58 protein-coding genes and 1 pseudogene (1 of these 59 running past the window's edge) are annotated in these 54,620 nt (G+C 70.9%); 33 read left to right on the forward strand and 26 right to left on the reverse strand.

Going from position 1 to position 54,620, the window contains the following annotated elements; genetic code table 11:
* Positions 1-23: 23 nt before the first annotated feature.
* Positions 24-77 (forward strand): annotated as a pseudogene (locus ABZ896_RS20495) (hypothetical protein); the annotation flags it as partial.
* Positions 78-90: 13 nt separating this feature from the next.
* Here the strand turns inward: ABZ896_RS20495 and ABZ896_RS20500 are convergent.
* Complete coding sequence (locus ABZ896_RS20500; protein ID WP_360930850.1) at positions 91-1,128, reverse strand: histidine kinase; 1,038 nt, start codon at positions 1,126-1,128, stop codon at positions 91-93.
* 399 nt (positions 1,129-1,527) lie between these two features.
* Here ABZ896_RS20500 and ABZ896_RS20505 point away from each other — a divergent pair, with 399 nt between their 5' ends.
* The 4 genes from ABZ896_RS20505 (at position 1,528) to ABZ896_RS20520 (ending at position 5,383) form a co-directional block, all read left to right on the forward strand.
* On the forward strand, positions 1,528-2,796 hold the full coding sequence (locus tag ABZ896_RS20505; protein WP_360930660.1) for a beta-ketoacyl-[acyl-carrier-protein] synthase family protein: 1,269 nt from the start codon (positions 1,528-1,530) through the stop codon (positions 2,794-2,796).
* Positions 2,793-4,016 (forward strand): ketosynthase chain-length factor, encoded by a 1,224-nt coding sequence (locus ABZ896_RS20510; RefSeq protein ID WP_360930663.1) that lies wholly within the window; start codon positions 2,793-2,795, stop codon positions 4,014-4,016. Before ABZ896_RS20505 ends, ABZ896_RS20510 begins: the two co-directional genes overlap by 4 nt.
* Before the next feature lie 34 nt (positions 4,017-4,050).
* A complete protein-coding gene (locus ABZ896_RS20515; protein WP_360930666.1) occupies positions 4,051-4,308 on the forward strand; it encodes an acyl carrier protein in 258 nt (85 codons plus the stop codon).
* A gap of 139 nt (positions 4,309-4,447) precedes the next feature.
* Positions 4,448-5,383 (forward strand): aromatase/cyclase, encoded by a 936-nt coding sequence (locus ABZ896_RS20520; protein ID WP_360930669.1) that lies wholly within the window; start codon positions 4,448-4,450, stop codon positions 5,381-5,383.
* Between the two features lie 92 nt (positions 5,384-5,475).
* Here the strand turns inward: ABZ896_RS20520 and ABZ896_RS20525 are convergent, their stop codons facing one another.
* Positions 5,476-6,579 (reverse strand): acyl-CoA dehydrogenase family protein, encoded by a 1,104-nt coding sequence (locus ABZ896_RS20525; protein WP_360930672.1) that lies wholly within the window; start codon positions 6,577-6,579, stop codon positions 5,476-5,478.
* Between the two features lie 127 nt (positions 6,580-6,706).
* On the opposite strand from ABZ896_RS20525, the gene ABZ896_RS20530 reads away from it, so the two are divergent.
* Positions 6,707-7,615 (forward strand): NmrA/HSCARG family protein, encoded by a 909-nt coding sequence (locus ABZ896_RS20530; protein WP_360930675.1) that lies wholly within the window; start codon positions 6,707-6,709, stop codon positions 7,613-7,615.
* Positions 7,616-7,701: 86 nt separating this feature from the next.
* Here the strand turns inward: ABZ896_RS20530 and ABZ896_RS20535 are convergent, their stop codons facing one another.
* From ABZ896_RS20535 to ABZ896_RS20545, 3 genes are all read right to left on the reverse strand, one after another.
* Complete coding sequence (locus ABZ896_RS20535) at positions 7,702-8,373, reverse strand: DsbA family oxidoreductase (protein WP_360930678.1); 672 nt, start codon at positions 8,371-8,373, stop codon at positions 7,702-7,704.
* Between the two features lie 20 nt (positions 8,374-8,393).
* Positions 8,394-9,161 (reverse strand): hypothetical protein, encoded by a 768-nt coding sequence (locus ABZ896_RS20540; protein WP_360930681.1) that lies wholly within the window; start codon positions 9,159-9,161, stop codon positions 8,394-8,396.
* 82 nt (positions 9,162-9,243) lie between these two features.
* Positions 9,244-9,939 (reverse strand): TetR family transcriptional regulator, encoded by a 696-nt coding sequence (locus ABZ896_RS20545; protein ID WP_360930684.1) that lies wholly within the window; start codon positions 9,937-9,939, stop codon positions 9,244-9,246.
* An 87-nt stretch (positions 9,940-10,026) separates the two neighbouring features.
* Here ABZ896_RS20545 and ABZ896_RS20550 point away from each other — a divergent pair, with 87 nt between their 5' ends.
* Both ABZ896_RS20550 and ABZ896_RS20555 read left to right on the forward strand, forming a co-directional pair.
* Positions 10,027-11,535 carry an MDR family MFS transporter gene (locus tag ABZ896_RS20550; protein WP_360930687.1) on the forward strand — a complete coding sequence of 503 codons (1,509 nt, stop codon included), beginning with the start codon at positions 10,027-10,029 and terminating at the stop codon, positions 11,533-11,535.
* Positions 11,536-11,537: 2 nt separating this feature from the next.
* On the forward strand, positions 11,538-11,936 hold the full coding sequence (locus ABZ896_RS20555; protein WP_360930690.1) for a PPOX class F420-dependent oxidoreductase: 399 nt from the start codon (positions 11,538-11,540) through the stop codon (positions 11,934-11,936).
* Positions 11,937-11,995: 59 nt separating this feature from the next.
* Here ABZ896_RS20555 and ABZ896_RS20560 read toward each other — a convergent pair whose 3' ends face one another.
* From ABZ896_RS20560 to fabG, 4 genes are read right to left on the reverse strand one after another with little or no spacing between them, the layout of a single operon-like run.
* Positions 11,996-12,817, reverse strand: coding sequence for a DUF6081 family protein (locus tag ABZ896_RS20560; RefSeq protein WP_360930693.1), 822 nt, complete (start codon positions 12,815-12,817; stop codon positions 11,996-11,998).
* Between the two features lie 37 nt (positions 12,818-12,854).
* Entirely contained in the window at positions 12,855-13,877 is a 1,023-nt protein-coding gene (locus tag ABZ896_RS20565; RefSeq protein ID WP_360930696.1) for an LLM class flavin-dependent oxidoreductase, read from the reverse strand.
* A gap of 49 nt (positions 13,878-13,926) precedes the next feature.
* On the reverse strand, positions 13,927-14,667 hold the full coding sequence (locus ABZ896_RS20570; RefSeq protein WP_360930699.1) for an SDR family oxidoreductase: 741 nt from the start codon (positions 14,665-14,667) through the stop codon (positions 13,927-13,929).
* Complete coding sequence (gene fabG / locus ABZ896_RS20575; protein WP_360930702.1) at positions 14,667-15,452, reverse strand: 3-oxoacyl-ACP reductase FabG; 786 nt, start codon at positions 15,450-15,452, stop codon at positions 14,667-14,669. Before fabG ends, ABZ896_RS20570 begins: the two co-directional genes overlap by 1 nt.
* A gap of 179 nt (positions 15,453-15,631) precedes the next feature.
* Between fabG and ABZ896_RS20580 the strand changes: the two genes are divergently transcribed.
* Both ABZ896_RS20580 and ABZ896_RS20585 read left to right on the forward strand, forming a co-directional pair.
* The gene (locus ABZ896_RS20580) at positions 15,632-16,072 is read left to right on the forward strand and encodes a nuclear transport factor 2 family protein (RefSeq protein ID WP_360930705.1); all 441 of its coding nucleotides are present in this window, start codon (positions 15,632-15,634) and stop codon (positions 16,070-16,072) included.
* A gap of 10 nt (positions 16,073-16,082) precedes the next feature.
* A complete protein-coding gene (locus ABZ896_RS20585) occupies positions 16,083-16,787 on the forward strand; it encodes a 4'-phosphopantetheinyl transferase superfamily protein (RefSeq protein WP_360930708.1) in 705 nt (234 codons plus the stop codon).
* On the opposite strand, the gene ABZ896_RS20590 is transcribed toward ABZ896_RS20585, so the two are convergent.
* On the reverse strand, positions 16,770-17,576 hold the full coding sequence (locus tag ABZ896_RS20590) for an AfsR/SARP family transcriptional regulator (protein WP_360930711.1): 807 nt from the start codon (positions 17,574-17,576) through the stop codon (positions 16,770-16,772). The two genes, ABZ896_RS20585 and ABZ896_RS20590, sit on opposite strands and share 18 nt — an antisense overlap.
* Before the next feature lie 207 nt (positions 17,577-17,783).
* Between ABZ896_RS20590 and ABZ896_RS20595 the strand changes: the two genes are divergently transcribed.
* Complete coding sequence (locus ABZ896_RS20595) at positions 17,784-18,701, forward strand: MBL fold metallo-hydrolase (RefSeq protein WP_360930714.1); 918 nt, start codon at positions 17,784-17,786, stop codon at positions 18,699-18,701.
* Here ABZ896_RS20595 and ABZ896_RS20600 read toward each other — a convergent pair.
* The 4 genes from ABZ896_RS20600 to ABZ896_RS20615 all read right to left on the reverse strand — a co-directional run bounded on the left by ABZ896_RS20600 (position 18,692) and on the right by ABZ896_RS20615 (position 23,029).
* A complete protein-coding gene (locus ABZ896_RS20600; RefSeq protein ID WP_360930717.1) occupies positions 18,692-19,204 on the reverse strand; it encodes a flavin reductase family protein in 513 nt (170 codons plus the stop codon). The genes ABZ896_RS20595 and ABZ896_RS20600 overlap by 10 nt on opposite strands.
* A gap of 135 nt (positions 19,205-19,339) precedes the next feature.
* Positions 19,340-20,362 carry a zinc-binding dehydrogenase gene (locus ABZ896_RS20605; protein ID WP_360930720.1) on the reverse strand — a complete coding sequence of 341 codons (1,023 nt, stop codon included), beginning with the start codon at positions 20,360-20,362 and terminating at the stop codon, positions 19,340-19,342.
* A gap of 43 nt (positions 20,363-20,405) precedes the next feature.
* Positions 20,406-21,842: a carboxylesterase family protein gene (locus ABZ896_RS20610; RefSeq protein ID WP_360930723.1), complete on the reverse strand. Its 1,437-nt coding sequence runs from the start codon at positions 21,840-21,842 to the stop codon at positions 20,406-20,408.
* A 251-nt stretch (positions 21,843-22,093) separates the two neighbouring features.
* Entirely contained in the window at positions 22,094-23,029 is a 936-nt protein-coding gene (locus ABZ896_RS20615; RefSeq protein ID WP_360930726.1) for an AraC family transcriptional regulator, read from the reverse strand.
* A 101-nt stretch (positions 23,030-23,130) separates the two neighbouring features.
* Here ABZ896_RS20615 and ABZ896_RS20620 point away from each other — a divergent pair, with 101 nt between their 5' ends.
* Positions 23,131-23,526 (forward strand): MmcQ/YjbR family DNA-binding protein, encoded by a 396-nt coding sequence (locus ABZ896_RS20620; RefSeq protein WP_360930729.1) that lies wholly within the window; start codon positions 23,131-23,133, stop codon positions 23,524-23,526.
* Complete coding sequence (locus ABZ896_RS20625; RefSeq protein ID WP_360930732.1) at positions 23,523-23,702, forward strand: hypothetical protein; 180 nt, start codon at positions 23,523-23,525, stop codon at positions 23,700-23,702. Before ABZ896_RS20620 ends, ABZ896_RS20625 begins: the two co-directional genes overlap by 4 nt.
* Positions 23,703-24,455: 753 nt before the next feature.
* On the opposite strand, the gene ABZ896_RS20630 is transcribed toward ABZ896_RS20625, so the two are convergent.
* On the reverse strand, positions 24,456-24,650 hold the full coding sequence (locus ABZ896_RS20630) for a hypothetical protein (protein WP_360930735.1): 195 nt from the start codon (positions 24,648-24,650) through the stop codon (positions 24,456-24,458).
* Between the two features lie 313 nt (positions 24,651-24,963).
* Between ABZ896_RS20630 and ABZ896_RS20635 the strand changes: the two genes are divergently transcribed.
* The 5 genes from ABZ896_RS20635 to ABZ896_RS20655 all read left to right on the forward strand — a co-directional run bounded on the left by ABZ896_RS20635 (position 24,964) and on the right by ABZ896_RS20655 (position 28,597).
* Positions 24,964-25,803, forward strand: a complete 840-nt coding sequence (locus ABZ896_RS20635; protein ID WP_360930738.1) for an SDR family oxidoreductase — start codon at positions 24,964-24,966, stop codon at positions 25,801-25,803.
* 14 nt (positions 25,804-25,817) lie between these two features.
* Entirely contained in the window at positions 25,818-26,609 is a 792-nt protein-coding gene (locus ABZ896_RS20640; RefSeq protein ID WP_360930742.1) for an SDR family oxidoreductase, read from the forward strand.
* 89 nt (positions 26,610-26,698) lie between these two features.
* Complete coding sequence (locus tag ABZ896_RS20645) at positions 26,699-27,031, forward strand: carboxymuconolactone decarboxylase family protein (RefSeq protein ID WP_360930744.1); 333 nt, start codon at positions 26,699-26,701, stop codon at positions 27,029-27,031.
* Between the two features lie 66 nt (positions 27,032-27,097).
* Positions 27,098-27,514, forward strand: a complete 417-nt coding sequence (locus tag ABZ896_RS20650) for a cupin domain-containing protein (protein WP_360930747.1) — start codon at positions 27,098-27,100, stop codon at positions 27,512-27,514.
* 48 nt (positions 27,515-27,562) lie between these two features.
* Positions 27,563-28,597 (forward strand): zinc-dependent alcohol dehydrogenase family protein, encoded by a 1,035-nt coding sequence (locus ABZ896_RS20655; RefSeq protein WP_360930750.1) that lies wholly within the window; start codon positions 27,563-27,565, stop codon positions 28,595-28,597.
* A gap of 94 nt (positions 28,598-28,691) precedes the next feature.
* Here the strand turns inward: ABZ896_RS20655 and ABZ896_RS20660 are convergent, their stop codons facing one another.
* The 3 genes from ABZ896_RS20660 to ABZ896_RS20670 all read right to left on the reverse strand — a co-directional run bounded on the left by ABZ896_RS20660 (position 28,692) and on the right by ABZ896_RS20670 (position 30,946).
* Complete coding sequence (locus ABZ896_RS20660) at positions 28,692-29,570, reverse strand: helix-turn-helix transcriptional regulator (protein WP_360930753.1); 879 nt, start codon at positions 29,568-29,570, stop codon at positions 28,692-28,694.
* A gap of 96 nt (positions 29,571-29,666) precedes the next feature.
* The gene (locus ABZ896_RS20665) at positions 29,667-30,050 is read right to left on the reverse strand and encodes a nuclear transport factor 2 family protein (RefSeq protein ID WP_360930756.1); all 384 of its coding nucleotides are present in this window, start codon (positions 30,048-30,050) and stop codon (positions 29,667-29,669) included.
* Positions 30,047-30,946, reverse strand: coding sequence for a helix-turn-helix transcriptional regulator (locus ABZ896_RS20670; protein ID WP_360930759.1), 900 nt, complete (start codon positions 30,944-30,946; stop codon positions 30,047-30,049). Before ABZ896_RS20670 ends, ABZ896_RS20665 begins: the two co-directional genes overlap by 4 nt.
* A 179-nt stretch (positions 30,947-31,125) precedes the next feature.
* On the opposite strand from ABZ896_RS20670, the gene ABZ896_RS20675 reads away from it, so the two are divergent.
* From ABZ896_RS20675 to ABZ896_RS20710, 8 genes are all read left to right on the forward strand, one after another.
* Positions 31,126-32,097, forward strand: a complete 972-nt coding sequence (locus ABZ896_RS20675) for an aldo/keto reductase (RefSeq protein WP_360930762.1) — start codon at positions 31,126-31,128, stop codon at positions 32,095-32,097.
* Positions 32,098-32,162: 65 nt separating this feature from the next.
* Complete coding sequence (locus ABZ896_RS20680) at positions 32,163-33,593, forward strand: MFS transporter (protein WP_360930765.1); 1,431 nt, start codon at positions 32,163-32,165, stop codon at positions 33,591-33,593.
* Positions 33,590-33,976 (forward strand): DUF2255 family protein, encoded by a 387-nt coding sequence (locus ABZ896_RS20685; RefSeq protein ID WP_360930768.1) that lies wholly within the window; start codon positions 33,590-33,592, stop codon positions 33,974-33,976. Before ABZ896_RS20680 ends, ABZ896_RS20685 begins: the two co-directional genes overlap by 4 nt.
* A 32-nt stretch (positions 33,977-34,008) precedes the next feature.
* Positions 34,009-35,052, forward strand: a complete 1,044-nt coding sequence (locus tag ABZ896_RS20690; RefSeq protein ID WP_360930771.1) for an NAD(P)-dependent alcohol dehydrogenase — start codon at positions 34,009-34,011, stop codon at positions 35,050-35,052.
* A 117-nt stretch (positions 35,053-35,169) separates the two neighbouring features.
* Complete coding sequence (locus tag ABZ896_RS20695; protein WP_360930774.1) at positions 35,170-36,573, forward strand: MFS transporter; 1,404 nt, start codon at positions 35,170-35,172, stop codon at positions 36,571-36,573.
* Between the two features lie 42 nt (positions 36,574-36,615).
* The gene (locus ABZ896_RS20700) at positions 36,616-37,662 is read left to right on the forward strand and encodes an NAD(P)-dependent alcohol dehydrogenase (protein WP_360930777.1); all 1,047 of its coding nucleotides are present in this window, start codon (positions 36,616-36,618) and stop codon (positions 37,660-37,662) included.
* A 41-nt stretch (positions 37,663-37,703) separates the two neighbouring features.
* Complete coding sequence (locus tag ABZ896_RS20705; RefSeq protein WP_360930780.1) at positions 37,704-39,290, forward strand: Na+/H+ antiporter; 1,587 nt, start codon at positions 37,704-37,706, stop codon at positions 39,288-39,290.
* 781 nt (positions 39,291-40,071) lie between these two features.
* Entirely contained in the window at positions 40,072-41,460 is a 1,389-nt protein-coding gene (locus ABZ896_RS20710) for a hypothetical protein (RefSeq protein ID WP_360930783.1), read from the forward strand.
* A gap of 161 nt (positions 41,461-41,621) precedes the next feature.
* Here the strand turns inward: ABZ896_RS20710 and ABZ896_RS20715 are convergent, their stop codons facing one another.
* The 3 genes from ABZ896_RS20715 to ychF form a co-directional block, all read right to left on the reverse strand.
* Entirely contained in the window at positions 41,622-42,035 is a 414-nt protein-coding gene (locus ABZ896_RS20715) for a PIN domain-containing protein (RefSeq protein WP_360930786.1), read from the reverse strand.
* Positions 42,017-42,301 carry a hypothetical protein gene (locus tag ABZ896_RS20720; protein ID WP_360930788.1) on the reverse strand — a complete coding sequence of 95 codons (285 nt, stop codon included), beginning with the start codon at positions 42,299-42,301 and terminating at the stop codon, positions 42,017-42,019. Before ABZ896_RS20720 ends, ABZ896_RS20715 begins: the two co-directional genes overlap by 19 nt.
* A 326-nt stretch (positions 42,302-42,627) precedes the next feature.
* The gene (ychF, locus tag ABZ896_RS20725; protein ID WP_360930791.1) at positions 42,628-43,716 is read right to left on the reverse strand and encodes a redox-regulated ATPase YchF; all 1,089 of its coding nucleotides are present in this window, start codon (positions 43,714-43,716) and stop codon (positions 42,628-42,630) included.
* A 208-nt stretch (positions 43,717-43,924) separates the two neighbouring features.
* Between ychF and ABZ896_RS20730 the strand changes: the two genes are divergently transcribed.
* Positions 43,925-44,440 (forward strand): DUF6542 domain-containing protein, encoded by a 516-nt coding sequence (locus tag ABZ896_RS20730; RefSeq protein ID WP_360930794.1) that lies wholly within the window; start codon positions 43,925-43,927, stop codon positions 44,438-44,440.
* Between the two features lie 55 nt (positions 44,441-44,495).
* Here the strand turns inward: ABZ896_RS20730 and ppgK are convergent, their stop codons facing one another.
* Both ppgK and ABZ896_RS20740 read right to left on the reverse strand, forming a co-directional pair.
* Positions 44,496-45,239 (reverse strand): polyphosphate--glucose phosphotransferase, encoded by a 744-nt coding sequence (gene ppgK / locus ABZ896_RS20735; RefSeq protein ID WP_360930797.1) that lies wholly within the window; start codon positions 45,237-45,239, stop codon positions 44,496-44,498.
* A 101-nt stretch (positions 45,240-45,340) separates the two neighbouring features.
* Positions 45,341-46,351, reverse strand: coding sequence for a 4-hydroxy-3-methylbut-2-enyl diphosphate reductase (locus tag ABZ896_RS20740; RefSeq protein ID WP_360930800.1), 1,011 nt, complete (start codon positions 46,349-46,351; stop codon positions 45,341-45,343).
* 107 nt (positions 46,352-46,458) lie between these two features.
* Between ABZ896_RS20740 and ABZ896_RS20745 the strand changes: the two genes are divergently transcribed.
* The 4 genes from ABZ896_RS20745 (at position 46,459) to ABZ896_RS20760 (ending at position 50,044) form a co-directional block, all read left to right on the forward strand.
* On the forward strand, positions 46,459-47,832 hold the full coding sequence (locus tag ABZ896_RS20745) for an APC family permease (RefSeq protein ID WP_360930802.1): 1,374 nt from the start codon (positions 46,459-46,461) through the stop codon (positions 47,830-47,832).
* Positions 47,833-47,881: 49 nt separating this feature from the next.
* Positions 47,882-49,090 (forward strand): exodeoxyribonuclease VII large subunit, encoded by a 1,209-nt coding sequence (xseA, locus tag ABZ896_RS20750; protein WP_360930805.1) that lies wholly within the window; start codon positions 47,882-47,884, stop codon positions 49,088-49,090.
* A gap of 9 nt (positions 49,091-49,099) precedes the next feature.
* Complete coding sequence (locus ABZ896_RS20755; RefSeq protein WP_360930807.1) at positions 49,100-49,345, forward strand: exodeoxyribonuclease VII small subunit; 246 nt, start codon at positions 49,100-49,102, stop codon at positions 49,343-49,345.
* 108 nt (positions 49,346-49,453) lie between these two features.
* The gene (locus ABZ896_RS20760; protein ID WP_360930810.1) at positions 49,454-50,044 is read left to right on the forward strand and encodes a malonic semialdehyde reductase; all 591 of its coding nucleotides are present in this window, start codon (positions 49,454-49,456) and stop codon (positions 50,042-50,044) included.
* A gap of 80 nt (positions 50,045-50,124) precedes the next feature.
* Here the strand turns inward: ABZ896_RS20760 and ABZ896_RS20765 are convergent, their stop codons facing one another.
* Positions 50,125-50,646: a DUF4245 domain-containing protein gene (locus ABZ896_RS20765; protein WP_360930813.1), complete on the reverse strand. Its 522-nt coding sequence runs from the start codon at positions 50,644-50,646 to the stop codon at positions 50,125-50,127.
* A 128-nt stretch (positions 50,647-50,774) separates the two neighbouring features.
* Between ABZ896_RS20765 and glpX the strand changes: the two genes are divergently transcribed.
* Complete coding sequence (gene glpX / locus ABZ896_RS20770) at positions 50,775-51,809, forward strand: class II fructose-bisphosphatase (protein WP_360930816.1); 1,035 nt, start codon at positions 50,775-50,777, stop codon at positions 51,807-51,809.
* A gap of 73 nt (positions 51,810-51,882) precedes the next feature.
* Here glpX and ABZ896_RS20775 read toward each other — a convergent pair whose 3' ends face one another.
* Together ABZ896_RS20775 and ABZ896_RS20780 are read right to left on the reverse strand one after the other, a co-directional pair.
* Entirely contained in the window at positions 51,883-52,257 is a 375-nt protein-coding gene (locus tag ABZ896_RS20775) for a WhiB family transcriptional regulator (protein ID WP_360930819.1), read from the reverse strand.
* Between the two features lie 174 nt (positions 52,258-52,431).
* The gene (locus ABZ896_RS20780; protein ID WP_360930822.1) at positions 52,432-53,124 is read right to left on the reverse strand and encodes a DUF1707 domain-containing protein; all 693 of its coding nucleotides are present in this window, start codon (positions 53,122-53,124) and stop codon (positions 52,432-52,434) included.
* Between the two features lie 166 nt (positions 53,125-53,290).
* Between ABZ896_RS20780 and ABZ896_RS20785 the strand changes: the two genes are divergently transcribed.
* A protein-coding gene (locus tag ABZ896_RS20785; protein WP_360930824.1) for a fumarate hydratase crosses the window boundary here: on the forward strand, positions 53,291-54,620 show its 5' portion. The gene runs 338 nt beyond the window's last position; the window shows 1,330 of its 1,668 coding nt (coding positions 1-1,330); its start codon is at positions 53,291-53,293; its stop codon lies off the right edge, out of view.

Genomic DNA, 54,620 nt, shown 5'->3' on the forward strand with positions numbered 1-54,620 from the left:
GGCTGGCCGCGGAGGGCCAGACCGTGGCGGACATCGCGGACACGGTCCGGCTGTCGGTCGGCACGGTCCGCAACTACCTCGGCAACTGCCTCACGAAGCTTGGGGCACGAAGCCGTCTGGATGCGGTGCGCCTTGCCCGGCAGGCGGGCTGGCTGCCCCCGGCCGACCGGTCGACGCCGCAGCTGGACATGACACGGTGAGCAGGAACCGCCCTTCCTTGGGGGTCCACGACCGGCACTGACCGCCGAGTTCGCTCGCGCGCGCCGCCAGATTGGCGAGGCCGTGTCCGGGGGGTGCCGAGCGGCGGACGCCGTTCGCCCCGTCGTTGAGCACGGACAGCAGGACCGTGTCGCCCGTGCGCCGCAGGGCGATCGTGCAGTGGGTGGCCTCGCTGTGCCGGAGAATATTGGTCACCGATTCCCGCACCGCGGCGGCGAACAGATTCTGAATTTCACCGTGGGGAATGGCGATTTCCTCGCGGACATTAACCGTCGCACCCACGCTCTCCAGTAGCGACCGGGCATTGTCGAGTTCGCAGCGCAACGACAGGCTCCCGAATTCATGGGCCATCGAGCGCATATCGGCCAGAACCTCCCGGGTCAGGCCCAGCAGGCTCCGCAACTCCGAACGCGCCCGCTCGTTCTGGCGGCCCAGGTGGCGGTTGGCCAGCTCGCCGCGAATGGCCGCGAAAGCCAGTCGGCTCGCCAGGAGGTCGTGCATGTCGCGCCCTATCCGCAGCCGTTCGTCCTGCAGGGCGTTGCGGACGGCCTGGGCCTCCGCCCGGCGGATCCAGTCGAGCCGGCACGCGATCCGCAGCAGGGCGGCGACGGCGAGTCCGACGACCAGGGTCACGACCGGGCCGACCGCCGCTTCCGCGTACGGAACGCTGTTGACCAGGCTCACCGCGGTGTCGACCACCAGGATCGAGGCGAACGCCCCGATGCCCCGCCGCCCGCCCAGGCCGACCGCGGCGGCGCCCGCGACGAAGCCCCCCATCCCCGGCCACTGGGTGTGGAAGACCAGACAGGGCACGTAGGTCAGGACGGCCTGCAGGACCAGGGTCCACGCCGAGAACCGACGCAGCCTCCTGGCGGTCGGCGGGCTGTGCAGCGCCTGTAAACCGATCATGGCCGGAATACACAGGGCCCACGCCACGAAGGCGGCACTCCCCGCCCTGACCGTCAACATTTCAATCAAACCGTTGAGTGCAACTCCGGCTTGCAGTACGCAGACGGCACAAACCGCCACCCACACCACTGGAACACCCTTGTAGAGCCTTCCCACAGTTCCCCCCGCAGGTACGTCAACGTACGGACCTCCGTCTACAACTGATCATACGCGAACTGATGTCCGTACCGTTGCCCCGAAATGAAGAGTGCTCGATATCGCATTTGCGAGCCGCACCACCGCGCCCCATTCGCTCCCGAGCCAGCCTCGAGCGGCAACTCGGAGGGTTCCGGTGTCCACACCTGAGGGTGCGCATCGAAAGGGGTAGCGGAACATGCCGAACAGGACAGGAGCCGGGCGGTGACCCGGCGGGTGGTGATCACCGGAATCGGTGTGCGGGCACCGGGCGGCTCGGGGACCAAGGAGTTCTGGGACCTGCTGACCGCGGGGCGGACCGCCACCCGGCCGATCACCTTCTTCGACGCCTCGCCGTTCCGGTCGCGGATCGCCGGCGAGGCCGACTTCGACGCCCGGGCGGAAGGGTTCGGCCCGCGGGAGATCCGGCGGATGGACCGGGCGACACAGTTCGCCGTGGCCTGCACCAGGGACGCTGTCGCCGACAGCGGTCTCGACTTCGCGGCCCTCGATCCCCACCGGGTGGGCGTGGCGCTGGGCAGCGCCGTCGCCTCGGCCACCAGCCTGGAGAACGAGTACCTGGTGATGTCGGACTCCGGCCGCGACTGGCTGGTGGACCCCGCGCATCTGTCGCCGTACATGTTCGACTACCTCAGCCCCGGGGTGATGCCCGCCGAGATCGCCTGGGAGGTGGGGGCCGAGGGCCCGGTCACCATGGTCTCCGACGGCTGCACCTCGGGCCTGGACGCGGTCGGTTACGGCGCCCAGCTGATCCGCGAGGGCAGCGCCGACACCGTGCTCGCGGGCGCCGCCGACACACCGGTGTCGCCGATCGTCGTCGCCTGCTTCGACGCCATCAAGGCGACGACCCCGCGCAACGACGAACCGGCCACCGCCTCCCGCCCGTTCGACGGCACCCGCAACGGCTTCGTGCTGGCGGAGGGCGCGGCGATGTTCGTCCTGGAGGAGTACGAGGCGGCGCGGGCCCGCGGCGCGCACGTCTACGCGGTGATCGGCGGGTACGCGACCCGCAGCAACGCGTACCACATGACCGGTCTCAAGAAGGACGGCCGGGAGATGGCCGAGGCCATCCGCGCCTCCCTCGACGAGGCGAGGCTCGACCGGACCGCCGTGGACTACGTCAACGCCCACGGCTCCGGCACCAAGCAGAACGACCGGCACGAGACCGCCGCCTTCAAGCGGAGTCTGGGTCAGCACGCTTACGACGTCCCGGTGAGTTCCATCAAGTCGATGGTGGGGCACTCCCTGGGCGCGATCGGCTCCATCGAGATCGCCGCCTCCGCCCTCGCGATCCGGCACAACGTCGTGCCGCCCACCGCGAACCTGCACACGCCCGACCCGGAGTGCGACCTGGACTACGTGCCCCGCGTCGCCCGCGAGCAGCGCGTGGACACGGTGCTCACCGTGGGCAGCGGCTTCGGCGGCTTCCAGAGCGCCATGGTGCTGCACTCCCCGGAGGTGACCCCCGCATGAGCACCGTCCGCAGCGTCATCACCGGGATCGGTGTCCTCGCGCCCAACGGGCTGGGCACCGAGGAGTACTGGAAGGCCCTGCTCGCCGGGGAGAACGGCATCGCCGAGCTGACCCGCTTCGACACCTCCGGGCATCCGGCCCATCTGGCCGGCGAGATCCGGGACTTCGACGCGGCCGAGCATCTGCCGAGCCGGCTGCTGCCGCAGACCGACATCTCCACGCGCTACGCCGTGGTGGCCGCCGACTGGGCCCTCGCGGACGCGGGCATCGACGCCGACTCGGGCGTCGCCGACTACGACATGGGCGTGGTCACCTCCACCTCCCAGGGCGGATTCGACTTCACCCACCGGGAGTTCCGCAAGCTGTGGCACCAGGGGCCCGAGTACGTCAGCGTCTACGAGTCCTTCGCCTGGTTCTACGCGGTCAACACCGGGCAGATCTCCATCCGCAACGGCATGCGCGGCCCCAGCGCGGCCCTCGTCGGTGAGCAGGCGGGCGGTCTCGACGCCATCGGGCACGCCCGGCGCACCGTCCGGCGCGGCACCCGGATGGTGCTGAGCGGCGGGGTCGACTCGGCCTTCGACCCGTGGGGCTGGTCGGCCCAGTCGGCCGGCGGGCGGGTCAGCACGGCGGACGATCCCGGGCGCGCGTATCTGCCCTTCGACAGCGCGGCCCGCGGGCATGTCCCGGGCGAGGGCGGCGCCGTACTGATCGTCGAGGACGCCGTGTCGGCCCGGGAGCGGGGTGCGGAGCGAACGTACGGCGAGATCGCAGGCTATGCGGCCACCTTCGATCCGGCGCCGGGCTCCGGGCGGCCGCCCGGTCTGCGCCGGGCCGCCGAACTCGCCCTCGCGGACGCCGGGTTGGCACCGTCCGACATCGGCGTGGTGTTCGCGGACGCGGCCGGCATCCGCTCGCTCGACGCGGCCGAGGCCGAGGCACTGCGCGGGATCTTCGGGCCGTACGGCGTCCCGGTGACCGCGCCCAAGACGCTGACCGGCCGGATGTACGCGGGCGGCGGGCCGGCCGACGTCGTCGCGGCCCTGCTCGCCCTGCGCGACCAGGTGGTCCCGGCCACCGCCCACACCACGTCCGTACCCGAGGAGTACGGCCTCGACCTCGTCCGCGGCGAACCGCGGTCCGTCCGGGCCGGGGCCGCCCTGGTCCTCGCCCGCGGCCGGCACGGCTTCAACTCCGCCGTCGTCCTCACCCCCGCCTGAACCCCACCCACCTCATCCGAGGAGAGCACGAACCATGGCAGACATGACCATTGACGACCTGCGCGGCACGCTCATCGCCTGCGCCGGCGAGGAGGACTCCAGCGCCCTGCACGGGGACATCCTCGACGTGCCGTTCGACGAGCTCGGCTACGACTCGCTGGCTCTGATGGAGAGCGCCGCGAAGATCGAGCGTGACTACGGCATCGCCCTGCCCGAGGAGGCGGTCGCCGAGGCCGAGACCCCGCGGGCGCTGCTCCGCCTGGTGAACAGCCTGACCACCGCCGCAGCCTGACCACGGCCACCGCCCGACCACCGCCGCCTGACCACGGCCGCCCGACCGCGACCGTCCGACCCCCCGCCGGGGCCGCCCCGCCGACCGGGTGCGGCCCCGGCCTTTCGCACCGACCCGCCGCAGACGTCCAGGAGACCCCATGTCCGCTGCCCTCCCGCACCGCACCCAGCACACCCTGACCGTCGACGCGCCCGCCGAGGTCCTCTACTCCCTCGTCGCGGACGTCACCCGCTGGCCGGCCGTCTTCGAACCGACCGTGCACGTACGGCACCTGGAGCGCTCGGCGCGCGCCGCGCGGTTCGAGATCTGGGCCGAGGTGAACGGCGAGGTGGTCCAGTGGACCTCCCGCCGCGTCCTCGACCCGGAGCGCCGCTATGTCTCGTTCCGCCAGGACCACGCCAACCCGCCGGTCGCCTCGATGTCGGGCGGCTGGCTCTTCCGTGAACTGCCCGGCGGTTCCACGGAGATCGTGCTGCGGCACCGGTTCGCCGTGGTCGACGACGACCCGGCCGCGCCGGCCGCGATCACGGCGGCGCTGGACCGCAACAGCGCACGGGAGCTGGCCGCTCTCGGACGGCTGGCCGCCGGCGCCGCATCCGTGGACGACGTGGTGTTCAGCTTCTCCGACACGATCGAGCTGTCCGTCTCCGCGGCGGAGGCCTACGACTTCGTCGCCCGCGCCGATCGCTGGCCGGGGGTGCTGCCGCATGTCTCGCGGGTGGAACTCGCCGAGCCGCGGCCCCGGGTCCAGCACCTGGAGATGGACACGGTCACCGCGGACGGCTCGCGGCACACCACCCGGTCGGTGCGGATCTGCCGCGACGGGGACTGGATCGCCTACAAACAGCAGGTCACTCCCCGGCTGCTGGCCGGGCACAGCGGTCACTGGTCGTTCGAGGACGGGCCGTCGGGGTCCGTCGCCACCGCGCGGCACACCGTGGTGATCGACCCCGCCGCCGTGACCGAGGTGCTCGGCCCGGACGCGACGGCGGCCGACGCCCGCGCCTATCTCCGCGACGCGCTGGGCCGCAACAGCCGGGCCACGCTGGAGGGCGCGGCCACGGCCCGGGTGTGACACCGGCCGCGTCCTGACGGACGCCCACGACGAAGGCCGGGCGGGAACCGAGGATGCGGTTCCCGCCCGGCCTCTCGGCGTCCGACGGGTGGTCAGGCCGTCACGTGACGCGCGTACTCGGCGGCCGCCGGCTGGAGCTGGAGGACGACATGGCTGGCCGAGCTGTGCGCGTCGCGCCAGGCCCGCTGCAACGGGGAGTTCTGCTGCTGCCCCCGGGTCCCGGCGCTGCGGAAGAGGCGCTCCACGGCCGTGACCGACAGCTCGGCGGCCAGCGCGCAGTCCCGTGCCGCCCGGCCGACCTCGAAGGCGTCGGGCGCTCCCCGGTCCGCGGTCTCGGCGGCCCGGTGCAGGAGCAGTTCCGCGGCGTCGGTCTCCCCCGTCGCGCGGGCCAGCTCGACCGCCGCGGTCTCGGAGAGGGAGCCTCGTCCGGCGGCCAGCGGCAGCCAGGCGTCGGCCGCGGCGCGGGCCGCGCCCAGGACGGGCGCGGCGAAGCACAGGCCGTTGACGGCCTTCAGCGGCACCCGGTGACAGGGGTCCGCGGCGCCCTCCACCGTCCCGGCGATCAACGAGTCCCGCAGGAACGAGCGGTGGGCGGGCACCAGCGCGTCCCTCAGGACGAGGGTGTGGCTGCCGGTGCCGCGCATGCCCACGCTGTCCCAGGTGTCCTCGATCGCGTAGGCGCCGCGCTCGACGGCGAAGAACCGCGTCTCGGCACCGCCGTCCCGCGGGGCGACCGCGCACACCAGCGCCCATGCGGAGAACTCCACGAGACTCACGTACGGCCAGCGTCCGCTCACCCGCCATCCGCCGGGCACCGGCTCCGCCCGGCCGAGCGGCATCAGCGCCCCGACGAGGAGGGTGTCGGGGCCGTCCTGCCAGAGTTCGGCCCGGCCCTGCTCGGGCAAGTAGGCCGCCATACGGGGCAGATGGGCGGTGAGCGAGGCGCCCCAGGCGGCCGAGGTGCAGCCGGCGCCGACGGTGGCGACCGCGGCGACGACGTCGGTGAACAGGCCGGCCCTGCCGCCGTGGGCGAGGGGCACGAAGTGCCGGGCGAAACCGGCGGTGGTCAACGACTCCACCACCTCGGCGCGGAGCGTCCGCCGGCGCTCGGACTCGGCCGCGTGCTCCGCCGCGATCTTGGCGGTGTCCACGGCCGCGGTGGTCAGCTCGGAGGGTGCGCTCGGACGGTCCGGCATGGGGGTGTCTCCTTCGGCTCTCGCGACGTTGCCGGGCCCAGGCTCGCTGCCGGGACTCGAGTGAGACTGGAGACCGTGCGGCCAGGCTGACCTTGTCCGTTGAGGCCAGTGAGCTAAGGAAACAGCCATGTCAGCACAGTGGATACTCGTGTTCGGCGCCACGGGGAACCAGGGCGGTTCGACGGCCCGTGAGCTGCTGGCCCGGGGGTGGCCGGTGCACGCTTTCGTGCGGGACCCGGACTCGGCCGCGGCGCGGCGGCTGGCGGCGAGCGGCGCGGTACTCGTCCGGGGCGATCTGGAGGACCCCGCCTCCGTGCGGTCCGCGATGCGCGGCGCCCACGGGGTGTTCAGCGTGCAGACCCCCCTGGGTCCGGGAGGGGTGCCGGCCGAGGAGCGGCACGGCACGGTGATCGCCGACGCCGCGGCCGAGGTGGGGGTGGCGCACTTCGTGCACAGTTCGGTGGGCGGCGCCGACAACCCGGCCGGGGTGTTCTGGCGCGAGGCCAAGCTCCGGATCGAGGAGCGGGTACGGGAGCACGGGCTGCCGGCGACGTTCATCCGGCCCACCTACTTCATGGACAACTTCGCGCAGTACCCGCCGCTGCCGCGGGACGGCGAGCTGGTCTACCGGCGCGGTCTCGCCCCCGGCACACCGTTGCAGATGATCGCCTCCGAGGACATCGGCTTCTTCGCGGCGGAGGCGTTCGACGCCCCGGAGGAGTTCCTGGGGAAGGCCTGGGAGATCGCCGGCGACGAGCTGACCGGCGAGGCGATCGCCGAGGTCTTCCAGCGGCACACCGGCATCCCCACCCGCTACGAGGCGGTCCCGATGGCGGAGTTGCGTCAGGAGAGCGAGTGGCAGGCCACCGCCTACGACTGGCTCAACCGCATCGGCTACACGGCCGACGTGACCGCCCTGCGCCGGCGCAAGCCCGGTCTGCTCACGCTGGAGGCGTGGCTGAAGCGGACGGCCTGGACGCCGGCCGAGCACCACCGGGCGCCGAGCGCGGCTGGGGTGGAGCGCTCGGGGAACTGAGCACGGCTGAACACAGGGGCGGGGCCCCGCGGTCGTACCGCGGGACCCCGCTGGTCTGTCCGTTCTGGGCGGTCCGGCCGGAGGCCTCAGCGCCGCCCGACACCCCCGGCCTCGCCGGCCAGGACCTCGTCCAGCGCGCCGGCGAGATCCTCGGGGGCGGCGGTGCCCGGGACCAGGTACCGCTCGGCGATCACGATCGAGGGCACGCCGGTGACGCCCAGCGCCAGCCCGGCCTCCCGGTCCGCGTGGACGGCGGACACGAAACGGTCCCCCGCGAGCACCTCGCGCGCCTCCGCCTCCGGTACGCCGGTCTCGGCGACCAGGGAGACCAGGGTGTCGTGGTGGGCGAGGTCGCGGCCCTCGGCCCAGTACGCCCCGTACAGCCGTGTCACCGCCTGGGTGGCCAGGCCGTGCCGTGCGGCCAGGTGCACCATGCGGTGGGCGTTCATGGTCCGGCACGGGCGCACCAGGTCGGGCCGGAAGTCCAGGCCCGCCGCGGCGGCCCGGGGCGCGATCCGGGCCATGGCGGCCTCGGCGGCCTCCCGGCTGCCGTTGAACCGGGCCAGCGCGTCGAAGAGGCTGGGCACCGGCTCCCGCGGGTCGCGGTCGGGCGCGGCGGGGCCGGGCATCAGCTGGAAGCTGCGCCAGTTCACCTCGACCGAGTCCCCGGCACGGCACAGGTCCCGTGCGGTGAGCAGGTTGCGGGAGCCGTAGTAGCTGTGCGGGCAGGCGAGATCGGTCCAGATGTCGACGCGCATCGGCGCTCCTCGGGTGGGGGTCAGTAGCGGGCCAGCCGCTCCAGCAGCGGTCCGGCCTGGAGCAGGACGGCCCGTTCGGCCGGGGTGAGGCCCAGGGCTTCGACGGCCTTCATCAGATAGGCGGTGCGCACCTCGCGGCCGGCGTCCAGGGCCGCCTTGCCGGCGGGGGTGATGGCGTGGCTCCCGCCCTCCACGGCGTCGACCAGGCCGCGCGCGGCGAGCCCGTCGAGGGTCTCGCGCATGGCCTCGACGCTCACCTCGTCGTAGGCGGCCAGGTCCTCGGCCGTCTTAGGCGCCCGGTTGTTCATCAGCTGTACCAGGACGGTGAGTTCGTGCACCGCGGGCGGGTTCTCGGGGTTCTCCTTGCGCAGCCTGCTGCCCAGCTGCATGGCGCCGCGGCGGACCCAGTCGGCGGTGGTCCACAGGTCCTCGCCGGGCTCGGCGGGCCGCGGGGCTCCGATGCTGCGGTCGAGGCGGTAGCCGGTCATGGAGGGGCCGTCGACGACACCGGGAAGCTCCCGGATGGCCCGGCGCATGGCCTCCTTGTCGGGGTTGCGCTCGAAGGACTTCCGGTACGCCTCCTCGCTGGTCCACTGCGCGTAGTTGACCAGGGAGGTGCCGTCGGTGCTCAGGTGGTAGTTGGCGGAGACGAAGCCGGGGCAGTGCCGCACCCAGGCCTCCACGTCCTGGGCGAGCATCGTCACCAGGGCGCGCTGGACGGAGGCGTCCTCGGTCCTGACGGTGACGAGCGCGACGAAGCCGGCGTGCGGGGCGAGTGCGACGGTCATGGTTCCTCCCAGGGGTCGGCCGGTGCACCGCCAGGCTGGTCAGCCCGCCTCGACACCGGCTCGACGTCCGGTGGAGCCGCGATCACGGCTCGACGTCCGGGTCCTCGTCGTCGTCCGGGAGCGGCAGCGCCAGCCGGCGGATGACGCGGCGCAGCTGGCGCGCGTACTGCTCCTGGAAGGCCGGGTCGGAGACGTCCGTGCCGAAGATCCGGCGGACCAGCTGGGGCATGGTGACCGGTGCGGCCACCGCGCCGATGAGCAGCAGCACCGCGGACGCCGGGTCGATGTCCGCCGCCAGCTCCCGGCGGTCGCGGCGGGCGTAGGTGTGCGAGAGGTCCTCGCGCTCGTCGGGCTCGTCCGCCGTCAGCTCCGCGGGGTTGGTCAGGCCGCGCCACAGCCCGAGCCGCATGGGCCGCGGGTCGGCCAGCGCGTCGCGCAGATGCCGTACGACGGCCTCCTCCAGGGGGAGGTCGGGGCCGCCGAGTCCGGTCTCGCGTTCCTGCCAGGCCTTCTGCAACTCGCGGTACAGGCCGAGCTTTCCGCCGAAGTAGTAGCTGATCAGCTGTTTGTTGACGCCGGCCCGGTCGGCGATCTCCTGGACCCGCGCGCCGTCGAAGCCCTTGGCGGAGAACACGTCGAGGGCCGCGTCCAGCAGCTGCCGGCGGCTGCGCTCGGCGTCGAGCACCCGGTCCTCGGGGCGCGGAGCCCGGCGCGGGCGCCGCGGGGCCCCGTCCTGTCCGTCGGCCTTCTTCCCGTCCACATCGTCTACATCGTCCACGAGGGCATCGTAGCGCCCTTCATCCACCTGTACAGCACCTTCATCCATCTGGTTGACAGGGTCATCCTTGCGGGCAATCATGCCGTCATGTCCACTGACAGTGCCCGAACCAGCACCGGCGCGGCGCCCGCCGCCCCAACGCCCGGAAAGCTCAGCCCCGAGGTCCGCCGCATCGCCGTGGTGGTCGTGACCGGGGCGGTCGCCTCCCTGCTCGACTCGACGATCGTCAACATCGCGCTCAACGACCTCACCCATGAGCTCCACACCGGCCTGGACACCGTCCAGTGGGTCGTGACCGCGTACATGCTGGCCCTCGCCTCCGTCATCCCCGTGACCGGCTGGGCCGCCCGGCGCGTGGGCGCCCGCCGCCTCTACCTCGCCTCGATCGTGCTGTTCACGGTGGCCTCCGTGGCGTGCGGATTCGCCCAGACCAGCGGCCAGTTGATCGCCCTGCGCGCCCTCCAGGGCATCGGCGGCGGACTGACCCTGCCGGTCGGCCAGATGATCCTGGCGAGGAAGGCCGGGCCGCAGAACATGGCCCGCGTCATGAGCATCGTCGGCATCCCGATGGTGCTGACGCCGGTGGTCGGCCCCACGATCGGCGGGCTGCTGCTCGACGGGCCCGGCTGGCGCTGGATCTTCTTCGTCAACGTGCCCATCGGCCTGATCGCCGTCCTGCTGGGGCTACGGCTGCTGCCCCGCGAGCCGGCCGAGAACGCCGGCCCGCTGGACGTGACCGGCCTGGTGGCGATCTCGCTCGGCATGATCGGCCTCACCTACGGCCTGGCCGAGCTGGGCAACCAGGGGAAGTTCACCACGGCCGTCGTGGTCGCCCTCGCCGCCGGACTCGCCCTGACGGCCGCCTTCGTCCTCCACGCCCTGCGGATCAAACAGCCCCGGCGCCCCCTGCTGGACCTGCACCTCTACCGCGACAAAGCGTTCGCCGCGGCCTGCGTCGCCACCTTCGCCCTGGGCGGGGCGCTGTACGGCGGGATGATCCTGATGCCGCTCTACTACCAGGCCGTACGCCATGAGGACGCCGTGACCACCGGTCTGCTGCTGGGCCCCTCGGGGTTCGGCGCCGCGGCCGCGATGTGGCTGGCGGGGCGGACCGCCGAGCGGATCGGCGGCGGGCTCACGGCGATCATCGGCGGGGCCGTGAACATCGTCTCGACGCTGCCGTTCGTGCTGATCGGCCCGCACACCTCGTACGTCGCTCTCTGTCTCGCCCTGGTCGTGCGCGGCTTCGGCATCGGCATGTCGATGATGCCGGCGATGACCGCCGCCTACCGGGTCCTCGGCCGCAACAAGATCAACGACGCCACCCCGCAGCTCAGCATCCTGCAGCGGGTGGGCGGGTCCATGGGCACCGCGATCATCGTGGTGGTCCTGCAGAACAGCCTGGCCGACTCGGACGGCACCCCGGCCGGCCTGTCCGACTCCTTCGGGGCCGCCTTCGGATGGGTGCTGGTCGTCACGCTGGTCGCCCTGCTCGCCACCGCGGTGCTGGCGGCGATCGAACGGCCGGTGTTCGCCGCGCAGCGGGCGCAGAAGCGACAGGCGGCAGCAGAGCAAGCCACCACCGGAAAGGCCTGACCATGGCGTTCACCGAAGCCGAACTCGACTACCTCAAGACGCAGACCCTCGGCCGCCTGGCCACCGTCGCCCCCGACGGCGTACCGCAGAACAACCCCGTCGCCTTCCGCTACAACCCGGACACCGGGACGATCGACATCCAGGGCCGGGCGCTCGGCGACAGCCGCAAGTTCCGCAACGTCCAGGCCAACGAGAACGTCTCGCTGATCGTCGACGACATCGCCTCCTTCAGCCCCTGGCGGGTGCGCGCCGTCGAGATCCGCGGCCGGGCCGAGGCACTGACCGGCGCCGAGAAGCACATGGAGCACTTCAGCGGGGAGATGATCCGCATCCGCCCGACCCGGATCCTGTCCTGGGGCCTCGACCCCGGCCGGCCCGGCATCTACGCCCGGAGCGTGTGAGCACACACGAAGGTGGGGTACGACCTTCCGGTCGTACCCCACCTTCATGTTCGGCCGGCTCAACCGGTCGTGGCCACCCGCGCCCGACGGGCCAGCAGCCGTGCGCCCTGCCCCCACACCGGATCGGCGAACAGGCCGAGCCCGAGCGACAGTTGTCCCACCGTCACCCGCTCCTCGGGACCCGGTTCCGCGCGCGCCAGATGCTCGTCGGAGGCAAGCCGCAGCCCGACCCCGGAGACGGCGAACACCTCGTCGCCGTCCAGCAGCCACCGGACCCGGCCCGCCTCCGCGTCGACCGCGATGGCGAGGTCGTGCCGGGTCCGCGGGGAGCGTTCGGCGACCGGCACGGCGTACGAGAACGTGCCGTGGCCCGCGCCGGGGCGCGGCAGCCGCTCGTACAGCGCCCAGACCCGGCTGTTGGTGAGGGCGAAGTCGAAGACCATGCCGGACTCCATGTCCACGCAGATCATCGCCGCCATACCGCACTTGAGGGAGGCGTCCGGGTCGTCGAGGGCGTCGCCGTAGGGGTGCCGGTCGGTGCCGTGGAGTTCGGCGGAGAGCGCGGCCTCGGCCCGGAACTCCCCGGCGGCGGGCAGCGGGAAGCCCTTGCGGCTGTCCCCGGACTCCGGCACCGCGAAGGCGGCCCACCGCAGATGGCCCGAACCGTCATGCCCCTCGGGTGCCTGTGCGAAGGCCGGGAGCCCGGTCTCGGGGTTCTTCCCGGTGGGGACGACGGACAGGCCCTCCGGTGACGTCGTCACCACGCCGTCGCCCTCCGGGAGCCAGGACAGCGGCCGGGGTTCCCAGCGTGCGGGGGCGCCCGGGGCGTTCCACTCCCCGGTGAAGTCGTCCGCGAACAGGACGGTCTGAACAGGACTCATGTTGTCTCCTTGGAAAGGTGTCCCCGGGAACGCGTCCTCACGAGGCCGTGCCCGACAGCTCCCACGCCGCCGCGCAGCCGCGCAGGATCGCCAGCCGTCCGGCGGTCGAACTCGCCGCCGCCGAGACCATGACGCCCAGCGTGGTCACCCCGGTCTCGGCGTACTCGGCCATGCGCTCGGCGATCCGCGGCACCGGCCCGATGAGCGCGGTGCGGTCGATGAAGTCGACCGGCAGTACGGCGGCGGCCCCCGCCCGGTCACCGGCGGCCAGCCGTTCCCGCAGCTCGTCCGCGACCCGGCCGTAGCCGAGGCGGCGGGCCAGCGTGCAGTAGACGTTGCGTTCGGCGTCGCCGATGCCCATGAGGTACACGTACTGCTCGCGCAGCAGATCCGCGGCGGTGGCCGGATCGGGGCCGACGGCCGTCGGCAGACTCGGCAGCACCTCGAAGCCGGCCATGTCCCGGCCCGCCCGCTTGCGCCCGTCGGCGATCTCCGCGACCGCCTCCCTGACGGCCTCGGGGGCGGTGAACACGCCGATCCAGCCGTCGGCGATCTCACCGGCGAGCCCGAGGTTCGCCGGCCCCACCGCCGCGAGGTAGACCGGCAGGTCCGCGGGGAGCGGCCGGGTGAGCACATGGAGCGGGGCGGGGCCACCGACGGAGTAGTGGCGCCCCTCGTGGTGGACCGGGTCGCCGGACAGCGCCCGGCGCACCAGGTCCACGTACTCCCGGGTGCGGCCGAGCGGCCGGTCGGCCCCGGCGCCGTACCAGCCGCGCGCCACATCGGGGTTGGAGACGCCGAGGCCGAGCCGGAACCGGCCGCCGCTGAGCGCGTCGAGGGTCGCCGCGGTGAGCGCCGTGAGCCCCGGCGGGCGGGCCGGGATCTGCATCACGCCCGAGACCAGCTCCACCCGCTCGGTCTGTCCCGCGACGAGCCCGAGCAGGCTCGCCGCGTCGGAGCGGTATCCCTCGGGCGCGAGAACGGCCGCGTAGCCGAGCTGCTCGGCGGCGCGGGCCAGCTCGGTCGCGCCCTGGTAGGTGAGATTCACAGCGAGGCGCATGACGCCGGGCTCCTCGGGTCGTTCCGGAGGGGGAAGGCCGGACAGGTGGTCACAGCAGGTGGCAGCCGCCGTCGACGTACACGATCTGGCCGGTGGTGTACGTCGCCTCCACGAGGTGCCGTACGGCGGTGGCCACGTCCTCGGGGGTGCCGACCCGGCGCAGCGGCGCGTTCTGCCGTACGTACTCCGCGATGGGTGCGAAGAACGGCTCGCCGGCCGTCCACGGGGTCTCGATGAGGCTGGGCGCGACCGCGTTGACCCGGACGGCGGGGCCGACCGCCTTCGCCAGCAGCCGCGTCATGTGCTCGACGGCGGCCTTGCTGACGGCGTACGGGATGGAGCTGCCCGCGGTCCTGCTGCCCGCGATGGAGGAGACGTTGACGACCGCGCCGGCGCCGCTCGCGGCGAGGTGCGGCATCGCCGCGACCGTGGTCTGCCAGGTGCCGATGACGTTGAGGTCCAGGATGTCGCGCCAGACGTCGGGGCCGGCCGCCTCCAGGTCCTGGTGGGGGATGGCCCTGGTCCGGCCCGCGCTGTTCACCAGGACGTCGAGGCGGCCGTAGTGCTCCACCGCGCGGGCGACCAGCTCCCGGGCCTCGGCCCCGTCCGAGACGTCGGCCCGGACGTACACCGCGTCGGGCAGCGAGGCCGCCAGCTTCTCGCCCTCCTCCACCGAGCGCGAGGAGTTGACCACCACCCGGTGGCCGCCTTCGGCCAGCCGCCGCGCGATCGCCTCGCCGATCCCCGAGGAGGACCCGGTGACCAGGGCTACGGGTGCCGCGCCGGACATCAGTAGTTCCCCAGTCCGCCGCAGACATTGAGCGCCTGCGCGGTCACGGCCGCGGCGTCGTCGCCCACCAGGTACTCGACCATGGCCGCCACCTCGCGCGGCTCCACGTAACGGCCCATCGGCACCCGGGCGGTGATCCGGTCGAAGGTCTCCTGCTCGCTGACCCCCCAGATGCCCGCGTAGTGCTCCCGCACCCGTTCCGCCATCGGCGTCTCCACGAACCCCGGGCAGACGGCGTTGACGGTGACGCCGGTACGGGCCAGTTCGAGGCCCAGGGCCTTGGTGAAGCCGACCACGCCGTGCTTGGAGGCGGAGTAGGGCGCGGCGTGCACGACGCCCTGCTTGCCGCCGGTGGAGGCGATGTTGACGATCCGGCCGCGTCCCGACTCGAGCATCCGGCCGGTGGTCAGCACCTCCTTGGTCATCAGGAAGACGCTGGTGAGGTTGGTGGTGATGACGTCGTTCCACAGCTCGTCGGGGATCTCGGCGGTGGCGCCGCCGCCGCTGCGGCCCGCGTTGTTGACCAGGATGCCGACCGGCCCGAAGCGTTCCACCGCCGTGCGCACGAAGGCGCGGATCTGCCCGGGGTCGGCGACGTCGCAGACCACCGCGTCGGCCTCGTGGCCCTCCGCGCGCAGCTCCTTGACGGTGGCGGTCAGCCGGGCCTCGTCCCGGGCGCAGAGAAAGAGACGGGCGCCGAGTCCGGCCAGCCGCCTGGTGATCTCAAGGCCGATGCCGCTGGTCGCTCCGGTTACCAGAGCCAGCGGCGACGCGCTCGCGCTCATGTGCCCTCCGTGTGTCGTGACCGTTCGTCCGCACCGAGGGTCCGCATCGCCGGTGGAGCCGTGCTGGAGGGCTCTTGGAGCGCCTGCGGCCGCTCTCCACCTGCGCTCCAGCGGGGCGGCCGAGGATGCCTGCGTGCCGCGGCCAGGCGGTGCAGCCCCGAGGAACAGGAGGCACCCAGATGCCCGAGAGCAACGTCGTACCCGCCGTACCCGACGGGGTCCTCGTCCGGGTCCAGCACTTCTACGCGCACCAGATGCAGGCGCTGGACGCCGGCCGGTTCGAGGACTACGCGGCGACCTTCACCAAGGACGGGATCTTCCAGCACACGCCGAACGCGGACCCGGCGGTCGGCCGGGACGGGATCGTCGCCGAACTCCACGCGTTCCACCGGCGGTTCGACGGCGACCCGGTGCGTCGCCGGCACTGGTTCGACCACATCGCCCTCACCCCGCAGGACGACGGGTCCTTCCACGCCACGGTGTACGCGCTGGTGGTGACGGTACGGCCGGGCGGGAAGCCGGAGATCGCACCGAGCTGCCTGGTCCACGACGTGCTGGTGGTCGAGGACGACTCCGTGCTCACCAGGTCCCGGCGGGTCGAGCACGACCAGATGTTCTGAGGCGGTCGCCGTGGTCCCCTACCGGTCCGTCGCGCCCGAGGGCCCCTGGGCCCCGGTGCGCTCCGCCTGGCACGAGTCCGGCCGCGTCGTGGTGTACGGCGCGGCGGACGCCTGGGCGTCGACCGGACCGGAGGGGCTGCCGGCCGCGGACCTCGCCCGCCATGCGGCCCTGCACACCCCGGCCGCGCGCCGGACCCATCTGGCCTCACGCCTGCTGGCGCGCCGCACGCTCGGCGTGCTCCTCGGCGTCCCCTGGCGCGAGGTGCGGATCACCCGTACCTCGCTGGGCGCCCCGGTGCTGCCGGACCTGCCGGGTATACGGATCGGCATCAGTCATACGAGGCAGCTGGTCACCGTCGGAGTGAGCCGCTGCGGCCCGCTGGGCGTGGACGCCGAGCGGGCATGTCGCGCCGTCCGTCCCGAACTGGCCGGGCGGATCTGCACCCCCGCGGAACTGGCCGCCGTCGCCGCGCTGGAGGAGCACGAGCGGTCCGAGAACCTGCTCCGGCTGTGGACCCTGAAAGAGGCGTACGTCAAGGCGCTGGGCACGGGGTTGCGGGTGCCGGTGCGCGGCTTCGGGTTCGCCGGCTTCGACGGACCGCACCCCGACGGCCCGGGCGGCTGGTCGTTCACCACCCGGGCCGTACGGATCGGCCCCGACCGCGCTCCCTATCTGGTCAGCGCGGCGGCCGCGGTGTCAGCCGGCGCGCCGTAGGGCCACTCCCGGCCGTGCCTCCAGAGCGGGGTCCCCGTCGAGGACCGCGCGGTGCAGCCGTTGCAGCCGGGGCGTGGGCTCCACGCCCAGCTCCGAACTCAGCCTGGCGCGCAGCGTGCGGAACTCCTCCAGCGCGCGCCACGGGCTGCCCGCCCGGTACAGCGCCGTCATCAGCTGGGCGCACAGGTTCTCGTTCAGCGGGTGACGGGCCGTCAGCATGCGCAGCTCGGCGACGAGCGAGGTGTGCCGGCCGAGCAGCAGATCCGCCTCGATGCGCTGCTCAAGGGCGGTCACCCGGGCCTCTTCCATGCCGATGACCTCGAGTTCGAGCACCCTTCCGGTCGGTACGTCGGTGAGCGCGGGGCCGCGCCACAGCGCCAGGGCCGTGCCGAGCAGGGAGGAGGCGGCCTGTGCGTCGCCCGCCTCCAGGGCCCGGGTGCCGCGTGTCAGCAGGTCCTGGAACTCGGCCAGGTCGTGCACCTCGTGCGGCGGGACGAGCCGGTAGCCGCCGTAGGACGTGGCCAGCACGTCCTTGGGCGATATCCCCGGATCGTCCCCCAGGGCCTCTCGTATCTTCCGTCGCAGCTGCAGGATGTACGTCTGCAGGGTGGTCGCGGCGCTGCGCGGTACCGCGTCCCCCCACACCTCCTCGATCAGGGTGTCGACCGGAACGGTCCGTCCGGGCCGGAGTGCCAGCGTGGCAAGGATCTGCCTCGGCTTGCCGGCCGTGGGGACAACGGACCTGCCGTTGTAGTCCACGGTGAGCGGACCCAGAACCCGCGTCTTCACAGGGTTTCTCCGTTCTGTGCCGGTGGGGAGGCCTACCCCCGCAGCATGGCACTGAGTGCCAGCCGCGCCCCAGGGCGTTGAACACGAGTTCGCCTGTGTAGTTCGCCGGGCGGGGATGTGCGTTTCACATGTCCCGCTCTCTCAAGCGGGCCTCCATCTGCTGAGCCGACGATGCGTGATGTCCAGGATCGCCACGAGGGAGCCCAGATGACCGTAGGACTCGAACGACTCGCCCCATGTCTGGACGAGGTCGCCGACGGGGTGTTCGCCTATCTGCAGCCGGACGGGGGCTGGTGTGTGAACAACGCCGGCCTGATCGTCTCGGACGGCCGGGCCGCGCTGGTGGACACCGCGGCCACCGAGGCCCGCGCGCGGGCGCTGCGCGAAGCGGTGCTCCAGGTGGCGGCCGCCCCGCCGCGCACCCTCGTCAACACCCACTCCCACGGGGACCACACGTTCGGCAACTTCGTCTTCCCGGAGGCCGTCGTGGTCGGCCACGAGCGGACCCGCGCCGAGATGGACGCGGTCGGCCTGCACCTCACCGGGCTGTGGCCGGAGGTGTGCTGGGGCGAGGTGGAGGTCGTCCTGCCCGAGGTGACGTTCCGGGACCGGCTGACCCTGCACATCGGCGGGACGACCGCGGAACTGCTGTGCCTCGGCCCGGCGCACACCGCCGCCGACACCGTGGTCTGGCTGCCCGGGGAGCGCGTGCTGTTCACCGGGGACCTGGTGATGTCCGGGGTCACCCCGTTCTGCCCGATGGGATCGGTGGCCGGCTGTCTGGAGGCCATCGCCGTCCTGCGCTCGCTCGGCCCCCGGACGGTGGTCACCGGCCACGGTCCGGTGGCCGGTCCCGAGGTGCTCGACGCGGCCGAGGGCTATCTCCGTCTGGTCCGGCGGCTCGCCCGGGAGGGCATCGCGGCCGGGCTCGCGCCACTGGAGGTCGCCCGGGAGGCCGACCTCGGCCCGTACGGCGACTGGCTCGACACCGAACGGCTGGTGCCCAACCTGCACCGGGCGTACGCCGAGGAACGCGGCCAGGCCGTCGGGGACGCCGCCGACATGCCCGCCCTCTTCGCCGAGATGGTGGAGTTCCACGGCGGACTCCCGGCCTGTCACGCCTGAACCGCCTTCTCGGCGAGGCCGTCCCAGGCCCGGAAAGCCCCCCGCTGGTAGAGCACGGGCCGGCGGGGGTGCACCCGTACCGCCTCCATCCGGGCGATCAGCAGCTGGTGGTCGCCCGTCTCCACCGCGCGCTCCAAGGTGCACTCGGCATACGCGAGTACACCCTTCTCCAGGACCGGCACGTCCCCGGACGCCTCGCCGGGCAGCCAGGACAGCCCGGCGAACTTGTCCACGGCCCGGCTCGCGAAGACCTGGGCCGTCTCCTCGCCGTCGTCCGCGAGCAGGTGCACGACGAAGGCCCGTCGCGCCAGCAGGGACGGAAGGGTACGGGAGGTGCGGTCCACCGAGATCAGCAGCGACGCCGGCCGGGGCGAGATCGCCGCGAACGCGTTGCAGGTGAACCCCTGGGGCCGCCCCTCGGTATCCACGGTGGTCACCACCGCCACCGCCGTCGGTATCGATCCGAAGAACTCCCGGAACTCCGCAGGATCCAGCCGAGTCATACCGCCTCCGCACCAGCCGTGTGGCGGCCGGGCCGCTCCCGGCCGTCCCCCAGAGCCTCACGCCAGGCAATGGAGGTGCGCTGGAGATGCACTCGGGTTCCCCCGAGCGCCCCGCCCGCCGGCCGTCGGGCGGGGTCAGTCGTCCAGGACGACGACGTGCTTGCCCGGTGTGGTGCCGGACTCGACGTCGGCCTGGGCGGCACGGACCTGTTCCAGGCCGTGGTAGACCTTCGCGACCGGGACGTTGAGGCGTCCCGCGGCGATGGCGTCGAGCTGGTGGGCGAGGACGTCGGCCGGGAGGTCGGCGGCCTGACCGCCGTAGGACGTCAGCCGCACCCCGCCCGGGATCATGAACGGGGAGAAGTCGGGGATCGTCCACTGGCCCGCCAGGGCTCCGGTGAAGCAGACCGTGCCGTGGCGGCGGACGGTGCGGAGGGTGTCGGCGAGGACCGAGCAGCCCACCAGCTCCAGTGCGGCGTCGACACCGTCCGGCAGCAGCTCGCGCACCTGGTCGGCGATCGTCCCGTCGTCGACGAGGGGGTGGTCGACGCCCGCGGTCCGCAGTTCCCCTGCCCGCTCCTGGCTGCGGGTGGTGGACAGCACGGTGGCTCCGAGGTCCTTCGCGATCGTGGCCGCGCTCAGTCCGACCGTGGAGGTGCCGCCGCGGATCAGCAGCGTCTGCCCGGGCTTGAGGTCCAGGCCGGTGGTCAGCGACCCGTAGGCGGTCTGGAACATCTCCGGCAGCGCACCGACGACATCCCACGGCAGCCCGGTCTCGAAGGGGATGACCTGTGCCGCGGGGACGCTCACGTACTGGGCGTACGCGCCGTCGTACGAGCGACCCATGCCGCCCATCATCGTGGCCACCCGCTGTCCCGGCCGCAGCCCGCTGTCCTCGTCGGCCTCCTCCACCACGCCGACGCCCTCGATGCCGGGGATGCGCGGGTAGGAGACCTCCGCGTCCGACTCCCCCTTGCGGGTGGTGACCTCGGACTCGTTGACGCCGAACGCCTTCACCCTGATCCGCACCCAGCCGGGCTTGCGGACGGGCACCGGGACGTCCTTGATCTCCAGTGCGTCCAGGCCGCCGGGCCGGGTGACGACGACGGCCCGCATCGTCGCCGGTGCGGCGTGGTCGGCCGCTGTCGGTCGGCTCATGTCGAGTGCCTCATTCTGTTCGCCCCCCTTGGTGCGCTGTTCCTCACGGGCGGTCGATGCCTTCCCACAGGTCAAGGACCTGCTGGTAGTGGGCGGTGCCGTCGAAGGGAGAGTCGCCGACGGTTTCCGAAGTGGGCTTGTCCGTGACGGCGGGCCACAGGCGGGCGTGCTCGCCGGTGGCGAAGTCGAGCACGATGTCGCGGATACGGGTGTCGCGCTCGGCCTGTTCGGCGCTGCGGCCCGGCTTGTCCTGGCCGACCAGGGCGTACATCTCGGTGCCGTGCACGGCGGGCGCGCCCTCGGCGGGGCCGATCAGGAGGAGGTGGGCGTTGCCGCCCGCCGCGGCGTGGACCAGGGCGCCGCGGGCTGCGGGGAGCCCGAAGATGTAGTCCGACAGGAGCGCGGCGCGGACCTCGGCAGGGGTGCGGCCGCCCTGGTCGTAGGCGTCGACGATCTTCTTGGCGCGGGAGCGGGGAATGCGCCACCCGGCGACCTCGTCGACGATGCGGTCGACGGTGTGCGGGTCGAACCGGTCGAGGTCGTTCGCCACCCACCAGCCCATGTCGTCACTGGCCATGCTCAGCAGCACGTCGACATCACGGTGTGTGCCCGAGGCGAGGACATCCATGGGGTGGGCGTGCAGCACCGCGCCGGGCTGCCGGGTGTCCAGGACGACGCCGAGGCTCTTGCTGTCCGTCCCGCCCCGTTCTCCGAGGTCCGTCGGGGTGACCCTGTGCAGGGCGGCCACCAGGGAGGCCGTGTCCAGGTCGAGCAGCTTCTCGGGGTTGTCCGCGACGCCGAGTTCGGTGACGAACCGGTGCGCGAGTTCCTCGGCCCACCAGGCCGGCTGGAGCCGCGAGGGCCCGGCGGAGAACCCGGCCAGCCGCCGGTACAGGCCGTCGGCGGAGGCGGCGCCGAGCAGCCCGAAGGCGGAATAGGCGCCGCCGCTGTGGCCGTACACGGTGACGTCGTCGGGGTCGCCGCCGAAGTGGGCGATGTTCCGCCTGATCCAGGTCAGCGCGGCGATGACGTCCTGCAGACAGAGGTTGCTCGCCTCGGCGAGCCGCCCGCCGTACTGCGACAGCGAGAGCGCGCCCAGGGCGCCGAGCCGGTAATTGACGGACACGCCCACCACGCGCCCCGTCGCGGCGAGAGGGGCGGCGTTCGAGGTGATCTGCGTGTTCGCGCCGTACTCGAATCCGCCGCCGTGGATGTACACGGTCACGGGGAGCGCCTTGCCGGCCGGCTGCTCGGGGGCCCACACGTTCAGGTTCAGGCAGTCCTCGCCCGTCCCGCTGTCCGCTTCGAGCCAGTCACCGCTGTCGGGCTGGACGGAGACGACGCCCTTGCGGTCGTAGGGGAGGCTCGGATCGAAGTCCGCGACCACGGGGCGGCGGTACCGCTCGGCGGTGGCGTACGGGATCCCCCACCAGGACCGCACGCCTGGTGCGGTCGGGGCCTTGGGAGCGGTGGCGGTCATGGCGTGTCCTTCCGGCGCGGTTCGGGCGTTCGCGCGGTGCATCGGCGGCTGGGTGCTCGCGGTGACGTCTCCCATCGTTGCCCGGGATCCGGCATAACGCCCGGTGGGCAGCGGTCATCCGGTGGTCGGCAGGTGACACTTCCTTGCGGCGGAGGGCGGGTGGCGTACGGCGTGCGCGGCGGGCCCCGGCGAGGTTGGTCGGTCCGCGGACGGTCAGAGGTCCGTCAACCGTCGCCGTCGCCGCGCTCCGCTCACGGGTGGGTCGTGGTGTCGCGGACCGCGAAGGCGGCCGGGGTGAGACCGGTGCGGTCGCGGAAGAAGCGGCCGAAGTTCGCGGGATCGGTGAAGCCGAGGTGGACGGCGACGGCCCGGGCGTCCCACCCGGCGCCTCCCAGCAGGCGCCGGGCCTCCAGGAGGCGCCGCTCGTCGATGAGTTCCCGCACCCCCTTGCCGGTGGCGTCCCGGGCGGCGCGGCTGAGGGTGCGGACCGAGCAGCCGAGCAGCTCGGCGTAGTCCGCGGCCTGGTGCAGCTCACGGAAGTGCAGTTCCAAGGCGTCCAGGAAGCGTCCGTACCTGTCGGGACGGCTCGTGCCCGCCGTGGCCGTACCGAGGGGGACGACGCCTGGAGAGTTGGCCAGGCGCAACAGCAGCGATTCGAGCAGGCTGCGGCGCAGGGCGTGGTGGACGTCGAGGGGGCGGCGCCCGAGGGCCCGGTGTTCGTCCAGGAGTTGGAGTGCGGTCTGCTGGAGCCAGACGGTGTCGTCGGGGTGCGGGCTGAGCACCGCGGGGGCCTCGTGCGCGGTGAGCGGGGCCAGGAGACGGGCGAGGTCGGGCCGCAGTACGTCGGGTTCGAACAGGATGAAGGTGCCGCGGGCCGCGCCGGGCGGATGCCAGCACTGCGCGTGCCCGGGACGCACCCACAGCCACTGGCCGGGGCCGACGGTCCGCGTGACGTGGTCGACGTCGTGCAGCAGCTCACCCTCGGTGACCGCTATGAGGTAGTGGAAGGTGGCACGGCCCGGACGGGGCGGGTTCCACGGCCAGTCGTCGTGCTGGGCGAAGAAGTCCTCGACGGTGCTCACCTCAAGGCCGTAGGGAGTACCGACCGGCGGCTGGAAACCGTACAGCGGAACCGCCGTTGATCCCGCCTGCCTGCTGAGCCCGGAGTGTCGCTTGTCGACCATCACGTGTCCGCAGCCTACCCCCTGTGCGGTCGGCTCCGACGGAAGGATGGGACCCGCCGCCGCGCCCGCGCGGCGCGCCCACCCCCCGGAGAGGTTCACCACCCATGAACGGACCGACCCTGCACAAGACCGCCGCCGACTGCGCGGAGGAACTTCCCGGAGCACAGCTGGAGCAGCCCTTCGGCCCTGACTGGGAGGTCTACAAGGTGCGCGGCAAGGTGTTCATGCTGATGACCGAGGTCCCGGGGCGCCCCGTCGTGATCCTCAAGGCGGACCCGGACGAGGCCCACGCCCTGCGGGAGCAGTACCGCCACATCACCCCCGGCTACCACATGAACAAGAAGCACTGGATCACCTTGGAGGGCGGGGAAGGCGTCGACAAGAAGCTCGTCAGGGAACTCGTCACCGACTCCTACCTGCTCGTCGTCGCCCGACTCCCCCGGGCCGAGCGGCCGGTCGACCCGCACACCTACGGCACCGGCACGCGGGCGCCCCGATGAGCACGGCCGGCGACCGGCTCCAGGACACCGCCCGCCGGGCGGCCCTGGCGATGCCCGACGTCAGCCACGGATACCCGTTCACCCCGCGACTCGACGTGTACAAGGTCGCGCGTCGCCGGGCCTTCCCCGATGCCGTATGTCGTGTCACCCATGCCCCGAGTGTGTCAAACGAGTAGGAAAAGTGCCACGCCCGAACCCGCACAGCACCCCAGAGTCGCGAAGAAGACCGATCCCAGCACGGAAAAAACCAAGGCCCGACCCCGAAGAGTCGGACCCTCTCTGACCTGCATGTTTGCCAGATGAGCGACGTGGTGGTGTGTCAACCGCTACACGTTGAAGCGGAACTCCATCACAAGGCTCTGACCTGCGGAAATGCGGGCACATCCCAGCACCATCCCAGCACGGGATCCGCGACAAAGTGCAAGAAGGCCCAAGGTCGCCAACGCTACCCGGCAGCGCCCGAACGTGCCTGAAGTCTGCGGAACTTCTACACACGCCACATCAGGCTCGTGCTACCGCGCCGAACCTCGCAGAGCAGCACAGCGCCCGCGCTCGCTCGCGGTCTTCCAAGACGCCGACGGCCAGCTCCGCCGCCTGGCCGCCGTCCAGAATGTACGTCCAGACCTCGGGGCCCGCGCGAGCATCCACCGATCCCGCATCCCCCCACGGTTTGGTGGGACATAGCCAGAAGCTTCTGTGTTGTCGCAGGTCAGCCTGCATAGCTCAGCGGATGGAGCAGGCGCCTTCTAATTAGAGCGCCCACGCGTCAGCAAGTCGCACTTTCTGAAGTAGGGGCGCATCTCGACCTGGTTCACGGTCGGAGCGACGCCTGAACACGTCCTCCTCATACAACGCTCCACCCCCGGTGAGCGGCCACGAGCTGTCGTGCACCGGCTGGTGCAGGCGCAGCAGGTCGAGTTGACCGACGCCTAGCTTGCGGGTGCTCCTCTCGAGCGCGTGCAACGTCTCGTCGAACCCGTGGTCGGTGTCCCAGAACTTCGTCCCGATGCCACCTCGCCCAGGTCCATTCCGGAGCGTCGCAGTCCTTCGCCGACCTCCCGTTCGTCGGAATAGGCCGCGGCAGTGTCGATGTGCCGGTAGCCGGTGCGCAGGGCCGTCTCCACCGCTGCAGCCGTCTGCTCCGCGGGCCTCTGGAAACTCCGAGGCCGAGCTGCGGATCAGCCATGTTCTCCAGCCTGTGGGCCGAGGACCCGCCTGCCAGCCAAGAGGGGGGCCCTGTCACTCCCCCGAACGACACTCCCCGGCACCACACAGCCTGCCACCTTGACCACCATTCCCGCAGGCTGGACTCGTGCGGTGGCGGCGACCTTTCGATCCGGCTTCTTGTCTTCGCTACCGATTCCGTGACTTGCAGGGATTCGCATCGGCCGTGGCCTGCGGTGAACGGTGAGGACGTCGAGAGAAAGGGCAGGAAACATGAGCGAGGAAACGAAGGAAGTCGTCGTTGTCATTGGCTCCGGCAGCATCGGCCTCGCCATCGCCCGCCACGTCGGCGCGGGCCGCACCGTGCTGCTGGCCGACTACAGCGAGAAAGCGGCCGAGGCCGCCGCCGACCGGCTGCGGGGCGAAGGGCACGACGTCACGACCCGGGTCACCGACGTCTCCGACCACGACGCGGTCGAGGCACTGGCCGACGCGGCCGCCGCCCTCGGCCCGGTCGCCCAGGTCATCCACACCGCCGGTGTTTCCCCCACTCAGGCGAGCATCGAGCGGATCCTGCACGTCGACCTGGTGGGCACCGCGATGGTCCTGGACGCGTTCGCCCGCGTCATCGCACCCGGTGGCGCCGGCATCGTGATCGCCAGCATGGCCGGGCACCGCGAGAGCCCTTACGCGCCCGAGATCGAGCACGCGCTCGCAACCACCGAGACCTCGAAACTGCTGGAACTGCCCTTCCTGCAAGCCGATCAGGTCGGCACCACCGTCCACGCCTACGCGCTGTCCAAGCGGGCCAACTCGCTGCGCGTGCAGACCGCCGCGGTCGCGTGGGGCAGGCGGGGCGGCCGTATCAACGCCGTCAGCCCGGGCGTCATCATCACGCCCCTCGCCCTGGACGAGCTGTCCGGGCCCCGCAAGGAGTGGTTCGAGCAGGTGCGGAAGGTGTCGGCGGCCGGCCGTTTCGGCACGCCCGACGAGGTCGCGGACGCGGCCGCCTTCCTCCTCGGCCGCCAGGCCGGCTTCATCACCGGCGCCGATCTCCTCATGGACGGCGGCGTGACCGCTGCCCTGCGTACCGGCGAACTGACCATCCCCTGAAGGCAGAAAGACCCATGACCAACGCACCCCTCACCGTCCTGGTCGTCGGCGCGACCGGCAGCATCGGACGCCTCGTCGTGGCCGAGTCGATCGCGCGCGGGCACACCACTCGTGCCCTGGTACGCGACGCCGGGACCGCCCGCCACCGGCTTCCCGCCGAGGCGCAGCTCGCCGTAGGCGACGTCACGCGGCCCGAGACACTTCCGCAGGCTCTGGCCGGCGTCGACGCCGTCGTCCTGACACTCGGATCCCACGGTGGCGCGCACTCCTCGCCGGAGAACGTCGACTACGCCGGAGTCCGCAACGTCCTCGCCGCCCTGTCCGGGCAGCGGCCCCGCATCGTGTTGATGACCGCCATCGGTGTCACCGCGCGCGGCAGCGCGTACGACCACCTGCTCGACTGGAAGCGCCGCTCGGAACGGCTCGTGCGCGCCAGCGGTCTGCCTTACACGATCGTGCGTCCGGGCTGGTTCGACATGAACGCCCCCGACGAGCGCCGCCCGGTCTTCCTCCAGGGAGACACCCGGCGCTCGGGCTCACCGTCCGACGGTGTCATCGCCCGCGAGGACATCGCCCAGGTTCTGGTGCAGGCACTCACGGCTCCCGAGGCCGTAACCCGCACCTTCGAACTCGTAGCGGAACACGGCCCCGCCCCGCGCGACCTGGGTCCGCTGTTCGCCGCGCTGGAGCAGGACGCGCCCGGCGCCCTGGACGCGGTCCGAGACGAGGACAACATGCCGCTGTCGCAGGAGCCGCAACGTGTCCGCGACGACCTCGACGCCGTCAGGGCCCTCGCCGGCGCCTGACCAGGCGGCCGGCCGACGGGCACCCTCACCCCGGCTTCTGCAATCGCCAGACAGCCCCGACACCATCCTGAAAGGCAGCACACCTGCCCATGGCAGAGAATCAGACCCCCGCGCAGGCGCTGATCGGCGACACCGCTCCGAAGCTCGTCGAGCTGACCGACGACGTGCTGTTCGGCGACGTGTGGGCCCGCGAGGAGTTGTCCCCGCGCGACCGGAGCCTGATCACCGTCACCGCGCTGGTGGCCCTGTACCGCAACGAACAGCTCGGCTCGCACCTGCGTCGCGCCCTGGACAACGGCCTGACCAGGGAAGAGCTGGCCGAGGCCATCACTCACCTGGCGTTCTACGCCGGATGGCCCAGCGCCATGAGCGCCATCACCCAGCTCAAGGCCATCGTCGAGAGCCCGACCACACCCAGCTGATCCGGCCCGGCCTGCGCACGCTCCCCCCACCCGGAAAAACCCGGGAAAGACCCCCGGAAGACAACCATGGAACTGCTCAAGCACCCGCCCACCGCCAAGGCACCCGCCGACTGGTTCACCGGCGACGTCTGGTTCGACGTGATCTACGCCGGCGAGGAGCCGTCCCGGATGCGCGCCAACATGGTGCGCTTCTCCCCGTGCGCCCGCACCGACTGGCATTCCCACGCCAGGGGCCAGACCCTGCACATCGTCTCCGGCACCGCCCTGATCGGCACCCGCGACGGCACGGTCATCGAAGCGCACCCCGGCGACACGGTCCACACCCCGCCGGGCGAGGAGCACTGGCACGGCGCCACCGCCGACCACTTCATGACCCATCTGGCTCTGTGGGAGGGCACCGGCCCGGACGGCGGCCCGGAGACCACCTGGCTGGAGAAGGTCGACGACGCCGAGTACGGCGCGCCCCGCAGCCGCACCCGCTGACACCCCCTTCCGACACCCCCTCTCATCCCCCCGAACCGGAAGAAGATCATGCGAGCAACACTGATGTACGGCGCCGGCGACGTCCGCGTCGAGAACGTGCCGGACCCGAAGATCCAGCAGCCCACCGACGCGGTCGTGCGCGTGCTGCGCTCCTGCGTCTGCGGCAGCGACCTGTGGCCCTACGGATCGATGCCTGCGGAGGAGCACGGCTCGCGCATGGGCCACGAGTTCCTCGGCGTCGTCGAGGACACCGGCTCGGAGGTGTCCACGCTCAAGCGCGGTGACCTCGTGGTCGCGCCGTTCGTCTGGTCGGACAACACCTGCGAGTTCTGTCGCGAGGGCCTGCACACCTCCTGTCTGCACGGCGGTCTGTGGGCACGCGACGGCATCGACGGCGGCCAGGGCGAGGCGGTACGCGTCCCGCAGGCCCAGGGCACGCTGGTCAAACTGCCGGTCGCGGAGGACTCCGCCCTGCTGCCCTCGCTGCTCACCCTGTCCGACGTGTTCTGCACCGGCCACCACTGCGCGGTCACCGCGGGCGTCGGGCCCCGTACGACCGTCACGGTCGTCGGCGACGGCGCGGTCGGCCTGTCCGCCGTCCTCGCGGCCAAGCGGCTCGGCGCCGAGCGGATCATCCTGATGGGCCGGCACAAGGACCGCACCGACCTGGGCCGGGACTTCGGCGCCACCGACGTCGTGGCCGAGCGCGGCGACGAAGGCGTCGAGCGGGTCCGCGAACTGACCGGTGGCCACGGTACCCACACCGTGCTCGAATGCGTCGGCACCCTGCCCGCCCTGCACATGTCGATCGGCGCGGTCCGCCCCGGCGGCACCATCAGCCGGGTCGGCGCCCCGCAGTACGGTGAAGTCCCCCTGGGATTCCCGGAGTTCATGAACAACATCACCCTCACCGGCGGGGTCGCCCCGGCCCGCGCCTACATCGAGGAGCTGCTCCCGGACGTCCTGGAGGGCCGTATCGAGCCGGGCCGTGTCTTCGACCGCACCGTCGGCCTCGACGAGACACCCGACGGCTACCGCGCCATGGCCGACCGGGAGGCCCTGAAGGTGCTCATCAAGCCGTAGCGCGCGGCTCGGCACTCAAAGCCCCTGCGGGTCTCGTTCCGCAGGGGCGCTGGTGTCACACTCGGGAAAGAAGCCCGAGTTACTCGTCCTGTTCTCAGCCGGCCGGGACAGGCTCGCGGTCGAGCCGGACCATCACGTCGTACTCCGGTGTTCCGGGGGCCACGTGGTAGGCGACCAGGCGCTGACCACTGGTCCCGTCCGGCTGGAGCGAGTGATAGCCGAAGGTGAAGGTGCCGGCCTCGGGGTGGTGGAACGTCTTGGTGCCGTGGCTGTGGCCCTTGACGTCGTAGCGCTCCCACAGCCGGACGAAGTCCGGGCTCTTGGCGAGGAGTTCCTCGACGAGGTCGGTCAGGTCGGGGGCGTCCGGTTCGATGCCGGAGAGGGCGCGCAGGCGGGCGACGCAGCCGCGGATCTGGTTCTCCCAGTCGTCGAAGAGGACGCGGGCGGTCGGGTGGAGGAAGACGTAGCGCACGATGTTGCGCTGTCCCTGCGGCCAGTCCTCCAGACCGGCCATCAGCCGCAGCCCGCCGGGGTTGGTGGCGATCAGGTCCATCGTGCGGCTGACGATGTGCGCGGGGTAGGGGCGCATGCTGTCGAGCAGCAGCTGAAGCCCCGGGTCCACGGTCCGCGCGAGCACGTCGGCCGGCGGTGCCGCCGCCGCACCGCGGGCGGCGCACGCAGCCAGTTCGCGCAGATGCCTCACTTCCGCGTCTCCCAGCAGCAGCGCGGCGCTGAGTGCATCGAGGACGGAGGGGCTGGGGTGGGTCTCCCGGCCGCGCTCCAGCCGCGTGTAGTAGTCGATGCTCACTCCGGCCAGAGTGGCCAGTTCCTCCCGGCGCAGGCCCGGAGTGCGGCGCAGGCCGGCTCCCTCGGGGAGGCCCACGTCGGAGGGGGTGACCCGGGCACGGCGGGCCCGCAGGAAGCTCCCCAGTTCACTGCCGGTGTTCCTGCTTTTGTGGTGCTCAGGTGCCATACGCCCCAGTGTGGCAGCCGCGTGAGGAGGGTGGCAGCCGTGTGGGGGGCCGTGTCACACCCTGGAACACCGCTGCCAGGCGGGGCAGGACAGGTGTCACCAGGTGGTGGCGACTGCCCGGTGCGCAGTCCAGGCATCGCCCTGCCATGCGTAGTCGATGGTCAGGCGCAGCCGCCAGTCGGCGTGTGTGCCGTACACGGTGGCGTCTGCCACGACCCGTCCTACGAGACGGGCGGCATCTCCTTCGGTCTCCACAGTCACGTCATTCTCGCGGATCGCGTGGTAGACGAACTGTCCGGCGCGCATCTGCGCGAACCACTCCACCTTCGGCTGCACGTACCCGGTGATGTGCGTCAGGGTGAAGCCGCTGTCCAGCAGATCGTCGAGAGTGCCGGTGTCGCCGTCCGTCATCGCTTGGAGGTACGCGCGGAAGGCCCTGATGACCTCGTCGTGATCGGTGGGGGCGGGAGGAGTGCTCACAGGTGATGCTCCGCCTTCGCCGCGCCGGCTGCTGACGTCTGCGAGCCGAGGATGTCCAGGAGGACGAGGGCGTCGTACTCCGGTGTGCCCGGCTCGGCGTAGTAGGTGACCAGGCGCTGGCCGGGTGTGCCCTCCAGTTCCATGGACTGGTAGCCGAGGGTGAGGTCGCCGACCTCGGGGTGGTGGAAGGTCTTGCGGCCGTGGGAACGGCCCCTGACGTCGTAGCGCTCCCACAGTCGGGCGAAGTCCCGGCTTTTGACGAGGAGTTCACCGGCCAGTCGGGTGAGGTCGGGGGCGTCGGGGTCGGTTCCCGCCAGGGTGCGCAGGCGGGCGACGCAGCCGCGTACCTGGTTGCCCCAGTCGTCGAAGAGGTCGGGGGCGACGGGGTGGAGGAAGGCGTAGCGGGCGATGTTGCGCTCCTTGACCGGCCAGCTGTCCATACCGGCCAACAGCCGCAGTCCGCCCGGGTTGTGGGCGAGCAGGTCCGTCGTGCGGCTGAGCACGTGCGCGGGGTACGGCCGCAGGCCCTCCACCAGCAGCTTCACACCTGGCCGTACCGTCCTCGACGGCGTGGTCGGCTGTTCAGGGGTACCGCGGCCGGCGCGTGCGGCGAGGGTACGCAGGTGATCGTGTTCGTCTTCCTCCAGGCGCAGGGCGCGGGCGAGGGCGTCCACGACACTGGCGCTGGGCCGGGTTTCCCTGCCGCGTTCGAGGCGGACGTAGTAGTCGACGCTGATGCCGGCGAGGGTGGCCAGTTCCTCGCGGCGCAGCCCGGGGGTGCGCCGTATCCCGGAACCTGCCGCGAGCCCGGCCTCGCCAGGGGTCAGCCGGGCGCGGCGGGCGCGCAGGAAGCGCCCCAGCTCGGTGCCCTCGTCGGAGGGGGTCTCACGTGTCATGCACTCCAGTGTGGACACACCGTGACCTGCGTGGGAGGCATCTGAGGGGCCCTGTCACTCCCCCGAACACCGCTCCCCGGCACCATGCGGCCTGCCACCGAAGCGCTCCGGCACGAAGAGTGGGTGGTGCGGGAGTTGTGCCGCGACTGGGCACCCCGCACGTCGAACGGAGCACCACCATGAAGCACATCAGGCTCGGCGAGCTGGAAGTCTCCCGGATCGGTCTGGGCGCGATGCCCATGAACGCCTTCTACACCGGCAAGGACACCGACGAGGCCGAGGGCATCCGCACCGTCCACCGGGCCATCGACCTGGGCATCACCCACATCGACACCGCCGAGGTGTACGGCCCCTTCACCAACGAGGAGTTCGTCGCCAAGGCCCTCAAGGGCCGCCGCGACCAGGTGGTCCTGGCGTCCAAGTTCGGTTTCGTCTCGCACACGGGCCGTGAAGGTCTCGACAGCAGCCCCGCCAGCATCCGCGTCGCCGTCGAAGGGTCCCTGAAGCGGCTGGACACCGACCACATCGACCTCTACTACCAGCACCGCGTCGACCCGGACACCCCGATCGAGGACACGGTCGGCACGCTCGCCGAGCTGGTCGCCGAGGGCAAGATCCGCTACATCGGCCTGTCCGAGGCCGCGCCCGCCACCATCCGCCGCGCTCACGCCGTGCACCCCATCACCGCCCTGCAGACCGAGTACTCGCTGTGGTCGCGTGATCCCGAGGCCGAGATCCTGCCGACGACCCGCGAGCTGGGCATCGGCTTCGTCCCCTGGTCGCCGCTCGGACACGGCTTCCTGACCGGCGCGATCCGCTCGACCGACTGGTTCGCCGACGACGACTTCCGCAGGAACAACCCCCGGTTCCAGCCCGGCAACTTCGAGAAGAACCTGCGGATCGCGGACGAGGTCAAGGCCGTCGCCGACGAGGTGGGCGCCAGCCCTGCCCAGGTGGCGCTGGCCTGGCTGCTCGCGCAGGGCGACGACATCGCCCCCATCCCGGGCACCAAGCGGGTCGTACACCTGGAGGACAACGCCGCGGCCGACACCGTGGAACTCACCACCGAGCAGATCGCGAAGCTCAGCAGCCTCGCCCCGGCTGCCGGTGAGCGCCTGGACGAGCAGTCCATGCAGTTGTCCAACCGCTGACCTCGGAACACCGCCCGTCGGCATCCGAAGACCCTCCCCGTTCCGTTTCATCAGGAGACCTGCACGTGTCCTCATCCCTCGCCTCGGCCCCGCACACCGGGAGCGCAGCCCGGCCTCAAGGGGCTGGATGGGCGCTGGTGGCTGCGCTGCTGGGCTTCTTCGTGATGACGCTGGACGCCCTGATCGTCAACGTCGCGCTGCCGGAGATCGGCCGCGGCTTCGGGGGCGGCATCACGGGGCTGCAGTGGGTGGTGGACGGCTACACCCTCATGTTCGCCGCGCTCCTGCTGTCCGCAGGCTCGATCACCGACCGCGTCGGAGCCCGCCGGGCGTTCGGCGTCGGACTCGCGGTGTTCGTCGCGGCCTCCGCCGCCTGCGGCTTCGCACCGAACCTCGGGGTGCTGATCGGCGCCCGCCTGGTGCAGGGCGCGGGCGCTGCGGTGATCGTGCCCGCATCGCTGGCCCTGCTCCGCGAGGCGTACCCGGATCCGGCCCGGCGTGCCCGGGCGATCTCGGTCTGGGCGATGGGCGGCTCTGTCGGCGCAGCGGCCGGTCCCGTGGCCGGTGGCGTCCTGAGCCTGGTCGACTGGCGGATGATCTTCTTCGTCAACCTCCCGGTCGGCGTGCTGGCGCTCCTCCTGCTCACGCGGACCACACCCTCGCCGCGTCGAGCCGGCACCGGGTTCGACTGGGCGGGCCAGGTCAGCGCGGTCGCGGCGATGGGCGGCCTGACCTACGGAGCCATCGAGGCCGGGGCGTCCGGCTTCACCGCGCCCCGGGTGCTGATCGCCTTCGGTGTCGCCGCGCTCGCCGGTGCCCTGTTCCTTGTGACGCAGGACCGCGGCAGGCACCCGATGGTGCCGCTGCCGCTGCTGCGGGCCCGGACGATGCTCGTCTCGGCAGGCGTGGGCTTCTCCCTGAACGTCGGCTTCTACGGCATGGTCTTCCTGCTCAGCCTCTACCTCCAGCAGACCCGGGGCCTGTCCTCGCTCGCGACCGGCATGGCGTTTTTGCCGATGACGCTGCTGACCGCCTTCATCAGCCCCAGCGCGGCCTGGTTCGCCGCCCGGTTCGGCCAGCGGATGCCAGTGGTCACCGGGCAGCTGACGATGGCCGCCGGACTGCTGGTCCTGGGCCTGGTACCGGCATCGGCGCCGACCTGGCTGATGGTCCTGCTGATGATCCCGGTCGGCGCAGGAGGCTCGCTGGCCGTCCCGGCCCTGACCGCCCTGCTGCTGGACCGGGTCCCGGCCGAACGCGCCGGCACCGCGAGCGGCGTCCTCAACGCCTCCCGCCAGGTCGGCGGCGCCCTGGCCGTCGCCGTCTTCGGCGCCCTGACCGCCCGCCACGCCGGCTTCGTCCACGGCATGCACGCCAGCCTGCTGTCCGCCGCCGCGCTGGTTCTCGCCACCGCGGCCACGAGCGTGCTGCTCAGGCCAGGCGCCGCTGCCCAGCCCACCCCCGCCAAGCACCTCGAAAGGGAGGCGGCCGCATGACCACCACGACGACCTGGACAGACGACGAACTCGACCGCATCGGCCACGCCGAGGAACTGGAGATCGCCTCACTGCGGCGCGACGACACCCTCAGCAGCCGACGGACCATCTGGGTCGTACGCCTCGGCGACGACATCTACGTCCGTTCAGTCAACGGCCCCGGCTCCGACTGGTACCGCAGCACCCGCGTGCGCCAGGAGGGCCGGATCCAGGCCGGAGGCGTGACCAAGGACGTCACCTTCGTCGACGCCGACGAGGAGACCAACGACGTGGTCGACGCCGCCTACCGCTCCAAGTACGGCCACTACGCCGCCCACATCATCCAGGCCATCACCAGCCCTGAGGCGAGCTCCACCACGATGCAGCTCGTGCCTCGGGCCTGAGAAGCACCGACCCAACCCTCACAGGAGAAACCGTGTTCACCGTCAACGCCTACGCCGCGACGTCCGCAACCGCACCGCTCACCCCCACGACCATCGAGCGCCGTGACGTCGGCCCGCACGATGTACTGATCGACATCAAGTACGCGGGCATCTGCCACTCCGACATCCACCACGCACGCAGTGAATGGGGCCCGACGACCTACCCGGTCGTCCCCGGCCACGAGATCGCCGGCATCGTCACCCAGGTCGGCTCCGAGGTCACCAAGTACGCCGTCGCGGACCGTGTCGGCGTCGGCTGCATGGTCGACTCCTGCCGCGAGTGCGAGCCCTGCAAGCGCGGCGAGGAGCAGTACTGCCAGAACGGCAACACCCTCACCTTCGGCTCTCTCGACGCCGACGGCACCCTCACCCAGGGCGGCTACTCGACCCATGTCGTGGTCAACGACGACTTCGTGGTCCGTCTCCCCGAGGGCATCGGCCTGGACGAGGCGGCCCCGCTGCTGTGCGCGGGCATCACCACCTTCTCGCCGCTGCACCGCTTCGGCGCCGGCCCCGGCAAGAAGGTCGCCATCGTCGGCCTGGGCGGCCTCGGCCACATGGCTGTCAAGTTCGCCCATGCCATGGGCGCCGAGGTCACCGTCCTGTCGCAGTCGCTGAAGAAGATGGACGACGGCCTGCGCCTGGGCGCCGACCACTACCACGCCACCAGCGACCCGGCCACGTTCGAGCAGCTGGCGGGCACCTTCGACCTGGTCGTCAACACGGTCAGCGCCAAGCTCGACCTGGACGCCTACCTCGGTCTCCTCGCCGTCGGCGGCACGATGGTCAATGTCGGTGCCCCGGCCGAGCCGCTGTCTCTCAGCGTGTTCTCGCTGATCATGCAGGGCCGCACCTTCGCCGGCTCCCTCATCGGCGGCATCCGCGAGACACAGGAAATGCTCGACTTCTGCGCCGAGCACGCCATCGGCGCCGAGGTCGAGGTCATCTCCGCCGACAAGATCAACGAAGCGTACGAGCGGGTCCTCGCGTCCGATGTCCGCTACCGCTTCGTCATCGACACCTCGACGCTGGGCTGATCCGAAACCCGGCCCCGCAGACCGCCCCGTACGGGGAGCAGATCCCCCGTCAGCCTCCCCGTACGGGGCACACCACCACGCCCACGTCCACCCCCGCGACCGCAGGAGCGTCCCCGCATGTCCCTCCCTGCCACCCCGGCCAGACCGCAACCTGTCGAGCCAGATTCACGGCGGGGCAGCGGTTCTCCTGCCGCCGCCCTGACGGCCGCGGTCGTCGGCTTCTTCGTCATCACCCTCGACGCACTTGTCGTCAACGTGGCGCTGCCCACCATCCGCGACGACCTCGGCGGCGGAGTGACCGGACTTCAGTGGGTGATGGACGGCTACACCCTGATGTTCGCCGCCCTGCTGCTCTCCTCCGGTTCCCTGGCCGACCGCATAGGTGCCCGCCAGGCGTACGGCGCGGGGTTCGCACTGTTCATCGCCGCCTCGGCCGCCTGCGGACTCGCTCCCAGTCTCGCCGCGCTCGTCGCGGCACGGCTGGTGCAGGGGCTGGGAGCCGCGCTGATGCTGCCGGCGTCCATGGCGCTGATCCGCGAGGCGTATCCCGACCAGGCGAAGCGGGCCCGGGCCATCTCGATCTGGGCGATGGGCGGCGCTGTCGCCTCCGCGGCCGGCCCCGTCGCGGGCGGGTTCCTGACCGAACTCAGCTGGCGGGCCATCTTCTTCATCAACCTGCCGGTCGGCGTTCTGGCGCTCTTCCTCTTCTCCCGGATCGCCCGCTCCCCGCGCCAGGAGGCACCGCTCGACTGGACCGGACAGATCACCGCCGTCGTGGCCATGGGCGGCCTGACCTACGGCGTGATCGAGGCCGGTGCCGACGGGTTCGCGACGGCCCGCGTGCTGGTGGCCTTGGGGTTGGCGGTGCTTGCCCTCGCGGTGTTTCTCACGGCACAGGCGCGCGGCCGGCACCCGATGGTGCCGCTGAACCTGTTCCGCTCCCGCACCGTGGTGATCCCTCTCCTCGGCGGATTCGCCTTCACGGTCGGCTTCTACGGGCTGGTCTTCCTCCTCAGCCTCTACTTCCAGGAAGAGCGCGGCCTCACCTCGCTCGGTACGGGCCTCGCCTTTCTGCCGATGACGATCGTGACCGCGTTCATGAACCTCGTCGCCGCCCGCGCGGCGCGGCGCTTCGGGGTCCGGGTACCGCTCGCGGGCGGCCTGTTCCTCATGGCCGTCGGCCTGGTCGTGCTGTGTGCCGTACCCGCATCGACCGCGACCTGGCTGATGAGCCTGCTCATGGTCCCTGTCGGCGCCGGCGGCGCCCTCGCCGTGCCCTCACTGACCGCCGTACTCCTGGACAGCGTCCCGGCCGAACGCGCCGGAACGGCGAGCGGCGTACTCAACACGTTCCGGCAGATGGGCGGCGCCCTGGCCGTGGCCGTCTACGGCGTACTGATCACTCGCAGCGGTGTCCTGCACGGGATGCGAGTCAGCCTCTTGATCTCCACGGCTCTGCTGCTCGCGGTCGCGCTGGCAGGCGCCCTACTGCTGAAGCCCGCCGCCCGCAAGCAGCTCTGACATCCCGCCAGTCAACCGCACCCAACCCGAACGGACATGGCCATGCTGAGCGTCCCCGCGTATGCGGCCACCTCACCCACCGAGCCCCTCGCCCCGGCAACCGTGGAGCGTCGGGACCTCGGCTCTCGGGACGTCCTGATCGACATCAAGTACTGCGGCATCTGCCACACCGACATCCACTGGGTGCGCGGCGACTGGGGAGGGAAGGACTACCCGGTCGTCCCCGGCCACGAGATCGCCGGCGTCGTCGCCGAAGTCGGCCCGGAGGTCAACAGGTATGCCGTCGGCGACCGCGTCGGAGTCGGCTGCATGGTCAACTCCTGCCGCCAGTGCGCGCCTTGCCGCGCCGGAGAGGAGCAGTACTGCACCCAGGGCACCGTGCTCACCTACGGCTCCATCGACCGGGACGGCACGCTCACCCAGGGCGGCTACTCCACCCACGTGGTCGTCGATGAGGACTTCGTCCTGCGGATCCCCGAGGGCATCGGTCTCGACGAGGCGGCCCCGCTGCTGTGCGCGGGCGTCACGACGTACTCTCCGCTCACCCGCTGGGGCGCGGGGCCCGGCAAGAAGGTCGGCGTCATCGGGCTCGGCGGCCTCGGCCACGTGGCCGTCAAGCTCGCCAAGGCGATGGGCGCCGAGGTGACCGTCCTGTCCCGCACCCTCGTCAAGAAGGATGACGGCCTGCACCTGGGAGCCGACCACTACTACGCCACCAACGACCCGGCTACTTTCGAGCAGCTGGCCGGCACCCTCGACCTGATCGTCAACACGGTCAGCGCCGAACTGGACGTCGACGCCTACCTCTCACTGCTGACCGTCAACGGCACCCTGGCCATCGTCGGCGCCACCCCGAAGTTCTCCCTGGACCGCTCCAGCCTGGTTCGCAACCAGCGCGCTTTCGCGGGCTCGGTCATCGGTGGCATCCGCACCACCCAGGAAATGCTGGACTTCTGCGCCGAGCACGGGGTGGGCGCCGAAGTCGAGGTGATTCCGGCGGAGAAGATCAACGAGGCGTACGACCGCGTCCTCGCTTCCGACGTCCGCTACCGCTTCGTCATCGACACCTCCACCCTCACCACCCCATAGACGCGAACGTCGTCGATTTCTGATCCACCCGGAGGCATACGGTGCTCGGTCTCGAACTGGTCGTGGTCCTCGGACTGGCGGTCCTGCTGGCCGAAATCATCGGCCAGCGCGTGAAGGTCGCCCCGCCGGTCCTGCTGCTGATCATCGGTGCCCTGGTGGGCTTCGTCCCCGCCCTGCGCCACGTACACCTGCCGCCCGAGGCGGTCCTGCTGCTCTTCCTGCCCGTCCTGCTGTACTGGGAGAGCCTGACCACCTCACTGCGAGAGATCCGCCGGGACCTGCGCGGCATCGTGCTGCTCAGCACCGTGCTGGTCATCGGCACCGCCGGCGCCGTCGCCGTCGTGGCACACGAGCTGGGACTGCCCTGGGGTCCGGCCTGGGTGCTCGGTGCGGCCGTGGCCCCCACCGATGCCACCGCCGTCGGTGTCCTCGCGAGGGCGCTGCCACGCCGCAACGTCACCCTGCTGCGGGCCGAGAGCCTGATCAACGACGGTACCGCCCTCGTCGTCTACGGCCTCGCCGTCGGCATCACCGTCGGCGAGGAACACCTCACCATCCCGCACGTCGGCTGGCTGTTCCTCGTGTCCTATCTGGGAGGCGCCGCCGCCGGAGCACTGACCGCATGGCTGAGCATTCGCCTGCGCCGCGTCTTCGACAACCCGCTGCTCGGCAACGTGGCCGCGATCCTGACCCCGTTCGTCGCCTTCCTGCTCGCGGAACTCGTCCACGCCTCCGGCGTCCTGGCCGTCGTCGTCGCCGGACTGATCATGAGTCAGGCCGGGCCGCGCATGGTACGGGCCGCCACCCGCCGCCAGGCGGAAGAAGTCTGGTCGCTGGCCACCTTCCTGCTCAACGGCTCCCTCTTCGTCCTCGTCGGCTTGGAGGCGCAGTCGGCCGTGCGCGGCCTGACCGGTACCGATCTGAACAAGGCCCTGATCGCCGTCGGTACGGTCTCGGCGGTCGTTGTCGCCGCCCGCTTCGCGTTCCTCTTCACCGTGCCCTATCTCATCCGCCTGCTGGACCGCCGCCCACAGCAACGGCTGCGCCGCATGACCTACCACCACCGCGTCGTCAGTGCCCTGTCGGGCTTCCGGGGAGCGGTATCGCTGGCGGTCGCTCTGTCCGTACCGGCCACCGTGGACTCCGGCGCGCCCTTCCCCGGACGGGACACCATCGTCTTCGTCACCTCCGGAGTCATCGTCACCACGCTCGTCGTGCAGGGCCTCCTGCTCCCGGCCGTGATCCGCTGGGCCCGCCTGCCCCACGACACCTCCGTGCGAGATGAACGCTTCCTCGCCGAGACCACCGCCACCGAAGACGCGATCAAGGCACTCGACGACGTGGCCGCCGAACTCGGCACCCATTCCGACGTCGTCGAGCGCACACGGCAGGAATACGAGACCCACCTTCAAGTCCTGCGCGCAGGCGGCGGCGAGACCGACGACGAGGACACCCTGCGCCACGACCGGCAGTACACCGCCCTGCGCCTGGCCATGCTCGCCCGCAAACGCGCCACCATGCTGCGCCTACGCGACAACCACGAGATCGACGACACCGTGCTGCGCCAGGTGCAGCGGCAACTCGACATCGAGGAAGTCCGCCTGTCCCGGCGCCCAACGCCCGAATGACGTGAGGGCCCGAACGAATGAGCAGGGGCAACCTGACGGAGTAACCACTGTCAGATCACGACGAATACGCGGCCGCCCTTGTTCGATTGTCCAGTTATGAACGACCAGGACCTCTCCTTTCTTCGCAGGGGTGGGGGTGAACTGCGTAGATATTCACACTCATCCACCACCGGTCCGCGGCAGATCACAGTGGCTCGGGCATGCGCGGCTCGGACGTATTGCATGGCGATATAGGGGGACGGGCCGAAGCCGCCTCGCCTACCCTCCTACATACTCTGACCTGCCCCCCCCAAGGCACCTGACACCCCATCAGAACAAGCGTCAAATGAGCGTCAAGATATCGCCCGAAACACGCACATCGAACATAATGCGCACACACAAAACCGCAGGTCAGGAGCCCTTTACGGCCGGTTCAAGGATCGCGATGCACTCCACATGATGCGTCATCGGAACAGCGTCACCCCCAACGCCTTCCTCTCTTCGGCCAGGAGAGCCGCCGGGCCCTCGACCCTCACCGCACCACCCGGATTCGCAAAATCTCCTGCGCCGACGGCAAGAAGCGCCGTGCACACCGCACCCCAAGTCAGTTCACTCAAGACCCGATCAACGACTCTGAACCCAAGCCGTTTCGCATCAACACCAGGAAGAACTGTTCTCGCCGTAAACGCGCCTTCCAGTACCTCTCATCCGAACGAGGGATCCTCTCAGCCCGCCCTGAATTCCCCGAGAGGCAGCGGGCATTGCTTCCGGGGCAGCGCACTCAGGAACGGCGGGAGGCTACATGCACCAGGACCTCAACGAGCGGCAGCAGGCCGTACTCGACTGGGTGGGCCAGGGATGTCCCGACGGAGTCTGGCCGGACAGCACGTACAAGACCAGCGGACAGGCCCTGCAGAACCGAGGGCTCATCATAATCACCAAGCGCCGCGGGCATTGGAGCGCCCACCTCACCGAGAAAGGGCGGCAGCATCTCACCAAGCGCGGCATCCGCCCCGTGGAGCAGAGCACCCGACCGCCGGAACGGCCCGCCCGAAAACCGGCACCGCCGCACCCCAGAGCCGTGCCGAAGGCCCGTAAGAACTATGCGGACCAACTGCTCGAAGAACTGGCTGCGAACGGTGGTTGTCTCATCAAGCCCCTCGAATCCGGCCCGCACGCGGTGAATTGGGCGTCACGGGTCAACGCCGCCCGCAAGTCCGGCAAGATCCCCCACACGCAGGAACTCTACGGATACCGCACCCACCGCGGCTACGAAATCAAGCTGGTCGACATCCCTGCCTGGCGCCTCGCGGAACTCACCCCGCTCCATGTGCCGGCCAGACTCACCAAACCCCATGCCGTCGTGGCCGCCCTCCAAAAGCAGCCGCAGCCCATGGGCCTGACCAAACCCCTCCAGGGCCGAGCCCTGCGCATCATCCAGACCCTCATCACCGCCACCGAAGCACAAGGCCACAAGGCAGCGCTCGGAACCACACAAGGCGCTCCCCCACCCCATCGGCGCCGTAAGGCGCCACCGCACTTCACCATCACCGCCCAAGGCGAAAGTGTCGGATTCCTCATCCTTCAAGAACAGGACCGCAGCGAACACATTCCCACTGACAAGGAACTCGCCGACGCCAAGAAGCACTCATGGATGCGCATCGCCCGCTTCGACTACACCCCCTCCAGCCGCCTGCGTTTCATGCTCCGCGGCGGCAGCCCGCACCGCGCCAGCGAATGGACCGACCTCCCCGACCGGCCTCTGGAAGAACAACTCGCCGAGATCGTGCAAGAGGTCGGCCTCCGCGGCGAAGCCGCGGAACGTAAACGCCTTGCAGACCAGCAAGCCAGAGAGGTACAGCAAAAGCGCTGGGAAGCCGCCATGCAGGAAGCCCGCGCCACCTACGCCCACGCCTACCGCGTCAAACACCTCGGAGAACAGGCAGACGCCTGGTACCAGGCCAGCCGCCTGACCGAATACATCGCAGCAGTACGCGACCACGCCACATCACTGCCGCCCGGGCAGGAGCAGACCGAGATCGAGGAGTGGCTCGCGTTCGCGGACGCGCACCTCCAACACCTCACCGAATCGGTCTCAGCGCCGAAACTGCCCAACCCGCCGAAGCCCAGCGGCGACGACCTCAAGCCCTTCCTCGGCCACTGGAGCCCCTACGGACCCCGCTCCTACTGAGCCTTGGCTCCGCCCGCGCCCTACGGAATTCACCAATTGGCGGAAGAGCGGCAATGTAGCGGCGGATCGCCGGTTACCGAAACCGGTGAGCCGCCGAACACTGGTAACTCCGCCGCCACTCACTGAGCAGCCATCGAAAGGCAGAAAGCGGACCAGGGAAATCACACCGCCACAAGCCGGACCCTCTCACCGCACAGCTTGGCCATGTCGTCAATATCGGAAGTCAGAATGACCACGGGGCGGTGCTGTCGCAGCGCAGCTTCGGCAACGGCCGCATCGATCGCGTACTTGTGCCCGTGCAACCCGGCATTCATCAGCAACTTCGAGGCCGCCCTCGCCTCCTCGTCACCGACCGGGACGACCCGCAGCCCGGAAAGCACCCAGCTCAGGCGGGACTTGTTCGTACGGACGTGGACGACTTCGATGATGGTGAGCGCACTGATCACGACCTCCATGCCGCGCGAGCGCGCCTCAGCGATCAGAGCCACCACCTGCTCGTCGTCGGCGAGCAGCTTCGAGAGTCCCTCGCTGTCTAGGACCAGCGTCCCCTCGTGACTCAGCCTGCGGCGGGCCACTCGGCCTCCTCGGCGAACACCTCGTCGAAGACCTGCCGCGCCCGCTGACGAACCGGCTCGGAGACCGGCCCCTTGCGGCTCTCGTAGTCCGCCAGGTACTCGTCCAGGACCTGCCCGCGCAGCTCACGCTCGACCGCCTCGGCGATGAACGCGGAGAACTCCCGCTTCCCCACCCGCGCCCGGATCGCCTCCGCAGTCCCCTCCGGCAGCGACAGGCTCACCCGCGTCGCCGGGCCTTCCCCGATGCTGTACGTCGTCTCACCCATACCCCGAGTGTGTCAAACGAGTAGGAAAAGCGCCACGGGTCGAATCTGCACGGGCCCCGGAGTCGTGAAGAGGCTGTACGGATGGAGCCCCACCCGCCCTCTTGTCGCATCGGGAGATCGCTGCGCGAAACCCAGCACGGGCTTCTCATCCCATCCCAGCACGATCCCAGCACGGTAGGGATGAGCAGGGGTGATGACAGGTGACGAGGGGTCAGCTATCCCAGCACCATCCCAGCACGGGAAAAACAAGGGGCCCGACCCCGAAGAGCCGAGCCCTCCCTGACCTGCATGTTTGCCAGATCAGCGACGTGGTGATATGTCAGCCGCTACACGTTGAAGCGGAACTCCACCACATCCCCGTCCTGCATGACGTACTCCTTGCCCTCCATCCGGGCCTTGCCCTTCGCGCGGGCCTCGGTGACCGAGCCCGTTTCGATCAGGTCGGCGAAGGAGATGACCTCGGCCTTGATGAAGCCCTTCTGGAAGTCCGTGTGGATGACGCCGGCCGCCTCGGGGGCCGTCGCACCCCTCTTGATGGTCCAGGCGCGGGATTCCTTGGGGCCGGCCGTGAGGTACGTCTGCAGGCCGAGGGTGTTGAAGCCGACCCGGGCGAGGGTGGCCAGGCCCGGCTCCTCCGCGCCCACCGACTCCAGCAGCTCCATCGCGTCCTCCTCGTCCAGCTCCGCGAGGTCCGCCTCCAGCTTGGCGTTGAGGAAGATCGCCTCGGCGGGGGCGACCAGGGCGCGCTGTTCGGCCTTGAAGTCCTCGTCGACCAGCTCGTCCTCGTCGACGTTGAAGACGTAGAGGAAGGGCTTGGTGGTGAGGAGGTGCAGGTCGTGGAGGAGTTCCTCGTTGCCGGAGCCCTGCACGATGCCCGCCGAGAAGAGGGTGTCGCCCTTCTCCAGGATCTCCTTCGCCGCCTCGACCGCCGCCACCTTGGGCGCCACGTCCTTCTTGATCCGCGACTCCTTCTGGAGCCGCGGCAGGACCTTCTCGATGGTCTGCAGGTCGGCGAGGATCAGCTCGGTGTTGATCGTCTCGATGTCGTCCTTGGGCGAGACCTTGCCGTCGACATGGACGACGTTCTCGTCCTTGAAGGCCCGGATGACCTGGCAGATCGCGTCGGACTCACGGATGTTCGCGAGGAACTTGTTGCCCAGGCCCTCGCCCTCGGACGCGCCGCGCACGATGCCCGCGATGTCCACGAAGTCGACCGTCGCCGGGAGGATCCGCTGCGAGGAGAAGATCTCGGCCAGTTTCGCGAGGCGCGGGTCGGGAACTCCCACGACGCCGACGTTCGGCTCGATCGTGGCGAACGGGTAGTTGGCCGCCAGCACGTCGTTCTTGGTCAGGGCGTTGAACAGGGTCGACTTGCCGACATTCGGCAGACCGACGATTCCGATCGTGAGCGACACGTTGCGACTTCCCGTACGTGAGGAGGCGTGAGGTGAGACCTGGGCGGTCGGGCGGGCCCCGGGGCCCGAATCCGGCGCTGGGGGCCGATCCACCAGTCTACGGCGTGCCGCGTCCCCCTCCGGCGCCCCGTTCGAACGCTTGGCCAAGGTCCGCCCCTCGGCGTGTCCGAGCAGCGATTCACCACATAAACCGACCTAAGTTGGTCCAATGGAGCAACACAGGACGCGATCCCCGTACGACGGAACGCGACGCGGTACCCCGGGAGCGCCCCTGCCCGCACAGGCCCGCGGCGGCCGTACCTCTCTCGCCCGCCGCCCCGCGCCTCCCGTGGTCCGGACCCTGCGGCAGCTGCCCAACCCGCGGCTCACCGGGCTCGGCGGCGGGCTGTTCTGCACGGCGCTGATGTGCGCGCTCGGCTTCCTCGACTCACTGCTGTTCGGCTCGTCGCTCACGGCGTACGGCGTGCTGTTCGTGCCGGTGAGCGTGTTGACGGCGGTGTGGATCCGGCGGGCCGACCTGCTCACGGCGCCGGTCGTGGTGCCGATCGCCTTCGCCGTCGGCCTCGTGCCCGTCGCGGAGAACGGCGGCGGGACCTCGGGCCGCCTGATGGGCCTGTTCACCGCCCTCGCCACACAGGCCGGCTGGCTCTACGGCGGCACCCTGCTCGCCGGCCTCATCGCGCTGGCGCGCAGGATCCGCATGATCCGCCGCCGCTCCCGCTGAGCCCCAGCCCCAGCCCCAGCCCCAGCCCCAGCCCCAGCCCCAGCCCCAGCCAGAACTACCCCTGCACCGCTCTCATCGCCGCCCCCACGATCCCCGCGTTGTTCTGAAGCTGCGCCGGGACGATCTCCGCCTCGATGCCCTCGATGAGCGGCAGGAACTTCGGGGACTTGCGGCTGACCCCGCCGCCGATGATGAACAGCTCGGGCGAGAACAGCATCTCTACATGGGCGAGGTACTTCTGGACGCGGCGGGCCCAGTGCTCCCAGGTGAGGTCCTCGTCCTCGCGGGCCTTGCTGGAGGCGCGCTTCTCCGCGTCGTGGCCGTGCAGTTCCAGGTGGCCCAGCTCGGTGTTGGGGACCAGGACGCCGTCGACGAAGACGGCGCTGCCGATGCCGGTGCCGAAGGTCAGCAGGATGACGGTGCCCTTGCGGTCCTTGCCCGCGCCGAAGTTCACCTCGGCGACGCCCGCCGCGTCGGCGTCGTTGACCACCGTCACCGGCAGGCCGCCGAGGCGCTCGCCGAGCAGCACGCGCGCGTCCACGTCGACCCAGCCCTTGTCGACGTTGGCCGCCGTACGGATCGTCGATCCGCCGGTGACCACGCCCGGGAAGGTGACCCCGACCGGGCCCGTCCACCCGAAGTGGTCGACGACCTCCTTCACGCCGTCGGCCACCGCGTCGGGCGTCGAGGGCTGCGGGGTCAGCACCTTGTGGCGCTCCTGGGCGAGGTCGCCCTTGTCGAGGTCCACCGGGGCGCCCTTGATCCCTGAACCGCCGATGTCCACACCGAAGATCTGCATGGCCCTACGTTACGACGGACGACTGACAGTCACTCCCCGAGGGGCCCACAGCGAGACGCCCACCGCTCCGGTCGCACCCGGAGAGACGGCCGCAGCCCAGGTCACTCCCCGGAGGTCCCCGTGCGCTCCGCGATCAGCGCCGCCGCCTCCTCGCGCAGGTCCCGGCGCAGTTCCTTCGGGAGCGAGAAGGTGATGGACTCCTCGGCCGCCTTCACCAGCTCGACGTCGCCGTAGCCGCGCTGCGCCAGCCACTCCAGGACGTCCTCGACCAGCACCTCCGGCACGGACGCGCCCGAGGTCACGCCGACCGTGGTGACGCCCTCCAGCCAGGCCTCGTCGATCTCGGACGCGAAGTCCACCAGATACGCCTCGCGGGCGCCGGCGAGCTTGGCGACCTCGACGAGCCGCACGGAGTTGGAGGAGTTCTTGGAGCCCACCACGATGACCAGCTCGGCCTCGGCGCCCATCTGCTTGACCGCGAGCTGACGGTTCTGTGTGGCGTAGCAGATGTCGTCGCTGGGCGGGGAGATGAGCTGCGGGAACTTCTCCTTGAGGGCGTCGACGGTCTCCATGGTCTCGTCGACGCTGAGGGTGGTCTGGGAGAGCCAGACGATCTTCGACGGGTCCCGGACCTCGACCTTGGCGACATCAGCCGGACCGTCGACGAGCTGGATGTGGTCGGGGGCCTCGCCGGAGGTGCCGATGACCTCCTCGTGGCCCTCGTGCCCGATCAGGAGGATGTCGTAGTCCTCGTTGGCGAAGCGCACGGCTTCCTTGTGGACCTTGGTGACCAGCGGGCAGGTCGCGTCGATGGTGGCGAGCCTGCCGCGCGCGGCCTCCTCGTGGACGACGGGCGCGACGCCGTGCGCGGAGAACATCACGATGTTCCCCTCGGGGACCTCCTCCGTCCGCTCGACGAAGATGGCCCCCTTCTTCTCCAGGGTCTGGACGACGTACTTGTTGTGGACGATCTCGTGCCGGACGTACACCGGAGCGCCGTACTGCTCCAGGGCTTTCTCGACGGCGATCACGGCGCGGTCCACACCCGCGCAGTAGCCCCGGGGGGCGGCGAGCAGGACACGGCGGCCAGACGAAGCAGTCATGTGTCCCATCGTAAGGCCGCGTTCGGGGGGCCAAAGATCGCGTGCCGGTGACCGTCCCGGGAAGACTGGAACTCGGATGTGAGGGGTGGGACGGGCGAGGGACAGGCGGAGGCGAGATGTCCGGTACCGGCACGGCGGATCCCACGGCCGTCGAGGACCACGGCGACCTGCGGCGCAGCCTGGGTTTCCGGGACCTCGTCGTCTACGGGCTGCTGTTCATCGCGCCCATGGCGCCCGTCGGCGTCTACGGCACCCTGGACGCCAAGTCGCACGGGGCGGTCGCGCTCGTCTACGTGGTCGCCACGGTGGCGATGGCGTTCACCGCGTTCAGTTACGCACAAATGGTGCGAGTCGTCCCCCAGGCGGGGTCGGTGTTCGCCTACGCGCGCGTGGGGCTCGGCAGGGAGGCTGGGTTCGTCGCGGGCTGGATGGCGATGCTGGACTACCTCCTCATCCCGGCCGTGGCGTACCTGTTCTCCGGCATCGCGATGAACTCCCTGGTCCCCGAGGTCTCCCGCTGGGTGTGGACGGCGCTCGCGGTGGTCGTGACGACCCTGCTGAACCTGTGGGGCGTCCGGGCGGCGGCCCGGGTCGGTTTCCTGGTGCTGGCGATGGAGATCGCCGTCCTGCTGGTCTTCACCGTGTCCGCGCTCGTCGTCCTCGCGCGCGACGGCGCCGAACGCGGCTGGCTGTCGCCCTTCACCGGGGACGGCACCCAGGGCGCGTTCGCGCTGTCGGCGGTGCTCGGGGCGGTGTCGGTGGCCGTCCTGTCGTATCTCGGCTTCGACGCGATCGCCTCCTTCGCCGAGGAGGTGACGGGCGGCTCGCGGAAGGTCGCCCGCGCGGTGCTGTTCTGTCTGGCGCTCGCCGGTGTGCTGTTCGTGGGGCAGACCTATCTGGTGGCGCTCCTGGAACCGACGACGTCCGCCGAGTTCGCGGCGGACCCTGGCCGGCAGGGCACCGCGTTCTACGACGCCGTGGACGCCTCGGTCGGCACCTGGCTGCACGATCTGGTGGCGGTGAGCAAGGCGATCGGCGCGGCCTTCGCGGCGCTCGCCGGACAGGCCGCGGCCGGACGGCTGCTGTTCGCGATGGGCCGTGACCGGCGGCTGCCCAGAGCGCTCTCCAGGACGGACTCGGGCGTCCCGCGCGTGGCGCTGCTCTGCGCGGCCGTCATCACCCTGGTCGCGGCGGTGTGGGCGGCCCGCCGGGACGACGGCATGGACCACCTGGTCTCGGTGGTCGACATCGGCGCGCTGACCGCCTTCACGCTGTTGCACGCGAGCGTGGTGGGCTGGTTCGCGGTACGGCGCCGGGGCGGACCCGTGGTGTGGTGGCGGCACGTGCTGGTGCCGGTCGCGGGCGCGGCGATCACGGTGGCGGTGATCGTGGAGGCGTCGCGGACGGCGCAGGTGGTGGGCGCGGTGTGGTGCGTCGTGGGGCTGCTGGTGCTGGCGGGACAGCGCGCGAGGCCGGAAGTCTCCTCCTAGTCACGGCCGGTGACGGTGCGTTGTCACACCCGGCCGTTACGCTCGCGGCATGGCTATGAACACCTCGCCCGAGACCCCGCTGCCCGTCGGCGAGGTCTCGCGGCTCATCGGCGGCTGGATCGACCGCCTCGGCGCCGTCTGGGTCGAGGGGCAGATCACCCAGCTCTCCCGGCGCCCGGGCGCCGGCGTCGTGTTCCTCACGCTGCGCGACCCGTCGTACGACATCTCCGTGAGCGTGACCTGCTTCCGGCAGGTCTTCGACGACGTCGCCGACGTGGTGAGCGAGGGCGCGCGGGTCGTCGTCCTGGCGAAACCGGAGTGGTACGCGCCGCGGGGCCAGCTCTCGCTGCGCGCCACCGAGATAAGGCCGGTCGGCGTCGGTGAGCTGCTGGCGCGCCTGGAGCAGCTGAAGAAGTCGCTCGCCGCGGAGGGGCTGTTCGCGGCGGAGCGCAAGAAGCCGCTGCCGTTCCTGCCGCAGCTGATCGGGCTGGTGTGCGGGCGCGCCTCGGCCGCCGAGCGGGACGTCCTGGAGAACGCCCGGCACCGCTGGCCGGCCGTCCGCTTCGAGGTGCGCAACGTCCCGGTGCAGGGGGTGCACGCCGTGCCGCAGGTCGTGCAGGCGGTCAAGGAACTCGACGCGCTCGACGACGTGGACGTGATCATCGTGGCGCGCGGCGGCGGCAGCGTGGAGGACCTTCTGCCGTTCTCCGACGAGCAGTTGGTGCGCGCGGTCGCCTCCTGCCGTACCCCCGTGGTCTCGGCGATCGGGCACGAGCCGGACACCCCGCTGCTGGACTACGTGGCCGACCTGCGGGCCTCCACGCCCACGGACGCGGCGAAGAAGGTCGTACCGGACGTCGGGGAGGAGTACGAGCGGGTGCGGGCCCTCAGGGACCGCGCGCGGCGCTGCGTGGAGTCCTTCCTCCAGCGGGAGGAGCGGGGCCTGGCGCACGCGCTCGCGCGGCCGTCGATAGAGGACCCGCACCGCATGATCGACGAGCGCGCCGACCATGTGGCCTCCCTGACCGACCGGGGCCGCCGCACCCTCGGCCACCTCCTCGACCGCGCCGACTCCGAGCTGTCGCACACGCACGCACGCGTGGTGGCCCTCTCCCCCGCCGCGACCCTTCAGCGCGGGTACGCCGTGCTCCAGAAGGCGGACGGACAGGTGGTGCGGGCGCCGGACGAGGTGACGGCGGCGGAGACCCTGCGGGCGCGGGTCGCCGAGGGCGAGTTCAGTGTCAGTGTCGATGCATAGGGTGGGCGGATGACCAGCAAGGTGGCGGAAGAGGCGCTCGGCTACGAGCAGGCGCGGGACGAACTGATCGAGGTCGTACGGCGGCTGGAGGCGGGCGGCACGACCTTGGAGGAGTCCCTCGCGCTCTGGGAGCGCGGCGAGGAGCTGGCGAAGGTGTGCCGACGCTGGCTGGACGGGGCGCGGGCGCGCCTGGACGCGGCGCTGGCGGAGGAGTCCGACCAGGAAGCCGCGGAGGAGGAGTCGGACCGGGCCTGATCGACGACGCGCTGTGAGTCGGATCACCACACTCCACTTTTGATTGAACTTTGAACTTCTCGGGCTTAGTGTCGGTTACACCTACCCGCTTCATCCGAGAAGGCCGATATGTCCCTCGTTCTCGACCCCGCCGCCCAGGACCTGCTCTTCCGCGAGGCCCGTACCGCGAACACCTTCGCCGACGAGCCGGTGACCGACGAGCAGGTCCAGGCGATCTACGACCTGGTCAAGTACGGCCCGACGGCCTTCAACCAGAGCCCGCTGCGCATCACCCTGGTCCGCTCCGCCGAGGCCCGCGAGCGCCTGGTCCAGCACATGGCCGAGGGCAACCAGCCGAAGACGGCCACCGCCCCGCTGGTCGCGATCCTCTCCGCGGACAACGAGTTCCACGAGGAGCTGCCGCAGCTCCTCCCCCACTTCCCGCAGGCCAAGGACCTCTTCTTCAGCGAGCGCCCCGCCCGTGAGGGTGCCGCCGGGCTGAACGCCGCCCTCCAGGCCGCGTACTTCATCATCGGCGTCCGCGCCGCCGGCCTCGCCGCCGGTCCCATGACCGGTCTGGACTTCGAGGGCGTCCGCAAGGAGTTCCTGGACGACGACCACACCCCGCTGATGGTCGTCAACATCGGCAGGCCGGGCGAGGACGCCTGGTTCCCGCGCTCCCCGCGCCTCGCCTACGAGGACGTCGTCACCACCGTGTGAGATGGCCGACACGGAGAGGGCCCCGGCTGTTGATCGGCCGGGGCCCTCTTCTTCGTACGGTTTCTTCGTACGGCCGGCACTCACGCCGTCTTCAGCGACCGCGCCATCTCGGTCAGCTGGGCCAGCGAGCCCGTCCCCGCCACCACGGTCGTCGCCCCGTCGCCCTCGTACACCAGCGCGTCGTAGCGGCCGCCGGTGTAGCGCGTCCAGGTGCGGCCCGCGATCTCCCGGGTCTCCTTCGTCGCCTCGCCGCCCTGGCTGGCCTCGTCGATGAAGACCGCCGGCTTCTGAGTCGACTGCTCGATCTGCACGTACTGACCGTCGGGAGCGTGGAAGCCCAGGTGCCAGGCGTCGAACTGCTCACCGTCGTAGCGGACGGAGGTGGCCTTCCAGCCCGCGGACAGGCCCTGCGGCGCCGCGATCGGGTACGAGGCGGCGCGGCGGGCCGTGACCAGCTCGACGCGGTAGTCCACCTTCGGGACGTCCGGAGCGGAGTCGTCGTGCGGGACGAAAAGGTAGATCACCCAAGCCGCGAGGATGGTCACTCCCAGGGAGAGGACCATGTTGCGGACCGTCTTCTGCTTGCCGTTCGAACCTGCCACGCCCCCTATCGTCGCAGGTGCCCGGTCCGCTCATCCGTGGGGCCCCCTGCTCATTTTGTCTGCTCAACGATAGAGTCGGGCGAACACCCTCATCCGGCCGTCGCCGTATCCCAGAAAGGTGCGCTCCGATGACCGAGCATCATCATCTGCCGTCCGAACTCGAAGTCCCCTCCGAGGCCCCCGACCGCAACCTCGCCCTGGAACTCGTCCGGGTGACCGAAGCCGCCGCGATGGCCGCGGGCCGCTGGGTCGGGCGCGGCGAGAAGAACGGCGCCGACGGAGCCGCCGTGCGGGCCATGCGCACGCTCGTCCACACCGTGTCGATGAACGGCGTGGTCGTCATCGGCGAGGGCGAGAAGGACGAGGCCCCGATGCTCTTCAACGGGGAGCGGGTCGGTGACGGCACCGGACCCGAGTGCGACATCGCCGTCGACCCGATCGACGGGACCACGCTGACGGCCAAGGGCATGCCGAACGCGATCTCCGTGCTGGCCGCGGCGGACCGGGGGTCGATGTTCGACCCGTCCGCCGTGTTCTACATGGACAAGCTGGTCACCGGGCCGGACGCGGCGGACTTCGTCGACATCGACGCGCCCGTCTCCGTGAACATCCGGCGGGTGGCCAAGGCGAAGCAGTCCACGCCGGAGGACGTGACCGTCGTGATCCTGGACCGGCCCCGGCACGAGGGGATCATCAAGGAGATCCGGGAGGCGGGGGCGCGGATCAAGCTGATCTCCGACGGCGATGTCGCCGGGTCGATCTACGCGCTCCGGGAGGGCACCGGCGTCGACATGCTGCTGGGCATCGGCGGTACGCCGGAGGGGATCATCTCGGCCTGTGCCGTGAAGTGCCTCGGGGGCACGATCCAGGGCAAGTTGTGGCCGAAGGACGACGAGGAGCGGGCCCGGGCGATCGACGCGGGCCACGATCTGGACCGGGTGCTGACGACCGACGACCTGGTGTCCGGGGAGAACGTGTTCTTCGTGGCCACGGGGATCACCGACGGTGAGTTGCTCCGTGGTGTGCGCTACCGCTCGGAGACCGCGACGACCGACTCGATCGTGATGCGGTCGAAGTCCGGGACGGTACGGAGGATCGACTCCGAACACCGGCTACGCAAGCTGCGGGCGTACAGCGCGATCGACTTCGACCGGGCCAAGTAGCCCGCGCCAAGCAGCCCGAAGGCTCAGGAAGGCGCCCCCGGTGCGGTGGGGGCGCCTTTTCCTGTACGGGTGTTCAGCCGGCCTGGGCTATACGGGCCGCCCTTGCCGCCTTCTGGAGTTCGATGTCGCGGCGGCGCCTGCGGGCCAGGACCACTCGGCGTTCCGCCGCTGTCAGGCCGCCCCAGACGCCGTAGGGCTCCGGTTGCAGGAGGGCGTGTTCTCGGCACTCCACCATGACCGGACAGCGGGCGCAGACCCGCTTCGCGGCCTCCTCGCGGGAGAGCCGGGCGGCGGTGGGTTCCTTGGAGGGGGCGAAGAACAGGCCGGCCTCGTCGCGCCGGCACACCGCCTCGGTGTGCCATGGAGCGTCTTGGTCCCTGTCCCGCACTGGCACCCGCTGGGCCGGAACAGCAGCTACCTGCAGGGACGAATGCGGCGGTTGCAGCACGGTCTACTCCTGACGACGGCTTCGCGAGTGAGCGACGATGCAGCAAGCCCTACCCGCTGTGCGCGCGCCTATGCACTGAGTCCCGAACCGCTGGATTCCGCGTGCTCGTGTGCCCTTCTGGGCCCCGACCGGGGCTGGACCGATTCGCTCCGAATCCAGGCGGATTCACAGCCGTTAATGACCCAGATGTTTGCGCAAACTCCGGTCGACCTTGTGCTGGACCCGATCAAGGATGTCCGCGACGAGCTTGCCGCGCCGGGGCCTGCCCTCGATGTTGCCGAGGATCGCCCAGCCGTCGACGTACACCACGGGGGCGTCCGGCTCGGTGGAGTCGAGGGTGTGCACCTCGAAGTTGCCGAGGACGCCCGCGCCGGTGCCGCGCAGCGAGACGTTCTCCGGGACGCGCACCTCGACGCTGCCGAAGACCGAGAACGCCTTGATGACGACCTGGCGGTACTCGAAGATCGCCTCGCTGAGGTCGATCTCCACACTGCCGAAGACCGCGTAGGCGTGGATCCGGCGGCCCGCGCGGTAGCGGCCCTTGCGGACGGCGGCGCTGAAGACCGCCACCACGTTGTCGTCCGGGTCGTGGGGTATCGCGTCGGTCGGGCGGTTCGGGGCCGGGCTGTAGCCGGGGGTCGCGCCGCGGCCGTGCGCGGCGGGCAGGTCCCGGATGAAGACGTCCAGCTCGCCGACCGTCTTGGCGCCCAGCACCCCCTCGACGCGCTCGGCGTGCTCGTCCGCGGTGAGGCGGCCCTCGGCGAGGGCTTCGCGCAGGATGTCGGCGATGCGGTCGCGGTCAGCGTCCGAGGCGCGCAGCTCCGCGGGCTCGGCGACCTGGGGTTCGGTCTTCTTCTGAAGGTCCACGGCAGCAGCGTACCGAAACGCGATAGATCGCGACTAGGCCTGTGGACAACTCTTGGCGAACGAACTGAGCCTTACCTCACAAGCTGCCGTCCTTGGACAGGTTCTAGGCTTGGGAGGCTCGCCAATGGAGGCGGGTGACCGTCTGCCGAGTGAGGAATGGGCTGAGATGCCTGAGTTCGCGTACACCGATCTGCTCCCCATGGGAGAGGACACCACCCCCTACCGGCTGGTGACCTCCGAGGGTGTCTCCACCTTCGAGGCCGACGGGCGGACCTTCCTCAAGGTGGAGCCGGAGGCGCTGCGCAAGCTCGCCGAGGAGGCCATCCACGACATCCAGCACTACCTGCGCCCCGCGCACCTCGCCCAGCTGCGGCGGATCATCGACGACCCGGAGGCGTCCGGCAACGACAAGTTCGTCGCGCTGGACCTGCTGAAGAACGCCAACATCGCGGCGGCGGGCGTCCTTCCGATGTGCCAGGACACCGGTACGGCGATCGTGATGGGCAAGCGCGGACAGAACGTGCTGACGGAGGGCGGCGACGAGGCGGCCCTCTCGAAGGGCATCTACGACGCGTACCTCAACCTCAACCTGCGCTACTCGCAGATGGCTCCGCTCACCATGTGGGAGGAGAAGAACACCGGCTCCAACCTCCCCGCGCAGATCGAGCTGTACGCGACCGACGGCGGCGCGTACAAGTTCCTGTTCATGGCGAAGGGCGGCGGAAGCGCCAACAAGAGCTTCCTCTACCAGGAGACGAAGGCCGTCCTTAATGAGGCCTCCATGATGAAGTTCCTGGAGGAGAAGATCCGTTCGCTCGGTACGGCCGCCTGTCCGCCGTACCACCTGGCGATCGTCGTCGGCGGTACGAGCGCCGAGTACGCCCTGAAGACCGCCAAGTACGCCTCCGCGCACTACCTGGACGAGATCCCCGCCGAGGGCTCGGAGCTGGGGCACGGCTTCCGGGACAAGGACCTCGAACAGAAGGTCTTCGAGCTGACGCAGAAGATCGGCATCGGCGCGCAGTTCGGCGGCAAGTACTTCTGCCACGACGTGCGTGTCGTACGGCTGCCCCGGCACGGCGCGTCCTGCCCGGTCGCCATCGCCGTGTCCTGCTCGGCCGACCGCCAAGCGCTGGCGAAGATCACGCCCGAGGGCGTCTTCCTGGAGCAACTGGAGACGGACCCGGCGCGGTTCCTGCCGGAGACGACGGACGAGCACCTGGACGAGTCGTCCGACGTCGTGAAGATCGACCTGAACCAGCCGATGGAGACGATCCTCGCCGAGCTGACCATGTATCCGGTCAAGACCCGCCTCTCCCTCACCGGCCCGCTGGTCGTGGCCCGTGACATCGCGCACGCCAAGATCAAGGAGCGGCTGGACGCGGGCGAGGAGATGCCGCAGTACCTGAAGGACCACCCGGTGTATTACGCCGGTCCCGCGAAGACCCCCGAGGGCTACGCGTCCGGCTCCTTCGGCCCGACGACGGCCGGCCGCA

The sequence above is a fragment of the Streptomyces sp. NPDC047072 genome, from assembly GCF_040643855.1.
In the GTDB taxonomy this organism is placed as follows: Bacteria; Actinomycetota; Actinomycetes; order Streptomycetales; family Streptomycetaceae; genus Streptomyces.

Coding starts and splice junctions, on each gene's coding strand:
- ABZ896_RS20500 (WP_360930850.1), bottom strand. CDS start 1,128: ATGATCGGTTTACAGGCGCTGCACAGCCCGCCGACCGCCAGGAGGCTG.
- ABZ896_RS20510 (WP_360930663.1), top strand. CDS start 2,793: ATGAGCACCGTCCGCAGCGTCATCACCGGGATCGGTGTCCTCGCGCCC.
- ABZ896_RS20515 (WP_360930666.1), top strand. CDS start 4,051: ATGGCAGACATGACCATTGACGACCTGCGCGGCACGCTCATCGCCTGC.
- ABZ896_RS20520 (WP_360930669.1), top strand. CDS start 4,448: ATGTCCGCTGCCCTCCCGCACCGCACCCAGCACACCCTGACCGTCGAC.
- ABZ896_RS20525 (WP_360930672.1), bottom strand. CDS start 6,579: ATGCCGGACCGTCCGAGCGCACCCTCCGAGCTGACCACCGCGGCCGTG.
- ABZ896_RS20530 (WP_360930675.1), top strand. CDS start 6,707: ATGTCAGCACAGTGGATACTCGTGTTCGGCGCCACGGGGAACCAGGGC.
- ABZ896_RS20535 (WP_360930678.1), bottom strand. CDS start 8,373: ATGCGCGTCGACATCTGGACCGATCTCGCCTGCCCGCACAGCTACTAC.
- ABZ896_RS20540 (WP_360930681.1), bottom strand. CDS start 9,161: ATGACCGTCGCACTCGCCCCGCACGCCGGCTTCGTCGCGCTCGTCACC.
- ABZ896_RS20550 (WP_360930687.1), top strand. CDS start 10,027: ATGTCCACTGACAGTGCCCGAACCAGCACCGGCGCGGCGCCCGCCGCC.
- ABZ896_RS20555 (WP_360930690.1), top strand. CDS start 11,538: ATGGCGTTCACCGAAGCCGAACTCGACTACCTCAAGACGCAGACCCTC.
- ABZ896_RS20560 (WP_360930693.1), bottom strand. CDS start 12,817: ATGAGTCCTGTTCAGACCGTCCTGTTCGCGGACGACTTCACCGGGGAG.
- ABZ896_RS20565 (WP_360930696.1), bottom strand. CDS start 13,877: ATGCGCCTCGCTGTGAATCTCACCTACCAGGGCGCGACCGAGCTGGCC.
- ABZ896_RS20570 (WP_360930699.1), bottom strand. CDS start 14,667: ATGTCCGGCGCGGCACCCGTAGCCCTGGTCACCGGGTCCTCCTCGGGG.
- fabG (WP_360930702.1), bottom strand. CDS start 15,452: ATGAGCGCGAGCGCGTCGCCGCTGGCTCTGGTAACCGGAGCGACCAGC.
- ABZ896_RS20580 (WP_360930705.1), top strand. CDS start 15,632: ATGCCCGAGAGCAACGTCGTACCCGCCGTACCCGACGGGGTCCTCGTC.
- ABZ896_RS20595 (WP_360930714.1), top strand. CDS start 17,784: ATGACCGTAGGACTCGAACGACTCGCCCCATGTCTGGACGAGGTCGCC.
- ABZ896_RS20600 (WP_360930717.1), bottom strand. CDS start 19,204: ATGACTCGGCTGGATCCTGCGGAGTTCCGGGAGTTCTTCGGATCGATA.
- ABZ896_RS20605 (WP_360930720.1), bottom strand. CDS start 20,362: ATGAGCCGACCGACAGCGGCCGACCACGCCGCACCGGCGACGATGCGG.
- ABZ896_RS20610 (WP_360930723.1), bottom strand. CDS start 21,842: ATGACCGCCACCGCTCCCAAGGCCCCGACCGCACCAGGCGTGCGGTCC.
- ABZ896_RS20620 (WP_360930729.1), top strand. CDS start 23,131: ATGAACGGACCGACCCTGCACAAGACCGCCGCCGACTGCGCGGAGGAA.
- ABZ896_RS20625 (WP_360930732.1), top strand. CDS start 23,523: ATGAGCACGGCCGGCGACCGGCTCCAGGACACCGCCCGCCGGGCGGCC.
- ABZ896_RS20635 (WP_360930738.1), top strand. CDS start 24,964: ATGAGCGAGGAAACGAAGGAAGTCGTCGTTGTCATTGGCTCCGGCAGC.
- ABZ896_RS20640 (WP_360930742.1), top strand. CDS start 25,818: ATGACCAACGCACCCCTCACCGTCCTGGTCGTCGGCGCGACCGGCAGC.
- ABZ896_RS20645 (WP_360930744.1), top strand. CDS start 26,699: ATGGCAGAGAATCAGACCCCCGCGCAGGCGCTGATCGGCGACACCGCT.
- ABZ896_RS20650 (WP_360930747.1), top strand. CDS start 27,098: ATGGAACTGCTCAAGCACCCGCCCACCGCCAAGGCACCCGCCGACTGG.
- ABZ896_RS20655 (WP_360930750.1), top strand. CDS start 27,563: ATGCGAGCAACACTGATGTACGGCGCCGGCGACGTCCGCGTCGAGAAC.
- ABZ896_RS20660 (WP_360930753.1), bottom strand. CDS start 29,570: ATGGCACCTGAGCACCACAAAAGCAGGAACACCGGCAGTGAACTGGGG.
- ABZ896_RS20670 (WP_360930759.1), bottom strand. CDS start 30,946: ATGACACGTGAGACCCCCTCCGACGAGGGCACCGAGCTGGGGCGCTTC.
- ABZ896_RS20675 (WP_360930762.1), top strand. CDS start 31,126: ATGAAGCACATCAGGCTCGGCGAGCTGGAAGTCTCCCGGATCGGTCTG.
- ABZ896_RS20685 (WP_360930768.1), top strand. CDS start 33,590: ATGACCACCACGACGACCTGGACAGACGACGAACTCGACCGCATCGGC.
- ABZ896_RS20695 (WP_360930774.1), top strand. CDS start 35,170: ATGTCCCTCCCTGCCACCCCGGCCAGACCGCAACCTGTCGAGCCAGAT.
- ABZ896_RS20700 (WP_360930777.1), top strand. CDS start 36,616: ATGCTGAGCGTCCCCGCGTATGCGGCCACCTCACCCACCGAGCCCCTC.
- ABZ896_RS20710 (WP_360930783.1), top strand. CDS start 40,072: ATGCACCAGGACCTCAACGAGCGGCAGCAGGCCGTACTCGACTGGGTG.
- ABZ896_RS20720 (WP_360930788.1), bottom strand. CDS start 42,301: ATGGGTGAGACGACGTACAGCATCGGGGAAGGCCCGGCGACGCGGGTG.
- ABZ896_RS20730 (WP_360930794.1), top strand. CDS start 43,925: ATGGAGCAACACAGGACGCGATCCCCGTACGACGGAACGCGACGCGGT.
- ppgK (WP_360930797.1), bottom strand. CDS start 45,239: ATGCAGATCTTCGGTGTGGACATCGGCGGTTCAGGGATCAAGGGCGCC.
- ABZ896_RS20740 (WP_360930800.1), bottom strand. CDS start 46,351: ATGGGACACATGACTGCTTCGTCTGGCCGCCGTGTCCTGCTCGCCGCC.
- ABZ896_RS20745 (WP_360930802.1), top strand. CDS start 46,459: ATGTCCGGTACCGGCACGGCGGATCCCACGGCCGTCGAGGACCACGGC.
- xseA (WP_360930805.1), top strand. CDS start 47,882: ATGGCTATGAACACCTCGCCCGAGACCCCGCTGCCCGTCGGCGAGGTC.
- ABZ896_RS20755 (WP_360930807.1), top strand. CDS start 49,100: ATGACCAGCAAGGTGGCGGAAGAGGCGCTCGGCTACGAGCAGGCGCGG.
- ABZ896_RS20760 (WP_360930810.1), top strand. CDS start 49,454: ATGTCCCTCGTTCTCGACCCCGCCGCCCAGGACCTGCTCTTCCGCGAG.
- glpX (WP_360930816.1), top strand. CDS start 50,775: ATGACCGAGCATCATCATCTGCCGTCCGAACTCGAAGTCCCCTCCGAG.